Below are 54,874 nucleotides of genomic sequence, written 5' to 3'. Positions count from 1 at the left end.
GCCCTGGACGAATCCGTTCCCTTCGGCCAGACCCACGAAGTGCTCGCTGCGTAGTAGCGGCTGCTGATTGCCAGCTGCGTAGTAGTAATTGCAGTCGTAGTAGAAAAGCAAAAAGCCGGGGCCCAAGCCCCGACTTTTTGCTTCACTGTGCCTTTTGCTTCACTGTGCCTTTTGCTTCACTGTTCCAGCGGATAGCTAGGCCCGGCGGAGAGTCACGCCGTCGGACTTCATGAACAATTCTTTGCCTTCCTCCGTGACGCCCGGGCCTGAGTGCTCCAGCCACACCACATTTCCGCTGCCGGAGACTTCCTCGATCAGCCCTGCCGCGATCACGTGCGCGTACTTGACTACCTCCACGCGCTCGCCAACCTTGAGTTGCCTCCAGTCCGAAACCGTCACCGAGTGTGCGTTTCGTCTGGAGAGGACTGCTCCACGTGCCTTCATTGAACTTCTACCCCTTTGTGGATGTTCGCTGTTGTGTATTGAGTTGTAACGGTTGACCGTCAAGCCCACGACACCGTTGGCGTGGACGTGACGTACACCATAAGTTCTACTACATTTGTCACGCCCCGGAGATTGCGTTGCGAACAATTTCCGGGACGTGACAAATTTGCCCATCAAATGAGCGTTTTATTCGACGTCAGGCCAAGATCCCGACGGCGGATTCGGCGGCCGCACGGACCGCGCCGGAGCCAACCAGACGGTCAGCCGCTTCGAGTTCGGGCGACAGGAACCGATCGGTTCCCGGTCCCTGGACCACTTCGCGAAGCACCTCGAGCACAGCTGTACCGGCCGGGCCCGGGGTGAGTTCGCCGTCGGACATCTGCGTGCGCATGTCGATAGCGCGGGCGCTGGTGACCAGCTCCACGGCCAGGACGCGGCGGAGGTTCTCCACGGCCTTGCGAAGCTTGCGGGCAGCGTGCCAACCCATGGACACGTGGTCTTCCTGCATGGCAGAGCTCGGGATGGAGTCCACCGATGCCGGCACGGCCAGGCGCTTGTTGTCCGAAACCAGGCCGGCCTGCGTGTACTGCGCGATCATGAGGCCGGAATCGACGCCAGGGTCCGCAGCCAGGAAGGCCGGGAGACCATGCGAGCGGGCCGGGTCCAGCATGCGGTCCGTGCGACGCTCGGCGATGGAGCTGAGGTCCGCGACGGCGATCGCCAGGAAGTCCAGGACGTAGGCCACGGGCGCACCATGGAAGTTGCCGTTCGACGTGACGCGGCCGTCGGGCAGGACCACCGGGTTGTCGATTGCAGCGGCGAGCTCGCGGGAAGCCACCAGTGCGGCATGGTCCACGGTGTCGCGGACAGCGCCGGCAACCTGAGGGGCGCAACGCAGGGAGTAAGCGTCCTGGACCTTTGTGTCGTTGATCCGGTGGGAGGCGACGATCGGCGAGTTGGACAGCACGCGCAGCATGTTGTCCGCGCTGGCAGCCTGACCCGGGTGCGGCCTGAGCGCGGCGTGAAGCTCCGGCAGGAACACCTGATCGGTGCCCAGCAACGCCTCGACGCTGAGCGCGGCGGTGACGTCCGCCGTCGCGAGCAACAAACGGATATCGGCGATGGCCATCAGCAGCATGCCGAGCATGCCTTCCGTGCCGTTGACGAGGGCCAGGCCCTCCTTCTCCGCGAGGGTGACCGGCTCGATGCCGTGCTGCGCGAGCAGCTCAGCGACAGGCGGCTTGCCAGCGGTTCCGTACAGTTCGCCGTCGGGACCGGTTGCTTCGCCTTCGCCCATCAGGACCAGTGCGCAGTGGGACAGGGGGGCGAGGTCACCGGAGCAGCCGAGCGACCCGAACTCGCGGACCAGCGGCGTGATGCCGGCGTTGAGGACGTCAACCATGGTCTGCAGGACCACGGGACGGACACCCGTGCGGCCGGAGGCGAGGGTCTTGGCGCGGAGGAACATGATGCCGCGGACCACTTCGCGTTCAACCGCCGGACCCATGCCCGCTGCGTGGCTGCGGATCAAGGACTTCTGCAACTGCGTACGGAGATCGTTGGGGATGTGACGGTTGGCCAGGGCGCCGAAGCCCGTGGAAATACCGTAGGCGGGGACGTCGCTGGTAGCGAGGCTGTCAATATGGGCGCGGACCTTGGCAACGTTATCCAGGGCGTCCTGGGAGATGGTCACCTTGGCATCGTGGCGTGCGACGGCGACGACGTCTTCCGGAGTCACGCCACTGGAACCGAGGGTGACGGTGAGCTGTTCGTTTGAGGTAATAGTCATGTTCTTACTTCTCGTTCATGGGGATGCGGACGCCGCGTTCGTTGGCGACTTCGACGGCGCGGTCGTAGCCGGCGTCGACGTGGCGGATGACGCCCATGCCGGGGTCGTTGGTCAGGAGCCGTTCGAGCTTCTCGGCTGCGAGGTCGGTTCCGTCGGCGACGGAGACCTGCCCGGCGTGCAGGGACCGGCCGATACCGACACCGCCGCCGTGATGGATCGACACCCAGGTAGCGCCCGAGGAGGTGTTCAGCAGGGCGTTCAGCAACGGCCAGTCAGCAATAGCGTCGGAGCCGTCGGCCATGGCCTCGGTCTCCCGGTACGGGGACGCAACCGAACCCGAGTCCAGGTGATCACGGCCGATCACGATCGGGGCCTTGACCTTGCCCTCCTTCACCAGCTGGTTGAACAACAGCCCGGCCTTGGCGCGTTCGCCGTACCCGAGCCAGCAAATACGGGCCGGCAGGCCCTCGAATTCCACCCGCTCCGCCGCGGCGTCCAGCCACTTGTGCAGGTGCGTGTTCTCCGGGAAGAGCTCCTTGATGGCCTTGTCCGTCACGGCGATATCTTCCGGATCCCCCGACAGGGCAACCCAGCGGAACGGGCCCAGGCCCTCGCAGAACAACGGACGGATATACGCCGGAACGAAACCAGGGAACTCAAACGCCCGGGTGTACCCGCCCTTGCGTGCCTCATCCCGGATCGAGTTGCCGTAATCAAAGACCTCGGCCCCGGCGTCCTGGAACTCCACCATCGCCTGGACCTGCCGGGCCATGGACGTCTGGGCCTTCTTGGTGAAGCCTTCCGGATCCGCCGCGGCCTCCGTGTGCCACTCCGCCACCGTGATGCCCTCCGGCAAGTACGACAACGGATCATGCGCGGACGTCTGGTCCGTGACCACATCAAAGGTCACCTCGCCGGCCTTGTGGCGGCGCAGCAGTTCCGGGAACACCTCCGCGGCGTTGCCCACATAGCCCACCGACCAGCCACGGCGCTCGGCCTTGGCCTTCTGGACCTTCGCGATCGCGGCATCCAGATCCGTTTCGACCTCATCCAGGTACCGCTTCCCGGCGCGGCGGCGCAGGCGGGTCTCGTCCACGTCCACGATCAGGCACGCACCATCATTCAGGGTCACGGCCAGCGGCTGCGCGCCGCCCATACCGCCACACCCACCGGTCAGGGTCAGGGTCCCAGCCAACGGTCCCTCCGACGAACCATCAGCAGCAGGCGCCGGGTGGCGGCCCTCCGCCGCGAGCTTATTACCCACCGCAGCAAAGGTTTCGTACGTGCCCTGCAGGATGCCCTGCGTACCGATGTAAATCCAGGACCCGGCCGTCATCTGCCCATACATCATCAGGCCCTCGGCCTCCAGACGACGGAACTCAGGCCACGTCGCCCAGTCCCCCACCAAGTTCGAGTTCGCCAACAACACCCGCGGCGCCCACTCGTGGGTCCGGAACACACCCACCGGCTTGCCGGACTGCACCAGCAGGGTCTCGTCCTTCTCCATCGTCTCCAGGGTCCGGGTGATCGCATCAAACGCAGCCCAGGACCGGACAGCACGGCCCGTGCCGCCGTAAACCACCAAATCATCAGGACGCTCAGCGACCTCGGGATCCAGGTTGTTCATCAACATACGCAGCGGCGCCTCGGTCTGCCACGACTTGGCAGTAAGCTCAGTACCCCGCGCGGCCTTGACCGGACGGGCACCAGTAGTGAAATCGGCGGGTGCCATGATGACTCCTTCGTCTTTGGGAAGTGTGTAGTGGAAAGTTCTTCTGCTTCTACTAAAGCCCCTTTACGAGGCCGCCGGAACGGCTTTTCAACTGGTGCTGTCCGGGATTACAGACGCACGCCGTCCTTCTGCAATCCTCCGCCCAAACGTCGTTCCGAGGTAACGCAGCCCCTCGCCTTCGCACAACAATGAGCGCATGCTGGACCCATGGCAACGTTCCGAGTGACTACCCTCGTTGCGGCTCCGCCGGAGCGCGTTTTCGCGACCTGGACGGACTTGGACCGGTTCCCGGAATGGATCGGCGGAGTCACCGGCGTGACCGATCGGGTTGGCTCGCTCGACCAGGCCGGAAGCCGCTACACGGTGAAGTTCGGACGAATGGCAAGCCCCACGGAGATCCTCGCCGTCGAACGCCCCTGGCACATCCGCACACGGTTCGGCAACGCGATCCTGAAGGGCGAGTCAGATGTGAGGTTTGCCGCCGAGGGAGGCGGCACGCGCATCCACCAGGAGTTCGTGACCCGTGGATTCATCTCGGCGATCTTCGGGCGGATTTTCGCCATGGGATCCTACCGGGGCAGCTTCCGCGGCGAGCTGGAGACCTTCCGCAGACTCGTCGAGCGCGAAGCCGCCGAGCCCGGGCCAACCTGAGCCGGGCGAACCGAAGCCCGGTGAACCGAAGCCGCGTGAATAGGGTGCAAACGGCCTAGCCAGCCGGTCGTCCGTGAATGCGTACCGACAATTCGTCCGCAGCCTTGCGGATGCGCGCAGCAAGTACCGGCCATTGCTCAGCCGGCACTTTGTCCTCCAAGAACGTGACGGCGACTGCCGCCGTCGGCCATCCCACGTGGTCAGTCACAGCTGCGGCGATGGAGCCGAATCCAGGCGTAATCTCGCCATTTTCCGTGGCGTAGCCGCGCTGCCGCACCTGGTCCAGGTGGGAGGACAGGGCGGAGTACTTCATGATCGGGAATTCCACTTCGTGGCGCGACGTGAAGGCGGCGGCGTTCGGGTAAAGAGCCCGAACCTGTGACTTTGGCAAGGCGGCCAGGATCGCGCGGCCCGAGGCGGTGAGGTGGCTGGGCAGGCGGACTCCGACGTCGGTCACCAGGCTTGGGCGGTTCTTGGCGCGTTCCTCCACGATGTAAAGGACGTCGCGGCCGTGAAGCACGGCCAGATGCGCGCTTTCGCCGATCACGTCCACCAGAGAGGCCAACATGGGCCGCCCGAGACGCGACAACGGCTCCTGCCGCGAATAGGCCGAACTGAGCTCGAAGGCGCTGATGCCGAGGCCGTAGCGCTGCTCTTCGTGCAGATGCAGGACGAAGCCGTTGGCCTCCATGACGCCCAGCAGGTGGTACACGCTGGAGCGCGGCAAGCCGAGCGCCGTCGCAATGTTCGACGCCGCCATCGGCCCCCGGCGCGAGGCCAAGAGTTTGAGGATGCGCAGCGTATTTTCGGCGGCAGGGACCTTGGACGTGGCCTTGCCTGGTGCCAGTGGCGTGGTTGTCATGGTTCCTCACTGCTCAAGACTGCTGAAGGAGACACCGTCCAGCCTTGCTCGGGGTGATGTGTCCGGTATCCCGTACTCAAGCGTGCCTTGTTACGCCGGGCAACGCCAGACCACTCACTCTATGCGGTGTCTGAAATACCAGACTTAACTAGTGTCTCGTGTTTGAGAGTGGCTCAGACCGTGCCAACCTCCCGACGCCGCACGGCGGCAAACGCGAACACCGCGAGAGCCGCTCCAATCCCGAGCATCCAAAAGCCGCCACTCCAATCTGTTCCGGTGTTGGTAACGATTGGCGTGTGCGTGAATGGCGAGAGGTCCCTGAGGGTCTTGTCGAAGCCCAGCATCCCGCCGTAGACACCCAGCACGATGCCCAGTGCCAGCAACGCCCAGCCGATTGGGACAGTAGCGCGGGGAAAGGTAACAAAAACCGCAGCGGGCAAGGCAAGGTATAGCAGCGCAGCCGGGATTTGAGCCCCGGCGGTCTCCCATACGCTGCCCACTTCAATGGCTGATTCACCGGAGACCGCCAAGGAATACCAGGCACCGAAGGCCGCGAACACCATGACGAGAACCACCGAGGCTGCCCCGAGGCCGAGAAAGCTGCCAAACCAACGAATGCGTCCGAGCGGTTGCGAGAGCACCAGTTCTGCCGTGCCCGCCACTTCTTCCTGCCTCAATCGCAGAACGGCCTGGAGTCCGCAGGCCGCCGCCAGGATGCCACCGATTTCAAACAAGACAGCAATGACCAACTGCGTCATGGATGTTCCTTGCGCCTCGATCATGGCCCTGAGGATCGCGGTCACGGAGGAATTCGAGATGCTCACCTGCTGAATGGCAGCGCCGAGGGCGCCGGTGAGCAGACCCGCGATAAACCCGCCAATGCACCAGCTGACGATGGCGCCCTGCTGGAGTCGGAGTGCCAGGGCGAACGGCCCGCGGAGCGAGGGGTGGGCGTCCGTCGGGCCTCTCCGTCCGGCGAGCACGCTCGCGCCAACATCCCGCCTCGACATGATGACCACGGTCAGTGAGACGCATACGATTCCAAGGCCCAGCGGAAGCAGCAGGGGCCACAGGCGATTTCCCGTGTAGGCAAAAGTCTGCTGCCCCCAGCCGATGGGCGAAACCCAGCTAGGCCATGCTGCCGTTACCGTAAGGCCGTCCTGGCTGACCTTGCCGGTCGCGTCCCCGAAACCGCGCAGAAGATAGGCGGCGACCACCAGCCCTGCCGCCGCTCCGTTTGCCCCACGCGAAGTACTCATGAACTCGGACGCGAGCAATCCGACGGTGAGAAACGCCAAGCCAATAGCTCCGGCCGCAAGACCGGCAATCAGCGAGCCCGCGGCATCGAGCCCGCCAGAGATAAAGCCGATCGTGACTGCCGCGGCCACCAGCACGATTCCTATGAGCCCATGGGTCACTGTCGCCGTCAACGGCATCCACCGGCCCGCTGCCGTGGACGCGACCAGCTCAGCCCGGCCGGCTTCCTCCTCGGCGCGCGTATGCCGTACTGCCAGGAAGGTGTTCATCAGGCCGGCAAGGACACCGATAAAGGCGAAGATCTGGAAAAACGTAAATGCGTCCAGAGCAGGGCCCCTGACCAGCCCGCGGAGAATCAAAATAGCGGGAGTCGCCGTGGCAACATGCAGGATTTCGGCGCGGGAAGCATCGTCGCCGTACGCCGAAGCCACTGCTGTTGTGGCGAAAAAGGCGAGCGCACCGATGGAAGCAACCCAGCTCAGGAGTTGCCACCGGTCGCGGCGGAGTCGCTGCCAATAGAGGTCAAGAAAACGGCTCATCTCAAGGGCCCGTCCTGGCGGCCCGGGCGGCGCCGCCGGTGGTGAGCGCCGCCGTCGGACTTCACTTCCTCTGACTGGGGCGGAAGGGCAACCCCGTAGTGGCGGAGGAACAACTCTTCCAGCGACGGCGGAGCGACCAGCAGGCCCTGCACACCCAGACGGCCAAGAATCGGCAGGACCTCGTGGACACGGTCAGAGTCGGCACTGAACTTGACCCGGCCTGCGGCCAAGGTGAGGTCGTGGACTTGGGAAAGGCCTTGGAGGGCTTCGAGGTCCACCTGGTCCTGCGCGAAAGAGATCCCTGTGCGGGTCAGGTGGCGCAGGGATTCGAGCGTCCCGCCATCTACGATCCGCCCTGCGCGGATGATGCTAACGCTGTCGGCCAGCTGTTCCACCTCGGAGAGAATGTGGCTGGAGAGAAGGACGGTGGCCCCTTTCTCACTGACGAGCCTCCGGATCTCGCGAGTAAAGACAGCCTCCATGAGGGGATCCAGGCCGCTTGTTGGCTCGTCCAGAAGGTAGACCTCGGCGTCGGCAACGAGGGCTGCGATGAGCGCAACTTTCTGGCGATTTCCCTTTGAGTAGGCACGGCCCTTCTTGGTGGGGTCAAAGTCGAAGAGCTGGCACAAACGCTCCTTGCTGCGTCGATACCCAGCGCGATCTGCCCCGCCATCCCGAAGCCGCGAGAGGAAATCAATGGCCTCTCCCCCTGATAGATTCGGCCAGATGCTGACATCGCCGGGGACGCTGGCAACACGCCGGTGGAGTTCAACGGCGTCGGCCCATGGGTGCAATCCAAGGACTCTCGCACTGCCGGACGAGGCCCGTGCCAGGCCCAGCAGGATACGCAGGGTGGTGGACTTCCCTGCTCCGTTCGGGCCGAGGAAGCCGTGGACTTGCCCCTCAGGGACTTCGAGGTCGAGGCCGTCCAGTGCCTTGACCCGGCCGAAATTCTTATGAAGATCGACGGTCTGGATGACAGGGTCCATGGAGCCGACGTTACGCAGGATCGGCGCCCCTGTGAAGGAAGACAATAGGGAGATGAGATCCATCGTCTTGCATCCACGCCGCTGCCTGCGGCCCGAACTGCAATGAGTACGTTCGTCCTGATCCCTGGAGCGGGCGGCACGGCCTGGTATTGGAGCCGGGTGGTTCCTCTGCTGGAGCGTGCCGGACACGAGGCCGTTGCCGTCGACCTCCCAGGGGACGACGAAAATGCTGGCCTGCCCGAGTACACGCGACTCGTCTTGGAAGCCATCGGCGCCAGTACCGACGTCGTGCTCGTGGCCCAATCACTGGGCGGTTTTACCGCCCCCTTGGTCTGCGACCGTGCGTCGGTCCGCGAGCTCGTCCTCGTCAACGCAATGATCCCGGCGCCGGGCGAAACCCCCGGCGAGTGGTGGGCAAACACAGGTTGGGACGCCGCAAGGGAGAGCGCGGCGGCGGCCCACGGTTACAGTCCCGAGTTCGACGTTGCCACATATTTCCTGCACGACGTTCCACCGGACGTCGCTGCCACGGGCGAACCCTATCAGCGGGCGGAAGCCAACGCGGTCTTCGAATCAGTCTGCGGCTTCACGGAGTGGCCCAGCGTCCCAACCCGGGTACTCACCGGAAGGGAAGACCGGTTCTTTCCCATGGATTTCCAGCGCAGAGTGGCCAGGGAACGCTTAGGACTCACGCCTGACGTCATCGCAGGCGGGCACCTCTTGGCTTTGGCAAACCCGGAGGGCGTAGCGAAGTACCTGCTGCGGGGCTGATCCGCCCCAACCTCGGGATGTTCACCAAATTCACCCGATTATCCAAATTAACCAAATTAACCACAGTTAACCTAAACTCGCTCTATGCTCCCGACAGAGAATCCCTTTCGCCCTACGGCAGGGGCTACGCCGCCGGAGATTATCGGCAGATCGGGGCTTCTGGACGAGTTTGAATATGGCCTCAGACTAGGTTCCGGGGCACCTGGCTTGCTGTCCATCTTTACCGGCGCCCGCGGCATCGGCAAGACCGTTATGCTCGGCGCGGCCCACGACCTAGCCAAGGAACATGGTTGGGCTGTGATTGCGGAGACGGCTACCGGAACATTCATGGGGCGCATAGGTGAAAAGATGCGTCGACTTACCCACGAATTGGGGGATGGGCCCGACCCGCGACGACGCGTCACGGCAGTCACAGTTGCTGGATTTGGCGTCACCACGCAGTTGTCCCCGGAGCGGCAGGTGGATTGGCGCGAACTCGGTGAGACTCTCCTCCGTCTCCTCGACCAGCGGGCAACCGGGCTCCTCATTACAGTGGATGAGATCCACGCTGCCGATCGGACAGAACTGTCGCAACTAGCGGCTAACGTCCAACACTTTATCCAAGACGGCCTGCCCATAGGACTGATATTTGCTGGTTTGCCATCCGCCGTCTCCGATCTCCTGAACGAGGGTGTGGCAACGTTTCTTCGGCGAGCCGACAAAATCGACCTTCATGCCGCCGCGATACGGGACGTGGAGTCATCATTTGCCGATACGTTCACTGCCGCCGGAATCAGCGTCATCCCAGAGAACATCCATCGGGCGGCCGTTGCCACTGGGGGCTATCCTTTCCTAATTCAACTCGTGGGTTACTTCCTATGGAGGGAAGCCGAAAATCATGATGGATCTCTTTCCTCCGATGGCGTTGACAGAGCTATATCCGCAGCGACTCGTCGCAACGAACGCGTGGTCATCGAAGCTGCACTCGCTACGGCATCTGCAAAGGACAGGGAGTTCCTTCACGCCATGTCGGTGGACGATGAAACTTCAACGATGGCTGACATCGCCTCCAGGATCGGAGCGGGGTCCGCACTGGCAGGCAAGTATCGCATTCGACTTCTGGCGGCCGGCCTCATAGAAACAGCCGGTCACGGCAAGGTTGTCTTTGCTATCCCGGGGCTTCGGGAATACCTGCGAAAGAATCCCCGCTCCTAGGTATGCCCAGGGCGCCGGCTAAGGCTGGGCCTTGACCGACGTCTCCAGCGCTGCCTTCGCCGGCGTTTTCCGGCGCAGAAGCAGCGTAATTCCACCGGCCGCCGCAGCGACCAGCAACGCGATCAGCCCGATGGTCCAAGGGTTCAACCCTTGTGAGGTGCTGGCAGCCGTGGCGGCTTCCTGGGCTTCCGGCTCCACGGACACGATGTCATTCGGATTTGCGCTGCCAGCCGGAGGAGGAAGCGCGGGTAGGCCAGTGCCCGGCCCACCCGTCTCGCCCGTTGCGGGGATCACGACGGCGGGTGCCGGTTGCCACGGCACCAGCGCCGGGGCTGATCCAGCCAACTGGTGGACGTCGACCAGCGGCACGCCACTCAGCGGGAGCGCTGCTTCGGCGGCCTTGACTGCTCCTGCCTGACGTGCCTCTTCTGCTCGGCGGGCCGCTTCTGCCTGTCGTGCCGCTTCAGCCGACTTGGCAGCGTTGGCCGCCGTCCCGGCGTCGAGCGCTGCTTTGTCTGCCAGTCCGGCGAGTTCGGCGATCATGACGTCGACCGACGCTACGTGGGCGGCCGTGGCCTTGTCACGCTCGGCAGCGGCGGCTTTTCCGCTGGTCATGAATGCCTGAAGGTCGGCCCTACTGCCGTCGAGGGCGACGCTGGCAGCTGCCCGCACCTCGGGTGTTGAATCCAAGGCGAAGGTCGTCTGGACCCGGTTATCCAGGGCCAACGCTTGATCAAATCCGTAGTCCAGGAAGTACCGGACATCAGCGTGGTTTGCCGAACTGAGAGCGGCGTCGGCGGCTGCGTTTACATGCCCGCCACCAAGGTGGAGAAGCTGGTAAACGCGCTGCCGGTCCGCGCCCAAAGCAGAGCCATCCAGTTTGATCGCCGCCGCGTAGCCACTGGTGATGAAGGCCTTGATCCCGGAGTCGCCTGCCAGATGTGCAGCCTCAGCGGTCTTCTTCACCTCCGGGGTGCCGGTAAGTGCCAGATCCAGCGTGGCCTGCCGGGCTTCCTTAATGCGGGCATCGAGATCGGTTCCCGGTGCGGTAAGGGTTGCCAGTAGCTCCGGAATTTCGCGGGCCGCGGCCGCGAAGGCCGCCTTGGCTGGCTCCTCGGATGTCAGCAGCGCAGTATCCGTGGCCTGCCGAGGCGAAGCCAACGATGAAAGGAAGTCCCTGTCCGCGACGAGACGCGATGAGTCCGCTGACCTCGCAGCAGTTGCGGTGCTCCGAGCCTGCTCGACGGCGGTCCTCGCCCTCTCCGCCACGGCGGCGGCCCCGTTGGGGTTGGCTGCGACGTCTGCCTTGACCTGCTGCAGCAGGTCAGTCACTGCCGCGGTTTCAGTGTGATGGTCTGAGGCGACGAACTGCCCGTAGCGAAGGAAATCAGCAACGAAGTCCGCGCTGGAGGTGTCGAGGGCAGCTTGAGCTCCGAGAGTTACCGCAGGCACGGGTGAATTCGTCAGGTAGTAAACCGCCTCCCGATCCTGGCCTTGGGCAATCTTCCTCCAGCCCTCAAGCACGAACTGCTCAATGGCTTCCCCGCCCGAGTCCAGGCTCTTGGAAGCGGCAGCACTGATTTGAGGGTTTTCCAGGCTAGTGAAAAACGTCGCCGTCGTCCGAAGGTCGCCGTCCCAAGTGCTCGCCCACCCGTCGGACAAGAAGGCTATTGTTGCGGCGTCGGAAATGAGAGCTGCTTTCGCGGAGGACCGCACGTGCGCGCTCCCCCGCTTCGTCAGCTCGGTGACCAGCTCCTTACGGTCCGTTGCCAGCGCAACGTCCTGTCCGCCGTCGAGGAATGCCTGCACCGCCTCGGGCCCGCCCACCAAGGCAAGCTGGGCTGCCGCCCGCGTTGCCGGCCCACCTGCCCTCCACAGATCAAGGACCCCGGCCGCATCAACAGCCCGCTCTACGAACGGAACAGGAGCCTGCGAGGCGAGGGGAATCTCAAATTCGGGAATGTCGTAGGCCTGGGCGGGGCCGGCGAAGAGCAGGGATGCCCCCGCTAACAAGGCAACAAAGGCCGCGGTCCAACGATGGCGGGCAGCACGGATGGAAGCAACGCGGAAAGCAGACATCAAAGATTCCCCCAAGAAAGATGCGACGACAGTGCCCGAGCCATCCGGGCGGCGTTGGACCTGAAGACCTGCCTACCGGGGTGACTAGCTGTCCGCGGACATCGTATCTGAGATTCGACTGTGACTCCTGTCGCACTGTCTGCGATCAAAGACACCAAACACCCGTGAGGCCAATCACAAGGCGGCCAAAAGTGATCTGCTGGATAGCGATCCCCTCCCAAAGACGAGAAGGTTTTACCATGCAACAAACCATGCTGGCTTCGAAGGACACTGTCCTCCAGGCCGCCGGTACGGCACTAAGCCGTGGCCTCAACGTCCGTCACATCCGCTTCATGGCACTCGGATCCGCAATCGGCACGGGACTGTTTTACGGTTCTGCGTCCGCCATACAGAAAGCCGGCCCGGCCGTCCTTTTGGCCTACATCATCGGCGGCGCAGCCGTGTTCATGGTGATGCGAGCACTTGGTGAAATGGCCGTCCGACACCCCGTTTCCGGCTCATTCGGCCAATACGCGAGCAAGTACCTTGGACCGTTCGCCGGCTTCGTTACCGGCTGGACGTACGTGTTCGAGATGGCGATCGTGGCCATCGCCGACGTCACCGCGTTCAGCATCTATATGGGCTTCTGGTTCCCACAGGTGGATCGCTGGATCTGGGTCCTCGCGATCATTCTCTTCCTGGGTGCCATGAACCTGTTGAGCGTTAAGGTCTTCGGTGAACTGGAGTTCTGGTTCTCGCTGATCAAGGTGGTGGCGATTATCGCCATGATCGTCGGAGGCGCAGCAATCGTCGTTTTCGGCTTCCAAACGGGCGACGGCGGGGGCGTGGCACCGGGGTTGGGGAACCTGGTTAACCACGGCGGTTTGTTCCCGAACGGCTTCGAAGGGCTCCTGGCTGCGTTCGCCGTTGTGATGTTTGCGTTCGGTGGGATCGAAACAATCGGCATTACCGCTGGCGAAGCTGCCGATCCCAAAAAGGTCATCCCGCAGGCAGTCAACACTGTGCCAGTCCGTGTGCTGCTGTTCTACGTCCTGACCCTGGGCGTGTTGATGAGCATCTTCCCGTGGAACGAAATCGGCAGCAGCGGCAGCCCGTTCGTGCAGATCTTCGACGGCCTGGGCATCCCTGCTGCGCCGCACATCCTCAATGCCGTGGTCATCACAGCAGCCCTTTCCGCTATCAACAGCGACATCTTTGGTGCTGGCCGCATCCTGTTCGGACTTGCCCAGCAGGGCCATGCTCCGAAGAGCTTCGGCAAGATCTCCAGGCACGGCGTCCCTTGGATGACCGTGGTGATGATGGGCGGAATCCTGCTTGTGGGCGTCCTGCTGAACGCTGTGATCCCGGAGGATGTGTTCGTTCTGATCGCGTCGATCGCCACGTTTGCCACAGTGTGGGTTTGGGTGATGATCCTTGCTTCGCACGTTGCCATGAAGCGGGAGATCAAGCGCAAGGGGCTTCCGGCGTCGGAATTCGGTTCACCCTTATGGCCGGCAGCATCCATTCTGACCATGGCGTTCATGGCTATGGTGATCGTGATTCTCGGGGTCTTCGAGGACACTCGGGTAGCCCTGTATGTCGGCGGTACTTGGCTGATCCTGCTGTTCGTGGCTTACAAGCTATGGGTTCGCGGTGGTGGCCTGCGTCGTGCAGAGCTCGTGGACGAGACGGCCTGATTACCCGCGCCGAAACTGCAGTTAATGCCAATGTTCGCGCGGAACATTGGCATTAACTGTCAGCTCGTGAGGGGGCTCGGCTCAGATGGCGGCAGCAGCGGAGCGGACGGCCACGGACAAGGCAGTTGCCGGGCGCCCGATCAGTTTCCGGAGATCACCGGTGGTCACCAAAAGGTCGCCGCGGCCAATGCCCAGATCGGTGTCGGCCAGGATCTGCGCGAAGCCTTCCGGCACCCCTGCGCCCGTCAGGAGATCGGCGTATTGGTCTGCCGGGAGGTCTCGATATTCGATGGACTTGCCTGATGCAGCGCTAATTTCGGCGGCCAGCTCGTCCAAGGTAAATGCCTCGTCACCGCCCAACTCATAGATCTTGCCGGCCTGGTGCTCCGCAACCAGAACCGCGGCCGCAGCTTGCGCGTAGTCTGCGCGGGAGGCACCGCTAACCTTGCCGTTTCCGGCACTGCCCGCAAGTGCGCCCTGCGCCAGCGTTCCCGGCAACTGGTCGGTGTAGTTCTCGATGTACCAGCTGTTGCGAAGGAGGACGAAGGGGACGCCGGATTCTTTGAGGATGGATTCCGTGGCCTGGTGCTCTGCAGCCAGCTTCATGCTGGTGGTGTCTGCGTTGGCAATGCTGGTGTAGGCGAGAAGCTCCACACCCTCGGCTTTTGCCGCCTCGATAACCGTGCGGTGCTGCTCTACCCGCTGTCCGACGGCGCTTCCCGATATGAGAAGGACCTTGGTGGCACCTTTAAGCGCCTGGGCGACCGACGCAGCGTCGTCGTAGTCCATTGCAGCGGCGCGAACGCCGCGAGCAACGAAATTGGACAGCTTTTCGATGGAGCGCCCGGTGGCGACAATGCTGTCAGCGGGTACATTGCGTTCAAGGAGGGCCTCTATGACGTGGCGGCCCAGCTGGCCTGTTGCTCCGGTAATGACGATGCTCATGACTGGTTCCTTTCAAGGAAATTAATGGGACGGTCACCGATCACAACCAACGCTTCCGCAGATAACTTCCCGAAAGAGAGTACGCACTTTAAGGTAAGGTACTGACATGAAAGTAAGTACCCTCCCGGCCACCGTCGCTGACGGCGTCTTCCCTGCCGGCTGCCCGAGCCGGACAGTACTGGACCACATCACCAGCAAATGGGGTGTGCTGATCCTGCTTTCGCTTTCCGAAGGCGATCAGCGATGGAGTGAACTGCGCCGACGCGCTGAGGGCGTCAGCGAAAAAATGCTGGCCCAAACCCTGAAAACGCTCGAACGGGACGGGCTGGTACGCCGCGACGCACAACCCGTCATCCCACCGCGCGTGGACTACAGCCTGACTGAACGCGGCCGCGAGCTCACGGCACTGCTTATACCCCTGGTGACCTGGGCCTTTGATAATGCCGAGGCAATCATCGGCGGCCAAAGTTAGCCTGGATCTCCGCGCCGAAACTATAGTTAATGCCAATGTTCGCGCGGAACATTGGCATTAACTGTCACCTCGGCGAAGGGATGGTGGGGGTTACCGGGCAGACCACCCACCGTCCATGGTGTAGCTCGCGCCGGTGACCATGCCGGCGTCGTCCGAGGCCATCCAGGCTGCCAACGACGCGACTTCCTCAACCTCCACCAGCCGCTTTACTGCCGACTCCGTCAGCATCACCTTGGCTAAGACCTCTGACTCGGGGATGCCGTGGAGCCGGGCTTGATCGGCGATCTGTCGCTCCACCAAGGGCGTGCGAACGTATCCAGGGTTGATGCAGTTGGACGTCACTCCATGCTCGCCGCCCTCCAAGGCAGTGACCTTGCTGAGCCCTTCCAGGCCATGCTTCGCGGAGACGTACGCGCTCTTGTAGGCCGAAGCGCGGAGCCCGTGAACCGAGGAGATGTTGATGATCCGGCCGAACCCATTGGCGTACATGTGTGGGAGCGCGGCCCGGATGAGGAGGAACGGGGCCTCCAGCATCAGGGCGAGTATCCGCCTGAATTCAGCAGGTTCGAACTCCTCGATCGGCGCTACTTTCTGGATGCCGGCGTTGTTGACCAGGATGTCGCAGTCAAGGCTGAGGGCGGCCAGGGCGTCGACGTCCAACAGGTCCACAGTCCAGGCAGTGCCGCCCAGCTCGTCGGCGAGGGCCGCAGCTCCGGAGGCATCGACGTCGGCCACTACAACTTTCGCCCCGCGGGCGGCGAGCGCGCGGGCGCAGGCTGCCCCGATTCCGCTGGCACCGCCGGTGACCAGTGCTTTGCGCCCATTCAAGGAGTTGTCCATGGAACTAGCCTTTCGAAGCTGAAGACGTAGTCAGACCGTGTCGCACGGCGTCGGCTTCGTCCACGTCCTGCAGCGCGATGCCCTTGGTTTCCTTCAACGACACAACGGCGACGACGGTGATGGCGCAGGCGACGACGAGGTAGATCGCCGTGGGCAGCCAGGAGCCGGTGTCCTTGAGCCATTGTGTTGCCAGCAGCGGCGCGAGTGACCCTGCGAAGATCGACGTAACCTGCGAGCCGAGCGAAACGCCGGAGTAGCGCATACGGGTGGGGAAGAGCTCGGACATGATTGCCGGCTGGCCTGCATACATGAACGCGTGCAGGCACAGCCCGATGGTCACGGCCAGCACGATGACCACGGCATTTTTGGTGTCGAACATGGGGAACGCGAAGAACGGCCATGTTGCGCCGGTGATGGCGCCCACCAGGTACACGGGCTTGCGACCCCAGGCGTCAACAAGACGCCCAACCTGGGGGATGACCAGGAAGTGGATCACGTGCGCAATAAGCAATGCGAGCAGCAGCGATGACGTGTCGTACTTGTGGACGCTCTTGAGGTAGACGATCGCGAAGCTGACCACCAGGTAGTACATGATGTTCTCGGCAAAGCGGAGGCCCATGGCCTGCAGGATGCCCTTGGGGTATTTGCGGATGACTTCGCCAACGCCGTAGCTGATGGCCTTGGATTCCTCCACCTGTGCCTTGGCCTCGAGGAAGATGGGTGCCTCGGTGACGTGGGTGCGGATGTAGTAGCCGACGAACACGATCACGGCGGAGAGCCAGAATGCTACGCGCCAGCCCCAGCCAAGGAAGGCTTCGCTGCTCAGTGTGGTGGACATGGTGAACAGAACTGCGGTGGCCAGAAGATTGCCCACGGGCACGGCTGCCTGAGGCCAGGATGACCAGAAACCGCGTGACTTGTTGGGGCTGTGTTCAGCGACCAGGAGCACGGCACCTCCCCACTCGCCACCGAGGGCGAATCCTTGGATGAAGCGAAGCGCCACCAGCATGGCCGGTGCCCAGTAACCCAGATCGGCGAAGCCGGGGAGGCAGCCCATGAGGAACGTCGAGACGCCGACGATCACAATGGTCAGCTGGAGCGTGGGCTTGCGGCCCAGTTTGTCGCCGATCTGGCCGAAGACGATCCCGCCGAGCGGGCGGGCTACGAAGCCAACCGCGTACGTCAGGAACGCCTGGATGATGCCGTCCAATTCGTTGCCGGTGCTCGGGAAGAAGTATTTGCCGAAAACCAGCGTTGCTGCGGTGGCGTACAGGAAGAACTCGTACCACTCCACCACTGTGCCCACCATGGAGGCAGCGACGATCTTCTTAAGGCCGGAGCCCTTGCCGGATTCGTTCCCGGCCCTTGATGTGGAGCGCTGCTCTACGCTCATATCCATCTCCTCAGTGTCCTCGTTGACCCTTTTGACGTGCTCTGATCCACAACACGAAATGCTCCACTGAGTATTACTGCAGATTCAGCCCTCCTCAATGACCAATCCGGCACCAAGTGTGTGCAGAATTGCAGATATGAATCCCAATCCGGACGATCTCCTCATCCTCCTCGCCGTCTCACGCTCAGGAAAATTCACGACGGCGGCGCAAGCCTTGGGCCTGAACCACACCACCGTTTCGCGCAGGATAGCGGCGCTGGAAAAGACTCTGGGCGGCCGCGTTCTCGCGCGCGCCGCCGGAGGCTGGGAAGTCACGGAGTTGGGGGCAGAGGCGGTGCTCGTAGCAGAACGCATCGAAACTGCGGTGGGTGCGCTGGGACCGAGCGACGGCGCGCCCGACCCCATTACCGGCGTCGTACGCATGACCGCAACGGATGGTTTCAGCGCCTATATAGCTGCGCCCGCCGTGGCGAAGCTGAGACGCGACCACCCTGGGCTCAGCGTCGAGATCGTCACCGTGACGCGGCGGGCGCTTCAGCAACGCTCGGGCCTGGACATCGAAGTGGTGGTCGGGACGCCACAGGTCCATCGGGCAGAGGCAATCCGTCTGGGCGAGTACCGGCTGGGAATGTACGCCTCGCGCTCCTACCTTGCGGACAACGGGACACCGGGCACCATCGAGGAACTGACGCAGCATCAGTTGGTCTACTTCGTGGATTCCATGCTCCAGGTGGATGATCTGGACGCACCAAGGAGGCTCGTCCCAACTATGCGCGACGGCCTGAGCTCCACCAACGTGTTCGTGCATGTGGAGGCGACGAGGGCAGGCGCGGGCGTGGGATTCCTGCCGTGTTTCATGGCCGACCGCCACGCAGATTTGGTGCGGCTCCTGCCTGCGGACTTCGCGGAACTGCTCCCCTACTGGATGGTCCTCCGTCCCGACTCGATGCGCCGCCCAGCGGTAGCCGCCGTCGTGCAGGCCCTGCGCGAGGAGACGGAAGGGCGGCGCGAGGAGCTACTGGGCTGAAGCCGCCGGCGGATCGTGCCGAACCGGGGTCCCGGCGGCGAAGGCCCGCACTTGGGTGTCGTTCCAGATGTGCGCAGGGACGGCCCCGCCCAGGAGCTTGCGGGCCAGCGTTGGATCGTCGMCGAATGGCACGTGGCTGCCGGCCATGATCATGTTTCCGTAGCGGCGGCCCTTGAGCATGGCGGGGTCGGCGATGATCATGGTGTGCTCAAAAGTATCGGCGATGGTGGCAGCATCAGCGCGTGCATTCTTCAGATCCGGGGCGTCGCCAGAGTTGACCACGTACAAGCCATCGGGGGCAAGGACAGCATCGGCGTGGGCGTTGAACTCGCGGGTGGTGAGGGCGCGCGGCGTGAAGGCTCCGGCGAAGACGTCCCTGATGATGAGGTCCCGCGTATTGGGGGTTAGGGACTCCGTCACTTCCCGAGCCTCGCCCACGCGGATCCGCAGCAAAGGCGCCTTGGGGAGTTCGAACCAGGCACGGACGTAGTCGGCGAGCTTCCCATCGAGTTCCACCACCACTTGCCGCGCATCCGGGTACGCCGCGTTGAAGTATCGCGCCATGGAACAGGCTCCCCCGCCCAGATGCAGGGCACGGAGTTTTGGCTTGGCCTCCCGTGGCCACCTCGATTCCACCAGCGCAGCAATCCAGCGCATGTATTCGAAGTCAAGGAACAGTGGATCGGCCAGGTCAATGTGCGAGCTCAGCACGCCGTTGATCTTCAGGAGCCAGCCGTTGTTGTTGTCAGGATCGGGAATCAGTTCGCAGTCGCCAGTGTCAATGTAATAGACGCCTGCAACGGGGCCGTCAGGACGGGTGCCGGGAGGCACCTCGATGACTCCCGCCGTCGATCTTCCCGCCCGGCCGGACTTGCCTGCCTTGCTGGATTTACCGGGTTTGGCCATTAAAACCGTCCTGCCTGAGTCATAGCTCCAGCCTAGTAGAGGAGCGATTGGTCGCGTTCCACGGGAGGATTTACTAAGGATGCTTACCATTCGAGGCCATTGGGCCATAAGATCTCTTCATGGAAGCTTTGGGGTCGGTTTGGGTAGAGGTGTTTACGGTCGCGTTCGCCTGGCTGACCGTGGTCTGCCTACTGATTGCCCGGGTGCCCAAACCGCCGAGCCTCCTGGAGGAGCCCCTCGAGGAAGAACCACCCGGCAACGAGGTACCGGCACCAGGAGCAAGCCAAGGACGGTCACGGCACCTCTTGCCCAAGCCACATGCAGCCAGGCGTCCCAGGCCGCGTAACCATGAGCGGGCAACACCTAACGCTTGACGGCGAGGCAACCAGACATTAATGCCCGACGGCGGGCCGCACCATCCGGTGTTCAGGAAGTGAGTACCACGAGGGGTCGCAAAGCTGCCGCTTGCCGTCGGGCACAAAACCATTGCGGCGGTAGAAGGCTTGGGCCCGCGGGTTGTCGTCGAGGACCCACAGGTAAGCCGGGCCGTCACCCAGGAGCGCATCCACCAGCGCCTGACCTACACCGCGGCCATGAATCCGCTGAAGGGTGTACAGCATGAACAGCTCCACCTCGCAGGGGCTGTCCTCGTCCCTTCCCGGTCCTGAAGCCGCAATCCCTACCAATTCACCATCGGGATCATGGGCCAGCATCCGTGGATGGCCGGCCGCGATCGACGCCCTGTACCGCTCGATCCTGTCCGGCAGGGCAGCTTCCTGCTTCGCGAAGAATTCCGGCGGCAGCAGATGCCCATAACTCTCCCGCCAGGACTGGACATGCATGACGGTCATGGCTTCGGCGTCGTCAACCGTTGCCGTGCGCAGCGTGAAATCCATCGGCTACCGCACTCTGGCGATAGCGAAGCCGTCCCAGCCCTTGCTGCCGACAGTTTGGATTGCGGTGGAATCAAGACGCGGGTCCTGGCCCAGCATTTCCAAGGCCTTGACGATGCCCGGCGCGTTTATCTCATCCCGCTCAGGCTCCAGGATGGAGCCGTCCCAGATGACGTTGTCGATCACGATCACCGTGCCCGGATGGCCAAGACGGATGGCCCATTCAAGGTAGTTGGCGTCGTTCTCCTTGTCCGCGTCGATGAACACGAAGTCGAAGGATTCCTCGCCGACCAATGTGGGAAGCGTGTCCAAAGCAGCACCTACCCTGATGTCCACCTTGTGCCCCACTCCTGCCGCGTCCACATTCGCCCGCGCGACGTCGGCGTGCTTTTGGAGGTACTCGCACGTCACCAGGCTGCCGTCGTCGGGAAGTCCCTGAGCCATCCAGATACTGCTGAAACCTGCCAAGGTGCCAATCTCCAGGACGTGCCTTGCTCCGGACAGCTGCACGAGCATCTTGAGCAGCTTCCCGGCATTCGGCGCCACTTCGATCTGTGGCATGCCTGCCTCGACTGCAGATGTCAGGGCGCGCTTATGGGCAGGATCAGGACGCACGACGACGTCAGTCAGGTAACGCTCGACGTCAATCCAACCGGGTTCAGCCACGTGTTCAATCATGGCCCCCAGTCTTGCACTGGTCACTGACAGTGGAAAGAGCTAGTCCGTGGTGGAAATTGCCTCTTCCAGACGCTCTATCTTGCCGGTCAGCTCACCGCTGTAACCGGGCCGGATGTCCGCTTTGATCACCAAGGAGACGCGGCTGCCGAAGCGGCCCACAGCCTCCGTGGCCCGTTTGACGACGTCAAAGACTTCGTCCCATTCGCCTTCGATGGTGGTGAACATGGAGTCCGTCTGATTCGGCAATCCGGACTCCCGGACGATCTTAACCGCGGCAGCCACGGCGTCGTGCACGGAGGCATCGGGGGTGGGTCCGCCGTTGGTGGCGGATGCGGGCTGGCCTGAAGGGGCGACTGAGAATGCAAGCAACATGAAATCCAGTGTTTCACGTACTGGTTTGTCACATAACGGCCTACTCCTGCGTAACAAGGGGTCAACCCCGGTCCGTTGCTACCCTGACAAGCATGGAACAGCCCTCCGAACGCAAGCCCCTCAGGGCCGACGCTGCACGAAATGTGGACAAAATCATCACCGCAGCCCGGCAGTGCTTCCGGGAACACGGTCCCGAAGTTCCCCTGCAGACCATCGCCGCCACGGCAGGAGTGGGTCCGGCAACGCTGTTCCGCAACTTCTCCGATAAAGAACAATTGGTACTTGCGGCCCTGTCCCGCCAACTCCGCCAGCATGTGGATCCTGTTGCCGATGCATCCCTCGAAGGCATGGACGCCGCCGAGGGTCTCATCAACGTCATCGACGCTGTGATGCAGGTGGCGAGCGAAGACGCCAACCTGCTTGACGCCGTCGCAGGCCGACGCGGACTCCTCATGGGCATTACCGGCGGCCTGATCGGCTCCATGGCCACGCTCCTGGAACGCGGTCAAGGCCAGGGTTCGCTGCGCCGCGATATCACCATTGAGGACATGGTCCGGCTCCTGGCCATGCTGATCGGCGCCGTAGACACCATGGAACCCGGCTCCGAAGCCTGGAAGCGTCCTGTGGCGCTCATTGAAGACGCCATCCGGACCGAACGTCCATCCCGCCCGCTCCCGGAACAATCACCCATCCCCGGTGTGACGCTCACGGACGACGTCTAGTCGACGGCCCTTGCTCCAGCCTCTGGAGGCCTGCCACTACCAGGTCTAGGGTGGGAATGGCGGCCGGGTTGGCCGGTCGTCCGTCGAACCCGAACCCGAACCCGACAGGAGCCGGCCATGACCCACCACATCAGCGCGATGATCGACGCCCATCCAAAGGGAACCGGTGTGCTGGACAAGGCGAAGCTGGCGGAATGTATTGCCGCCTGCTTTGAATGCGCCCAAACCTGTACAGCCTGTGCCGACGCCTGTCTGGGCGAGGATATGGTGGCCCAGCTGACAGCATGCATCCGGACCGATCTGGACTGCGCTGATATTTGTGCTGCGACCGGGACCATTCTGACGCGGCAAACCGGAACCAACTCCGCCATGGTGAGCGCAGTCCTCAAGGCATGCCAAACCGCCTGCGGAGTGTGCGCTGAGGAATGCGAACAACACGCACAGATGCACGAACATTGCCGGATCTGCGCGGAAGCCTGCCGCCGCTGCGAAGCCGCCTGCGCCGGCTTGCTAGCGAGTCTCACCTAAAACCGGTTAGCCCCAGCCGAGCAGCCTCAGCAGCGCCGCTGCGGCAGCACCGGAAATAACCACCACCAGGAACGGCGCGCGAAGCCAAAGAGCGACGGCGGCCGCTGCCAATGCGCCGATGCGGGCGTCCAATACCAAACCTTGTCCGGACGCGAGGGCATTCACCACGGTCAGGGACGCCAGCAAACCAATCGTCATGGTGCCTGCGATGTGCATGATCCTGGGGCTCTGAAGCAGCTTGGCCGGGACAAAGTAGCCAACCAACTTGGTGAGGTACGCAAGCGCGCAGGCAATGAGGATCCAGAGCCAGAGGTTCACTCGTGCCCCCTGTTCCCGACGCCGCCATGCCCTCGCTTTTCTGCGTAGGGGTCCAGGTCCGGCTCGAGTCCTTCATCCATGCGTGCATGGCTGAACCAGCCGATCACACCGGCCACCAGCGCAGCCACCAGAATTGGGACTCCCGAGGGAACGAACGGCACGGCCAGAATGGTCGCAAGGGCGCAAGCGGCCGCAATGGCCCAGGGTTCGCGCCCCTTCAGCCTTGGCCACAGCAAAGCGAGGAACGCAGCAACTGCAGCCCCGTCCAAGCCCCACTGCTTGGGGTCGCCCATCGCATCGCCGGCCAGGGCGCCGATGGCCGTGAAGATATTCCAGAGAATGAATATTCCGATCCCGGCAGTCCAAAACCCGCGGCGTTGCTCATCGGGGTCCGACTGGCCGGACGCCGTCGCCGTTGACTCATCGATGGTGACATGGGCTGAGATGTAGCGCCGCCATCCACGTGGACGCAGCATGGCGTTGATTTGCATGCCGTAGATGCCGTTGCGCAGACCTAGCAAAGCGCTGGCCGTCATGGCTGCGACGCCAGATCCACCACCAGCCACTACTCCGATGAAAGCGAACTGCGAGCCCCCGCTGAACAGCAAAAGACTCAGCACCATTGTTTGCCAGAAATCGAAGCCCGACGCCACAGAAAGTGCGCCAAAGGACACGCCGTAAAGGCCTGTGGCGATGCTCAGCGACAAGGCAATCTTGAAAGCTGGCGACTCCCTGAGTTTCAAGGGAGCTGCTGGACCTTTGCTCACTTTCGCAGGCTCCAGGACCACAGGATAAGGGGAATCTGAAGAGGCAGCCTAAGGGTGTGGGCGCGCCGCTGGCCGGGCGTGCCGTTAGGACCATACGCACGGCGGAGGGCATCAATATGCCCTGCAAGGAATACGGTAAACATGGCTGTCGTCGCGTCAGCAGCCACTTTTCGGGTGGCCGGGATGAGAAGCCCGACGGCGGCAGTCGCCTCGAGCAGGCCGCTGGAAGCGACCCATTCCTCACGGGACATAAGAGCCAGTGGCCCATTCGGCTGACTTCCCGGCTCGTCCATGCGACACAAGTAGTCAGGTACCACAGGGTAGTAGAACCCCGGGCTGCGGAAATGCTTCATGGCACTGGCCAGGAGAAGTGCGCTCAGACCGATGGCAGAGGTGGTTTGGGTGGCACGGGCTGACCAGCGGAATGACATGAGACAACTCAATCACAAGCCCGGTGGGCCACCCTAAACTGCACCCAACCGGGTCGCAGCAGAGCGCGTTTTGAGGGCCCAAAACGCGCTCATCTGCTACCTGGATGGGACCTGAAGCTGGGCCAACACCTGCGCGGGTTTGTTGGTGGTGATCTCATGGATCCCCAGCCCCTGGCAGAGGGCTACGTCCTTCTCCGAGTCCACAGTCCAGACCCTGAACACCCTGCCGGATTCCAACCACCGCTGGACGTTGCGGGCGTGCTCCCTCACGTAGTCGATACCCGGTCCGGCAATTCCTACCTCACCGTGATCCAGGATGCGTTCGGCCTCCAACTGGGTTGCCTTCATGACATTTGCCACAGCACCTGCCGTGATCGGCCCGAGTCCCAGCTCTTGCCGCAACTCCTGCACCGAGAAATTGTCCACCAACTGGCAAATGTGCTGGGCTGGGACCTTCTTCAGCAGGTGTTGGATCGAGTCGGAATCGAAGCTCATGAAAGAGATCTGAATATTCTCCAGCCGGGACTCACCGGGCGTCCATCCCTCACTGAGCAGCACGTCCAGAACCCTGTCCTCGAGATTGAGCTGGTAGGGGCTAGGGTGCTTGAGCTCGATCGCCAAACCGATCTCGCGCCCGGCGCCACGCAGAATGTCCAGCAGTTCCGGCAAGGTAAGGAATTGATCAGCGATCCCGCCGTAAGCATCCGGTATCCGGGCGCCCTTCCAGGAGGAGAAGTCCAAGGCCCGGAGTTCCTCGAGGTTCTTCTCCGAGACAGGTCCGGTGCCGGTGGAAGTACGGTCCAGGTTGGCATCATGCAGCAGGACGACGTGCTGGTCCCGGGTCAAGTGGACATCGCACTCAACTCCGTCGGCACCGTCCGCGATCGCCTTGAGGTATGCCGCACGGGTGTGCTCGGCGAACGCAGCACTGGCACCGCGGTGGGCGTAGACCTTGGGCCGGCGAGGGGCCAAATCGTCGCTAGTCATGGAGCCACGGTAGCCCACGCGGCTGCACGCACGGGGCTACGCTGGGCTAATGCAGGTGAACTCTGAACAAATCCCAGCCGAAGACGTCACCACCCACGCCCGCTCAGCCCAAGCGGCAGCCTCGGGAGCCACCAAATCCGGCTCCGGCGTCGTCGGCCGTTCTGCCGGAGACGAGGAAAAGGTGGCCGCGCTGCGCCGCATGAAACGGCTGGCCCTGGCGCTGTTGATAGGCATGGCCATGGTGTTCATGGTGGCGTTCGCATTCCAGAAGCAGTACCCGTGGTTTGAATATGTGAGGGCTGCGGCCGAGGGTGGCATGGTTGGCGCGTTGGCCGACTGGTTCGCGGTCACGGCACTGTTCAAGTACCCCATGGGCTTGAAGATCCCGCACACAGCGATCATTCCGCGCCGGAAGGACCAGATCGGCGAATCGCTAAGTGAGTTCGTGGAGAGCAACTTCCTGTCCCAGGAGGTCGTGCAGGACAAGTTGGCGAGCATTGATATTGCCCGTAAGGCCGGCCGTTGGCTATCCGCACCGGGCGGGGCCGAACGTGTGGCCAAGGAAGGCGGCGCAATGATCCGCGGCGCGTTCACCGTTCTGAAGGACGACGACGTTCAGGCAGTCATCGAGGGCCTGGTCAGAAAGCATCTACTCACCCCGCCGTGGGGACCGCCCGTGGGGCGGATGGCGGAACGGATCTTCGCTGACGGGCATCATCACAAGTTGGTGGATCTGTTGGTTGATCGTGCCGCCGATTGGGTGGACGCGAACCATAGAACGGTGAACCGACTGGTTTCCGACCGGTCGCCGGTTTGGGTACCGACGTTCGTGGACGGGCTGGTGAGCGACAAGGTGTACGTCGAACTCCTGAAGTTCGTTCGCGCTGTGCAAAACGACCAGAACCATCAAGTGCGTAAATCGATCGACGCTTACCTGACGGACCTGGCGCAGGACCTGCAGCATGATCCCGCTATGATCGAGCGCGCCGAGACCATCAAGGCCCAGATCCTTGGCGATCCTGAAGTCCGGGAACTGGCCTCGCGCACCTGGGGAACGGTCAAGAACGCGCTGCTCACCGCCGTCGATGATCCGGACAGCGAACTCAGCCAGCGGTTCAAGAGCGCCGTCCGCGACTTCGGTTCCCGTCTGGTCAACGACGACGAACTCGCCGGCAAGGTCAACACTTGGATCGGGGACGCCGCGGGCTACCTCGTGAACACCTACCGATCGGATATTGCCGGCGTCATCTCGGACACAGTGGCGCGTTGGGATGCCGAGGAAACGTCCCAGAAGATCGAACTGCAGGTGGGCAAGGACCTCCAGTACATTCGCATCAACGGAACGGTGGTGGGTGCGCTGGCCGGGCTCGCGATCTTCACCGTGGCCCACCTGCTGTTTGGCTAGGGGGATCAGTGGCGTAGGCGGCGGCCAGCTCGTGCGGCGAAGTCATCCAACGCTCTGACGATGTCCCTTGCGAGCCAGACGCTGGTGCCCCCTACTTTCCCGGCAGGAGTAAGGACGCCAGCCGCCTCCAGCCGTTGCACTGCCCTGTACGCCGTTGCCTGTGAGATCCTGGCGTAACCGGCTGCCATCTCAGCGGTGATTGCGGGTTCGCGAGGCAGCAGCTCAAGGACTTTCAGCACGGATTCCTGAGCAGATCCGAGCTTTTCACGGAGCTCCTTTTGTGCAGCCCGGATGTCCTCCACCAGCAACCGGCCGTTGTCCACGGCGAGCATGGCAGACTCGGCAAAGCGCTCAATGATGGGCAGGATGTTCCCCTGACGGTAGTCACCCAGGGCGTCGAAGTAGAAGCGGGTATTGGTCAGCAGCCCTGAAGAAACAGGGATGGTTACCTTTTCAGTTACCCCCTTGGCACGGAGCAGGGCGCTAACGATTGCCCTCCCCGTTCGGCCGTTGCCGTCCGCAAAGGGGTGGATGGTTTCGAACTGTGCGTGTGCCAAGGCGGCTTGAGTCAGGGCCGGGATGTCGTCCCGGCGCATGAACTCGACCAGGTCTTCCATGGCTACCATCACGCGTCCGTGATGCGGCGGCACGAACTCCGCTGAGTGGGGTGAATTGCCTCGGATCCAGACCTGCCTGTCCCGGTATTCCCCAGCTATGACTTGGTCGGAGGAGGCCAGGAGGGTGTGATGCATGGTGCCGATATTCTCGACGCTCAGGTCTTCAGACAAGGCAATCGCAGCCTCCATGGCACGCACGTTGGACGCGATCAGTGCGGCGTTAGGGCTCGAGCGATCACCCAATTGCGCCAGCACAATCTTCCGCGCACCGGCCGTAAGGTTCTCGATCTGGGAACTCGATGCCGATTCACTTCGGAGCAGCAGGGCCGCGAACGGTGCAGAGTCCTGTCCCAACTCGGCATCGAACCGGACCATTTCCACAGTGGCTGCCTCAACAAGCGACTGGGTCCGGGAATCAACCTCAGGATTGATGCGAGCAATTTCTGCCGGGATAGCAGCCTCGTAGGGGCCGCGGGCCAGGAGCCGTTGACGCCTCGAGGTTCCCGGTTCTCCATCTGCGGCCCAAGGATGCTCTTCGTAGCTGATTGATGGCCAGGCAAGCATATTGCTCATGATTCTCCTTGAGAAGATCGATAGCCTATTTTCTCACAAATCGCCATTCATGAGAAAATCGCGGCATTCATTTCTCACTACCGAGCATCAGTGAGAAAATCTGCCCGTGATCTTTTCACCCCAACAAATGAACCATCTGTCCCGGACGCGCTTGGCCCAGCAGGTCCAGATCTTCGTCCCGAACAACTGCGATCACGGGGGACTTACTCGTCGGAGGGTGCCCGGCCAGTGCAATGACAGGAAAGCCCGACGGCGGCAGCAGGACCGACCCTGACAGCAACGGTTGTGACTGGGGTGCTGGAGTCGTGGCCGGCACAGTCGCACCAGCCAGCCCAGCGGCACCCGCCACCCCAGCCGGTTCAAGGGGGCGCCCCACCAACCGGGCACCCACCCGGTCCGATTCCGGTGAGAGGATCCATGGTTCGCTGGTCAGCCGAAGCCATGTACCGGCGTCGTAATTTTGGGCTTGCGGACCGCGCTCCACCCGGGCGACCACCGGACGTTCGGGGTCCAGGGCCCGACGCAGAGCGTGGTTCTCAGCAGGAATATTGTGGGCGTGGGGGCGCCCGAAAGTCAGTGTGCCGCCAGCGCGAAGGGGTTCTGCCTGGGGTTCGATACCACCCTGAACGGCCAGGTAGTACCGGATCCCGAACAGCGCCGGCCCAAACTCCAACACCGCCCCTGGGCTGACGCGAACAGCCTTGTTAAAAGGCAGCTCGGAGCCGTTGAGCTTGACCACGCCTTCCGCGCCGGTAATCGCGAGTGCCGAGGCCGTGACGAACCGAAGCCGGAGACCACCCAAAAGTATCTCCAGGCCGCCCGCGGAGTCAGGGTTGCCCAGCAGCGCGTTGGCAAGGTGCAGGGAAGCCCTGTCCAAGACCTGGTCACGTGCAAGGGCCAGGGTCGAGGGGCCTGGATCAACAACAACGGCTCCCATTAAGAGCTCCTCTTCAACGTGCGTTCCAGACCAAACTAGGCGAACGCTTCAATCTCCACCCCTGCTTCCTCCAAGCCTGCCCGAACCGCCGCGGCCATGTTCACAGCGCCCGGAGTATCACCATGGATGCACAGGGAATCGGCACTGACCGGGACAACCGTTCCGTCCACGGCTACCACTTCTTTCCGCGTCGCGAGGCGGACGGCCTGGGCGACCACCGCGGCGGGATCGTGCAGCACGGCACCTTCGTCCGAGCGCGGGACCAGTGTGCCGTCAGGAAGGTACGCCCTGTCCACGAATGCTTCCCGGAAGACGGGGTGTCCGGATTCCTCGGCCAGCTTCAGCCATGCCGAGCCCGGCAATCCCAGCACCGGCAGCCCGGGATCGTAGGCGTGGACGGCAGCAACTACGGCTTCAGCTTGGTCGGGGTCGTGGACGATCCTGTTGTACAGCGCGCCGTGCGGTTTGACGTAATCCACGGAAGCTCCCACTGCATGGGCCATCCCATCAAGGGCACCGAGCTGGTAGAGGACATCGCCGAACAGTTCGTCGAAGGTCATGTCCAGCGAGCGCCGCCCAAAGCCGGCCAGATCCCGGTACCCAACATGCGCGCCAACGCGAACGTCCAGTTCGAACGCGGCACGGCAGCTGTCCAGCATGGTCAGGGGGTCTCCTGCGTGGAAACCGCAGGCCACGTTGGCGCTGCTCACGATGCGGAACATCGAGGCGTCGTCGCCCATGGTCCAGGAGCCGAACGACTCCCCCAGATCAGCGTTGAGGTCCACTGTTACCGCCTTCCAGCGTCAGATTGTTGTTGGTCTCGTCGGCAGGTGCGCTTGTGAGCAGTTCGCCGGGGATCGTATCCGGCAGCGGCCCGAAGGCTTCCTTGGCAGTTGCAACTACGGCGCGGCCCATCATCAGGTTGCCGGCACCACCCACCACGGCACCCACTCCAAAAGGCAGGGCCCGTCCAAGGAAGGCCGAGCCTTGCCGCTTCAGGAGGTTCTTCAGAAAGGCGCGCTGGATGGCATCGCGAATGACGCCGAAGCCGCTGCCCGGAATCTTCTTGGTGAGTGTGGTGCCCCAGGCATTGGTCACGCCCTTGCCTCGTCCCAGGGACTGGCCACTGAGGGCGCCCAGCAGCGATGTGCCTTCCTCGCCGAGCATGATGGCCATGACCATTGTCCGCGCGCGTTCCGGGTCGGTCAGCCTGATGCCGTGGAGTTCCGCCAGCGTCGATGCGTACAGCGCGGTCGTCTCGAGAAACCCAACGGTGGCAAGGGCCGAGAGTCCCAACGAAGCTGCTGTTCCGATCCCAGGCACGACGGCGGTTGCCCCCACGGCAGCTCCCCCGCCTGTGATGGCGGCCAGGTAGCCGCGCTCCAGTTTCGCGGCAAGCTGCGCGGGCGTTGCCTTTGGATGCCTGCGCTGCATTCTGCGCAGATTTGCCAGGACAAGTGGCCGCTGGATCTCGACAGCGCGCAGCAAAACATTGTGCACGCCCGGCTTGGTGTTGCCTTGGGCGTCGAATACTGCGTTATGGGCTGTCTCTTGGGCGATTTTCACCGCCGGGTTGGGTCGCTTGGGCATCTTCACCTCTGCATGGCAGTTAGTCGTTTCGCGGAGAACTACTGCGTTCAGCCTATGCCACTGACCTCCCAATACTCCCTACCCGGCGTAGACTTGGGTGCACTCGCGGAAGCAGTCCAAGCAAGGACAGGGAGTATCCGTCATGAACGCAAACAACAAGCCTGAACACATCATCCGGCACCACACCGACGCTCCTGCAGAGGGAGAAACGGAGGGCTGGGTTTCGCACGATACCGGCATCCACAGCCAGGATCCTGCCGAAGGTCCGGACATCGACGACGCCGACGCCCCGCCGTCGGGCGCTTCATAACCCCGGAGCTGCGGGCTCATTTCGAGGCGGGCCCCGTGGTGCTGCGGATGACCAAGTGCGGTGTCCGCACAAGGTGCGCGGGCGGCGTCGAACCTTCGAGTCGATCAATGGCACGGTCGACGGCGGCCCGCGCCAGGAGCGGGGCGTCCTGGCTGACGGAGGACAACTGGACGTAGCTAAGGCGGGCGAACTGGCTATCGTCGTAACCCAGGACTGACACATCCTCAGGGACCCTGAGCCCGGCCGCCCGGAAGCTTTCCCAGATGCCCAAAGCGCAGCGATCGTTGAAGGCAAGAACGGCGGTGGGAAGGTCCTCCAGAAGCTCCAGGCCAGCCCGGAGGCCGTCTTCTTCGGTGGCGCCGCCCGGAATCACCCGGGATTCGAGTCCCCGGTCAGCCATCTCTGCCCGGAATGCTTCGCGCCGCTGTGGACTCGAGACAGCGTCCCCACCGTCCACGTGGGCAATTCTCTGATGCCCCAGCGAGCTGAGATATTCCAGCGCGATGCGGACACCGGCGTCGTCATCACTGCTGACCGAGTCCAGGGATTCGCCGACGTCGTCGCGGAGCAGGCTGACCACTGGGAGCCTTGCGGCATAATCTGCTAACTCGTCCTCCCCCAGAGCGGGAGAAATCATGATCAGGGCTTCACAGCCAAGGTCCAGGAGAGATTCGATGGCCCGTGATTCCGGCCTGCCGTTGGCCACTGCGCTCAGCGCGATATCGTATCCGCGCAACGTTGCTCCGGCGTAGGCGGCGTCGACAATTTCGGCGTGGAACGGGTGCGACGTGGAAAAGCTGACGCCCAGGAGCCTGGTCCGGCTGCTCCGGAGGAGACGTGCACGGCTGTCGGGACGGTAACCGAGTTCCTTGGCCGCTTGCTGGACTTTGAGCCGCGTGGCTTCAGAGGCTCCAGGGGCGTCCCGCATCACGATGGACACGAGAGCACGGGAAACCCCGGCCGCTTCAGCCACATCCATCAGGGTGGGACGTTTTCCCATCATTGCCCTCCTCTGCCCGCAGCCAGTCTATAGAACGATCTAAGACGCAAACGGCGGGCGCTGGGTCTGACGCCAGACGTGCGGCCGGCCGCGACTCAGACGACCGACCGCACTAGCCCGGTATCGCAGTGACGGCGCCCCGGGTGGGCCCCAGAACCCACCACATCCATCACTGCCAACTCAGCGTTGTCCGCGGACATGCGCCGAAAAGGGCAACGGCACACTACGCGGTACAACGACTTGGGCACTGGATATGTGCGTTGACCTGCGGAAACGTGACGCGGGCTTTTGGAATAATCTTCAGCATTCCCCGATCAGCGTTCTCTGGGCAACATTCCCTCGCTGTATTCCGGCGAACCAAAGAAATCCTTCATGTACCCATCGGGGCGCGGAGCCGCTGTGCCTCGAATGGCTAGCTCAGTCGGGCTAAAGGAGACCCGGCGGAGGCGCCAATGACACCTGCTCGCTTATTCTTGGCAGTTCCCCTGTGGCTGTCCAGAGCGAAAGACTGTCTGGTCCGCCAGGATCGTCCGTTCCCACCATCAAACGGGCGGCACCGTGTTCTGTTACCGATTAAATTCATGGGTTACTCACAGGCAGGAGGCCGCGGAACGTAGTCATTTTCCCGGTCTTATCGAACTAGACTCACACGAGGAACTGCCCACGGTCCGGGTTGCTCCGGTTTTGAGGGGACGGAACGTGCCAAGTGAAGCCAACAAGCCGGGATCAGCACCGGTCCTGGATATCCACCAACTGAGAGTCGCCTACGGTGGCCGGACAGTGGTCGACGAGGTCAGCTTCCGGATTCAGCGCGGCGAGATCTTCGGCCTGCTGGGCCCGAACGGTGCAGGGAAAACCAGTACCCTCAGCGCCATCGAGGGGCTGGTTACGCCAACGTCAGGCACCCTGCTGGTAGACGGTATCGATGTCCAACAGCAGCCCCTGGCGGTCAAAGCACTCCTTGGAGTGCAACTGCAATCATCCAGTTTCCAAGCCGAACTGAACATTCAAGAGATTACAAAACTCTATGCCGGACTCTATGATGTGAAATTCTCCCCTGAGCAGGTCCGCGAGAGCCTGCGCACTGTCGGTCTCGCCGACGGACTAGGCAAAAAATTCAAACAGTTATCGGGCGGGCAACAGCAACGCCTCGCACTGTTTATCGCCACCGTCCATAACCCCCTCCTGCTCTTACTCGACGAACCGACCGCCGGGTTGGACCCCCAATCACGCCGCGGACTATGGCGACGCATCGAGGAGCTCCGCGCGGAAGGCAACAGCATCCTGCTCACTACCCACTCGATGGAGGAGGCCCAGGCAGTCTGTGACCGGGTGGCGATCATCGACCACGGAAAACTGCTCACCGAGGGAAGACCGTCGGAGCTGATCAACAAGCATAAGGACGACCCCAGGGTGCTTTCGGTCGCGCATGGAGCGCCGACACTGGAAGACGTCTTCATCGGACTGACAGGAAGTGAGATCCGTGACTAACATCGGTGTCAACACCGCGCGCCCGCCGCTTGGCCTGGCCTTCCGGTCGCTGCTTCGCGCCGATTTCCTGGTGCTGCTCAACGGTAAGACATCGCTCTTCCTGAGCATCCTCCTGCCCATAGTGGTCCTGGTTGCCAACACAGTTGGCAAGGGCCAAAGCCGACTCGGCGGATCCAGCCTGGTCATCGGCCTGGCCCTGACGTTGGGCCTGCTCACCTCAGGCCTGTTCGGATACACGCTCGCGCTGGCCCATGACCGCGATGTCGGGGTGCTCCAACGGCTGCGGGTCACGCCTGCGCCAACCTGGATGATCATGACCAGCCGCGTCCTCGTCCAAGTGGCCATCAACCTCCTCGCCTCCGTCATCGTCGTCATCGTCGGTGTGATCGCCTACGCGCTGACACTCAACCCGGGGCAGTACCTTCTGGTCATTGCGGTCGCCATCCTCGGCGCCGCAGTGTTCCTCTCCATCGGGCAAGCCGTCGTCGGATTGGTCCAATCCACCAGCGCCATCAACGCGATCACGCGCGTACTCATGATCCTCCTGCTCCTCCTCGGCCTCCTGGGCGGAACCGGTATCCTCGGCGACACGATGAAATCGATCGCAGCCTGGTCACCCGTCGGCGCACTCATGACACTCTTCGCCGATACATTGAACGCTTCCTCATGGAGCGGCCAAGACACCAACTCCCTCCTGGCATGCATCGGTTATGTCGCCGTATGCGCCACGATAGGCGTCCGCTGGTTCCGCTGGAACTCTCGGTTCATCTGACTTCAGCTCTGCGCCTCACAAAAAACCCGAGCCACGCCAACATCCATCGATTCGCCGGGAGTCATCCGCTCAAGACACCACCGCATGTGCCAGTGCGGCTCGCGATCTGCATTGGAGAATCCGCGGCTAAGCAAGTACTCGGCAGCGTGTCCAGCTGCCAGGAAGATCACTTCCCCGTCAGGGGTGTCGATCACAAACTGGACGTTTCTCATACCGGTTCAGTCCGCACATCCGTTGCAATACACAGCACCAAACACCAGCCGACTTCTATATCCTTTGGATGGAGACGACAAAGGGTAGAAAGTCCTTCCAACTGCTGCTCGTAGTGCACTGTTTATGGTCAGCTTGTCGCGTCGTCGGCCGGTTCTTCCCGCATTGCCCGCAGGCTCCGGGGCCCTGGAGACGGTCGCCGCGGCTCGCGGTCACCCGCCGAGCCGCCTCTGCCCAACCACAGGATCACCCGCGATCCTATGGGCACCTTCGCCCCCGATTCCGGACTCTGGCCGGTGACGACGCCGCTAGGCCAACCGAACCCCTCCAGAGGCAGGCCGTCTGGATCGGGGCCGACCGCAACGAGTTTACTGTCCACCAGGATGGCCCTTGCTGATTCGAGGGACAAACCGACGACATTCGGTACCGTGACGTTTGACTGCCTTCCCCCTCGTCCGGCTGCCTCGCCGACCAACCCGGCGGCCGCAGCGGCCTCCACCGCGCGAGACGCCGGCGCGGCAGAGGCAGGCAGGACGGCTCCGGTTGGAACGACCTCGTCAAAATCTCGCCAGCGTTCCCACGCCGATTGCCGGGCGATCCCCAATCGGGCGGCGATTTCCGCCCACGACGAGCCGCGGCCACGTGCCGCATGAACAGCCGCGAGCTCCGCTTGATCCAGCAGATACCGCAACTGCCGGACATCACTGAGCGCACCCAAGGCTTCTGGGTTGCCCGGCGGAGCATCGCGGGCATCTCCGAACCATGAGCGCAGGCGCTCCCACATTGTCAGGCCTTCACTCCACGGATCCCGCTGCGCACCCATATTGTCAGGATATCCTGACGAGGCAGTCTCGTCGATGGGTCAGGCGGCGAGCACGACTCGGACCTGGCGTCCCGGCGACCTGCACTGAATCCCTCTTGATCAACGCCACCGAGCCGGTGGTTGATGATCAGGGGACTAGGCTCTGGTACGACCCGTTGGACCCTGGCAACGACAAGAAGATTGTGGTGAAACCGGCCCAGGATATGCCCCTGCGCGCATCGTGATCCTGCGCCCCGGAAAGTGTTGCCGCAACGGCGACATTTTTCTCCTCCGCAGCGCACTTAACAGGTGTTGGAACGAGCAACTGATGCGCGCGGCAGGAGCCACATATGAACACCTTCAACCAGGTATCGGCAATATCGGCCGCCCTACCGCTTGCCGATGCGCCTGACATCCACCTCCTGTTCATGGCTGGTCTGATTTTCCTTACGGCCATTGTTGGCGTTGGCAGCGTCCTGCTGCTGCTCCTGCTGACTCCGCTCATCAGGCTGGCGTTCGGGCGTCATCTTCCTCAGGGACGTGCGCGGCGGGACGACGCCACATAACCGCAGAGCAAGAGGCAGCTAGAACGATCTAGACACCACCCGTCCAAGCATGCGAGCATGGTCGGACTAGAACGTTCTAGATGCCTGAATCGAGGAACAACAATGACGTACCTTCAGCACCCGGTCATCGAGGACCGGCCTGTCCGCATAGCCGTGATCGGCGCCGGATGGATCGGCGCATTCCACGCCGAATCCATCGCCCTGAGGATCCCGAACGCACGGTTGGAAGCCATCGCTGATCCAGTCCAGCCTGCCGTGGAAGCCCTCGCGAGCCGCCTCGGCGTCACCAAAATCAGCACCGATGTTGCCGACGTCCTTGCCGATCCGGACGTGGACGCGGTGCTTATCGCGACTCCCCTGCGCTTCCATTCCGAGCTGATAACCGCTGCTGCCAAAGCCGGTAAGGACGTGTTCTGCGAGAAGCCCGGCGGGCGGACCATCGCCGAACTCGACTCCGCCATCGAAGCGGCGGCGAGTGCCGGCGTCGTGCTCCGTTTCGGTTTCAATCGCCGCTACTCCACGGACTTCGCCGCCGCCCGGAAGCTGATCGACGACGGCGTAGTAGGAGTCCCGCAGCTGCTCCGCTCCCTCACCCGGGACCCCGGCACCGAAGCCGGAATCAGCAACCCGGAGAGGATCGCCCCCGGCACCATCTTCCTGGAAACCCTCATCCACGATTTCGACACCCTGAACTGGCTGAATCCCGGCGCGGTTCCCGTGAAAGTCCATGCAGTGGCAGACGCTTTGGTTGCGCCCGAGGCGAAGGCCGGCGGACTCCTGGACACTGCGGTCGTCACCGTCACGTACAGCAACGGCGCCATTGCTGTAGCGGAAGCCAACTTCAACGCGCTCTACGGTTACGACGTCCGCGGCGAAGTGTTCGGCTCTGCCGGCATGGTCACGGCCGGTAGCCCACAGGCCACCAACGCCACGAGCTACACAGCCGCCGGCATCGCGTCAGACACCGCCCGCCTGAACATCGACCTCTTCCATGACGCCTACACGGCAGAGCTGGCCCACTTCGCGGACGACGTCGCCGCACGCCGCGGCAAGGTCAATCAACGCACGACGGCGGGAACCCCTGCCGCCGTTGTCGCTGCTCCCGGTGGCGTGGACGCCCGCAACGCCCTGGCGGTTGCCTTGGCCGCTTTCAAGTCAGCCCAGACGGGGCTTCCCGTCGAGGTGTCCTCGATCGCGGACCTTCGTCCAGCCGAAACGCATTCAACAGCACAGCTTCAGGCCGCAGGGCAGGGAGCATGAGCTTCCGTTTGGCCGTCTGCGCGGAGATGGTTTACGGCGATTTGCCTTTGATCGATCGTGTGCGCCGCATTCACGATCAAGGTTTCGAAGTGGAGCTCTGGGACACCCGCGGCCGGGACATCGCAGCCCTCGCAGCAACCGGCGCCAAGTTCTCCTCCATGAGTGGCTACTTCGGCGGCAGCGTCATTGATCCCAGCACTGCGCATGAAGTTCTGGCCTCAGCCGAGAAGCTGATCCCCACTGCACTGGAGCTCGGCGTCGAACGCATGGTGGTTCATCCTGGCGAACTCGGTGAAGGCGGGCGGGCTGTTCGTCCGCTCCACCGGTCCACCGGCGAGATGTGGTTGACGGGCCTTCGAACCTTGGAACAGCTGGCTGAACTGGGCCAAAAGCACGGCATCGTGTTTGCGCTGGAAAATCTGAACACAATCCTGGACCACCCCGGCATTCCCTTGGCGCGCGCAAAGGACACACTGGCGCTGGTCACAGCTGTGAACCACCCCAACGTGAAGATGATGCTGGATCTCTACCACGCACAGATCGGCGAGGGGAACCTTATTGAGCTCGTGCGCTCAGCCCAGCCTTATACGGGCGAGATCCAGGTTGCCGACGTGCCGGGCCGCTTCGAACCAGGGACAGGCGAGATCAACTACCCGGCCATCGCCCAAGCGCTCCGCGACGCCGGGTACACGGGAGTGATTGGCATGGAGGCCAGTGCAATCGGTGGTCAGGGCATCCAGGCGGGCGACGCAGCGTTGGCAGCCTTCCGCGCTGCGTTCTCACCCAACTGAGGGACAGCACACGTCGCTACGGCTGCCCATAGCGACATGTGCTGTCCCCTACTTGGGTCAGTACTTGATCGGTTCCATGCGGCCGCTGCGAAGGGATATAACCGCAGCTTCGGCTATGGCCTGAGCCTTGAGTCCGTCTTCGAGCGACGGCATGGAATCCGATCCTCCCTGCAAGGACGAGACGAAGGCAGCGAGCGCCGCGGCATACGTCGGTTGCACGCGTTCGAACCACCCGGGATGCAGCCCATCGTCTACCACGGAGCCACCGCTGTAGCGGGAAACTGCTCCGTTCCTGTGGCGGCGGGCCTCCACCATCCCGGTTGAGCCCATGATTTCGATGCGTTCGTCGTATCCATATCCAGTCCGGCGCACAGAATCGATCTGCACCAAAGCACCTCCGGGCAGCCGCAATGTGACCGCGGACGTGTCGACGTCGTCGTACTTTACGATGCCCGGCTCCGCCAAGGCCGAACCTGTCGCGAAAACCTCTACCGGGTCCAGGCCGCTGAGCCAGCGCGCGAGATCGAAGAAATGCACGGTCTGGTCGCGCATCTGGCCGCCTGAGGTGGCGATGTAGGACATCGGAGGCATGGACGGGCCGCGCGATGTCAGCTGGATCAGCTCCACATTGCCGATCTGGCCTGAATCCACCACGCGTTTAAGCTCGGCATAATCGCGATCGAACCGACGATTGAAATCGACCATCACGGGTACGCCAGTCTCCTGCGCAAACGAAGCGACATCGCGGGCGTGGTCAAGGTCCAAGTCGATCGGCTTCTCGCAGAGCACTGCGATCCCAGCCGCGGCAGCGCGGCGGAGGTGCCCGGCGTGGGTATCGGTGGAGGAGGCGATGAACACTGCGTCAATCGCCGAAGCATCGAAGACGTCATCCAGGGCCGCGGCTACAGCAACCCCGTGCATGCCGGCCAGGGACTGCGCACGTTGCTGGTCGACGTCGTAGACGAGGCGAAAATCGATGCCGGGATGGGCGGCGAGGTTGGTGGCGTGGACGGAACCGATGAAGCCGGCCCCGATGAGCGCGAAACGGAGCTTCATCACACTGCTGCTTTCTCTGTGAGGGCGGGTTTCTCCGTGAGAGTGGCGGCCGTCCCTGCGAAGGCCGGCACTTTCCAAGCCGAGTCCTCGTGATGCGATGCGGCCACGGCCTCGACAAATTGGACGCCGATCAGCCCATCGATGCCGGTGGGGAAGGACAACTCACGGTCGGGAAGGGCCAAGCCGTCGCGACGGGCGCGCAGGACCTCGGCGAGGTCCGAATAGAAGTTGGCGAAGGCCTCAAGGAAGCCCTCCGGGTGGCCGAGACCGACCCTGGTAAGCCGGGACGCGTCGTCGTGCAAGCTGCTTAGGCCGTGAGTGAGGAGGGTTGTGGCCCCGGCCAGGTCCTGGACTTTGAGATGGTGCGGGTCCTCGTGCTGCCACTCAAGGCTGCCTTTATCGCCGTAAACACGGATGCGTAGCCCGTGATTGTGGCCGGTGGCAGCCATGCTGGCCCAAACGCGTGCGGGGACACCCCCGGACATCTCCAACTCCACCGTTGCGTGGTCGAATACCCGACGTCCTGGAACCAGCGTTTTCAGGCGGCCGGAGAGGCGCCCTGCTTCCAGCCCGGTGATGTAGCGGAGCAGGTGGAAGGCATGCGTGCCGAGGTCTCCGACGACGCTCGGGAACCCCGCGATGTCAGGATTGGTACGCCAAAGGGCCTGCTTGTGGCCAGACTCCTCCAAGGGCGTGGCCGCCCAGCCGGAGGCATGCTCGACGTCGGCAAACCGGATGGTGCCCAGTTCACCATTGCGGACCATGCGGGCAGCTTGGCGGACCATGGCGTAGGCCGAATAGCAGTGCGGAACAGCGAGAATGGCGTCGTTTTCCGCAGCGATCCGGACCAGTGCGGCTGCTGTGGCTGAATCCCTGGTCAGCGGCTTCTCGCACACCACCGAGATGCCCGCTTCGAGGAACGCGCTGGCGATCTCGAAATGGCTGTCGTTGGGCGTCGCCACCACAACCACGTCCACGCCGTCTTCGCGCGCCGACTCTACCGCGGCCATTTCACGGTAGTCCGCATAGTTTCGGTCCTCAGGCACCCCGAGCTCGACGGCGGTCGCCCGCGAAGCGCTGGCATCCCGCCCAAAGACTCCTGCCTGCAGCTCGAAATGGTCATCCAAGCGCATGGCGTAGCGGTGCGTCTTGCCGATGTCCGCGCCAACGCCTCCTCCGACCATGCCGGCGATCAGACGGCGTGTATTGGGTGCACTCATGGAGATCCTCTTTGATGTTTTGGAATTTACTTGGACCGGTCCATAATGGAGTCTGAGAAGGCGCGGCGTCAAGCCCTCTAAGCTAGGAACGAACCGACAGACCGGAACGAGACCCCCATGCCTGATGCACCATCCCCCGCCGGCGCGCCGGGAACCAAGCCAACCATCCGCGATGTCGCAAGCGCAGCGGGTGTTTCCAAGTCCTTGGTTTCCCTCGTCCTGCAGGGCTCTGCCAACGTCAGTGAGAGCCGCCGTCGTGCCGTCATGGAAGCCATGGAAAACCTGGGTTACAGGCCCAACCGACTGGCCCAGCGACTCTCCGGGCCGCGCAGCGGAACCATCGGCGTCATGCTCAACGACATCCGGAATCCGTGGTTCGTGGAACTTCTTGAGGGACTCACGGCGGCGCTGCATTCGGCGGGCGTTTCACCGGTTCTCGCCGATTCATACACTGACCAGCGGGTGGGCCGGAGTTCGGTGGAGACGCTCCTGGAGCAACGAGTGGATGGCCTGGTGGTAGTGGGAACCACCAACGAATCTGCCGCGATCGAGAAGGCTGCCCAAAGCTTCCCCGTGGTCCTCGCCGGGACCCGCGAACCGGTACTTGCCGGCGTCGACATCGTGGTCAATGATGACGACGCCGGTGCGCGTCAGGCGACCGAGCATCTCATCGCGCTGGGTCACCAGCGCATTGCGCACCTTCAGGGGCCAGGTGAAGTGGGGAAGCTGCGGCGGGCCTCGTTCGAACGCAGCATGCACGACGCCGGGCTGGAACCTCTTGCGGTACCGGGCGGCGGAATGAGCGAAGAGAGCGCCTACAGCACAGCGAGCAGGTTGCTGGCTGGCCCCGAGAGGCCCACTGCGATTTTCGCGTACAACGACGTCGCGTGCATCGGCGCTCTTTCGGCTGCAGACGACCTCGGACTTTCCGTGCCCGACGACCTCTCACTGGTGGGTTACGACAACACTTACCTGGCCAAAATCCGGCACCTGTCGCTGACGTCCGTGGACAACGGCAACCTCGCCGTGGGCGTCGAGGCCGGCAAGTTCATCCTGGAGCGGCTCACAACTCCCGATCTCCCTGCGCGGCTGCACTTGGTGCCGTCCCAACTCCAGGTCCGGGGGTCGAGCGGGCAGGCTCCGGCTTAGGGCCAACGCCGTTCGCGCCGCGCCCGCGCTCCCGCAGCAGCAACACCCCGGCATTGGCCGCGACGATCAGCCCGATCCCCACCCACTGCCCCGCGGCCAGGTCCTGATGCAGGATCACGGCACCGATGACGGCAGCAAACACAGGGTTGATGCTCATGAGCACGCCGAACATGTTCGCGGGGACCCGTCGCAGCGCGATGAGATCGGCCACGTAAGGCAGCACGGAGGCGAAGATTCCGGCCGCCACAGCACACAGAACCGCCAAGCCGTTGATCGGCTGGCTGATGAAAACCACGACGGCGACAGGCAGGAACAGCGTCGCCGACACTCCTGTTGCGGCTGCTGTGCCCTGGATACCCTGCACTCTTTGGCCCACGGTCCGGTTCAGGAGGATGTAGGCGGCCCAACTGCAAGCGGCGATCAGCCCCAAGCCGATCCCTACGACGTCCATGGATGCCTCCGGCCGGGTGATGGCCAGGACGCCGAATGCAGCAACCACAGCGCAGACCGCACTGCTCTTTCGTCGCGAGCTGATCAAAGCCACAGCCAAGGGCCCAAGGAATTCAAGGGTGACGGCAAGTCCAAGGCCGATCCGTTGGATGGACGCATACAGGCCGAGATTCATGGTGCCGAACGAAACGGCGAGGAGAAGGACAGGCCACCATTGCCGCCAGCTCAATTCCCTCAGCCGGGGCCGGACGATCGGCAAGAGAACAGCCGCCGCCACGAGCTGGCGCACCGCCACAACACCTACTGGCCCCATGACCGGAAAGGCGAATGATGCCGTGGCGGCGCCAAGTTGGTTCGAAAGTGCGCTGGCCAGGAGGGTCGCCGCGCCCCCGGCCTTCCGGGATGGCTTTACTCCAACTTCGCTGGTGTCGATCATGGGGAAATTCTGCGCTTGGCCTTCGCATCCACTAAATGCTTGGACGAGCCTATTTATGCGGTGGATGCATGAATAGGATAGATGGCATGGATGTCGAGGTGAGGCAATTACGGTGCCTCCTGGCTGTAGTCGAGGAAGGCACATTTACGGATGCCGCTATTGACCTGGGTATGTCCCAAGCGGCTGTTTCACGCAACATCTCCGGGCTCGAACAGGTTCTCGGGGTACGGCTCCTGGAACGGACCACCCGCAGCGTTGGCCTGACTCCCTCCGGCGAGCGCGTCGTCGCCAAGGCACGTCGCGTCCTCTCACTTCTGGGCGACCTCGAGAGGGAGGCCCGGTCCGGTACCGGAAAGATCCGGATCGGCTACGCGTGGTCCGCCCTAGGCGAGCACACCATGGAGTTCCAACGCCGATGGGCGGTCGCAATACCGGGCGTGGAGCTGCAACTCGTGCACTCCAACTCCCCTACCGGTGGCCTTGCCGACGGAACCACCGACTTGGCCATCCTTCGACGCCTTCCGGATGCGCCCGGCGTCGAGCATGTCCGGATTGGCGAGGAGAAGCGGTACTGTGCCATGTCCTCGGACGATCCCCTGGCATCGCGACGTTCCGTAACCATGGCGCAGGTGGCTCAGCGACCGGTGGCCATGGACTTGCGGACGGGCAGCACAACTCTTGAGCTGTGGGCGGAGGAGGGGCGGCCGGATATCGTGCCCATTAACGATGTGGATGATTGGTTGACGACGATCGGCAGCGGGGCGGCGCGAGGCATGACTGCCGAGTCGACGGCTCACCAGTATCGGCGTCGGGGCATCATCTATCGTCCGGTGCGCGACGCCTCGCCGGTGTCCGTGTACCTCGCGTGGTCCACGAAGGATCCGCAGCAGGAGCGCGAGCGGATTGTGGCGTTGCTGACGCGGTTGTACGCATGATGACTGCAATCAGAAAGTGCTTGCGTCGATGACGAAGCGGTAGCGGACATCGCTGGCGAGTACCCGTTCGAATGCTTCGTTGATCTGGCTTGCGTGAATGACTTCCACGTCTGCCCCCAGGCTGTGGGCAGCACAGAAGTCCAGCATTTCCTGGGTTTGCCGGATTCCGCCCATCCTGGATCCACTGAGGTTGCGTCGGAATTCCACCAGCGACCACGCGCGCTGGCTCAGCGGTTTGGAGGGCAGTCCCACGAGGACCATGGTGCCGTCCAAGGCAAGCAAGGACAGATACGCATCCACATCGATGTCCGCAGAGACGGTGTTGATGATCAGATCCAGCTGGCCCTTCAAATATTCGAAGGTTGCGGGTTCGGATGTTGCGTAGTAACTGTTGGCGCCGAGCCGGACGGCGTCCTCCTGCTTTTTGAGCGATTGGCTGAGCACCGTGACTTCAGCTCCCAAAGCCGCAGCGATCTTCACGCCCATATGGCCCAGTCCGCCCATACCTATGATGGCCACGCGCTTGCCTGGCCCGGCCTTCCAGTTACGCAGCGGCGCGTACATGGTGATTCCCGCGCACAGCAGTGGGGCCGCCTCCTGGAGGTCTATGCCGTCGGGGATTCTGAGGACGTAGTTCTCATCCACCACGATGCTTGTGCTGTAACCGCCGGCGGTGGGCAGGCCGTCACGGCCGAAGGAGTTGTACGTGCTCGTGGCACCTTGCAGGCAATACTGCTCCTCGCCTGCACGGCAATTGACGCATTCCCTGCAGGAATCAACGAAACAGCCCACTCCCACGCGGTCCCCCACCGAATGACGGGTGACTCTTGGACCGATGGCTTCCACCACTCCGACGATCTCGTGGCCAACCACCAGGGGGTAGTTACTGGCCCAGTCTCCGCGTGCAGCATGGATGTCCGAGTGGCAGATTCCGGTGTACCTGATGGAAATCTGCACATCGAAGTCACCGGGATCGCGCCGTTCCACAGTGCCCGGGGTGAGGTCCGCGGTGGGAGAAGAGGCGACATAGGCCTTCACGGTAGTAGGCATGTGATCCTTCTTTCGGGAAACGGAAAACGGGAAACAGGATCAGGAGGCCGGGACGAACCCAAGGGTTTTGTCCACGATGTTCTGCAGGGGTTCGCCCTGGCTGAACCGTCGCAGGTTGTCCACGAACAATTGCCCCAGATCGTCGAGGTAGTCCTCGGTGTCGCCGCTCATGTGGGGTGTGATGATGACGTTGTCCATGCTCCACAAAGGATGCCCCGCGGGAAGCGGCTCGGGATGGACTACGTCCAGTGCTGCCCCTGCAATGGATCCGGAGGTCAGCGCATCCATCAGCGCGTCCGTCCGTACCAGCTCCCCACGGCCCACATTGATCAGGTGTGCGGTGGATTTCATGGCGGAAAGGACGTCAGCGTCCACAAGTCCCTTGGTCTGTTCAGTCAGTGGCGCCGCCAGGACCAGGTAGTCGAAGTCCCCGGAGATCCCGGCCAGGTCCCGGGAAGAATGAATTTCGTCGAACAATTCATCCCCTGGACGGCTGCTTCGTCCGGCACCGCTGACCTGCAGACCCACGGCACGGAACAGCGACGCGATTTCCCGCCCGATGGAACCAGTGCCCACCACCAAAGCGCGTTGGCCCTGGATCTTACGGGTGACCCTGTGCTGCCAGCGCTGCTGCTGTTGAAGCTTGAACGAGCCCTGCGAGTCTTTCGCAATATCCAGGACGAAGCCCAGCGCGAATTCGGCAATTGCACGGCTCAGCACTCCGCGGGAGTTCGTGTAGACCACATCGCTCTGGATGAGCTGGTCGAACAGGAGTTGGCTGACGCCCGCTGCTGTTACGTGGACCCATTTCAGCGACGACGCCGCGTCCCAGTTCTCCCGCAAGGCAAGGGAAAACGAATGCCACTGGTACAGGACATCGGCACCGTCCATCGCTTCAGCCAGTCCCTCGGCCTTGGTCAGTCGGACCTCGGCCAGGGCTTCGATCTCCTCCAACCGGGGCGGTAAAGCCTCCCGGTACAGTGCCGCGACAACAGGCCTCTTGCGTCCAGGGGTAACCGTCATGACGACGCCGGTGCTCCCGCAGACTTGGTTGCCGTGCCGGCCTCGATCGAGCCAAGCACATCAATGACATCGATCGCGGCCATAACAGCGGCAGTGAACTCCGACGTCGACGAAGGGCCTCCTACGTCGCGGGTCCCGAGCCCTTCCCGCAGTGCGGACTCGAAGGCCAGCTGCAGGTGTTCAGCAGCCTCCGGGTGGCCCAGGTGCTGGAGCATCATTGCGCCGGACCACATCTGGCCCACAGGGTTTGCCAGTCCCTTGCCCGCGATGTCCGGCGCAGATCCGTGCACCGGTTCAAAGAGGGATGGGAAATCACCTTCGGGGTTCAGGTTCGCGCTGGGCGCCACACCGATGGAGCCGGTGACGGAGCTGCCCAGGTCCGAGAGGATGTCGCCCAGCAGGTTCGAGGCAACAATGACGTCCAGGGTCCAGGGTTTGAGGACCAGGTGCGCAGCCAAGGCGTCCACCAGTTCGCTGGTGAGCGTCACGTCAGGGTAGAGGCGGGTGGTTTCTTCCACTACCTCGTCCCAGAAGGGCATGGTGTGGATAATGCCGTTGCTCTTGGTGGCCGAGGTGAGGTGGCCCCTGCGGGAGGACGCGAGCGAGGCGGCGTAGTGCGCGGCCCGTGATACTCCCAGGCGGGTGAAGATGGTTTCCTGGACTGCGGTTTCGTGGGGCAGGCCGCGGTACATGCGTCCGCCGACCTCCGAGTATTCCCCTTCGTTGTTTTCACGCACGATGAGGATATCGATCGGTTCCTTGTTCGCCAGGGGCGACTTCACGCCGTCGAGCGTTTTTACCGGACGCAGGTTGATGTACTGCTGGAATTCGCGGCGGATGGGAATCAACAACCCCCACAGCGATTCAGCGTCGGACACCTCCGGGGAGCCCACGGCACCCAGGAAAATGGCGTCATGCTGCGCCAGCTGCTCCAGGCCGTCCACCGGCATCATGCGTCCGTGCTGGGCGTAGTAGTCAGATCCCCAGTCGAAGTGCGTGAACTTCAGGTTGATGGAGTGGATTTCAGCGATTCGTTCCAGGGTTTCGATGGCCGCGGGGACCACTTCCTTGCCGATACCGTCGCCGGCGATGACCGCGATTTTGTGGGTAGTCATGATGCATTCCGTTCTGAGGTGCCCGTCAGCTGCTGCCAGCGGGTGGCGGCCTCCGCCAGTTTGATAATGGTGCTCTTGGGCTCGGTCATTTCCCGGACTGCGTGCTTGACCCCTTCACGGCCCACGCCGGACTTCTTGAACCCGCCAAAAGGCATCGAGTCGATCCGGACGTCGCTGGTCTCGTTGATGACCACCGCCCCGACGTGCAGCTTGTCGGCAATTGCCAGGGCCAGGTCAATGGATTCGGTGAAGACACCGGCCTGGAGCCCGTATTCGGAGGCATTGGCCGCGTGGATGGCGTCAGAGATCTGGATGAAGGGCATGATGCTGACCACGGGGCCAAACACCTCTTCAACGATGACGCGGGCGTCTGCCGGAACATCTGTCAGCACGGTTGGCTGGTAGAAGGCGCCGTGGCGCTGACCGCCCACACGAACGGTGGCGCCCGCCGCTTTGGCTTCCTCCACCCACGCCTCCACCCGGCGGGCCTCGGCTTCTGTGATGAGGGGACCGATGTCGGTGTTGCGGTCCATCTTCTCTCCGACGCGGAGCGCGCGGGTCCCCGTGAGTACCTTTTCAACGACTTCGTCGAACAGCGAAATGTGGACGTAAACGCGCTGGACGGACAGGCAATTCTGGCCAGCCACACCGAACGCCCCGGCGACGATCGCCTCAGCAGCGGTTGCCGGTTCGGCGTCGGCGCAGATGATCGTAGCGTTGTTGCCGCCCAGCTCCGAAAGGATCTTCTTGGCGCCTGCAGCGGCAGCAATCCGGTCCGCCGTCGCCGGCCCGCCGGTGAAGGAGATGAGGTCCACCTGGGGGTCGGTCACGATCGCTTCGGACACCCCGGGTCCGGACACGATCGCGGCAATGCGACCTGTCGGAACGCCGGCCTCAAGCAACAGCTGAACGAAAGCCAGCCCGGTCAGCGGTGTGCGGCCCGAGGGTTTAAGTACGACGCCGTTGCCTCCGATCAGCGCCGGGCCCAGCTTGTGTGCCACGAGGTTCAGCGGATCGTTGAAGGGCGTGATGGCGGCGATGATGCCAACAGGTTTCCGGCTGTACCAGCCGATCTTGTTGCCTCCGGCCATGCTGTCCTCAAAGCCGAGAGTCTCCCCGACGAGTTCGCTCGACGCTGCCGCCGAAAGCCGCAACGTCTCGATGCACCGGCGCACTTCACGCTCGGCCTCGTTGATGGTCTTGCTGCTCTCCGCGGCAATAATCTCCGAGAAGCGGACCGACTGCTCAGCCAGGAGCACCGCGGCCCTTTCCAAGGCCTCGCGGCGTTCCCGCAGAGGCCATTCATCATCCAGGAGGTGGCGGTGAATATGGGCAACCGCCCGACGGACATCCTGCAGGGTTGAAGAACACACAGTGCCCAGCAGCAGGCCGTCTTCAGGGTCCCGGACTTCCAGGATCCTGTCAGCGGTCTCCCACAGGCCTTCGAGGAACGCACCACCGGGAAGGGCCGCAACGTTTGCCCGCCTGTAGGCCGTTTCCTCAGCTGTTTTTGGGCGCGCTCCAGCGACGGTTGTTGATGAACTCATGGGAACCTTTACCTTGCCTGGCTAGCGGGATGTCTACTTGATACGGTCGATGATCTTCGCGGCTCCACCAATGAAGGGCAGGAACCATGGCGGGCCGAAGTGGCCGGGCACCGGCGGGTTCTTCAGGTCTTCCCACACATTTGCCGACTTGTCGCCAGCCATGTAGTGGGCCATCCGCTTACCCATGTGGGCCGCCATCTGAACACCATGGCCGCTGTAGCAGAGGGAGTAGAAGAGGCCGTCGTGCTGGCCGGCATGGACCATCTGGTCCATGGAGAGATCCACCAGTCCACCCCAGATGTAGTCCACCTTGGCCTTGGAGAGGTACGGGAAGAGCTCAGTCATGGCCTTGTGCAGGATTTCGGCGCTCTTGACGTCCGAGTCCGGGCTGGACAAAGCGAATCGGGCCCGGCCACCAAACAGCAGCCTGTTGTCCGGCGTGATCCTGAAGTAGTAGGTCAGCATCTTGCTGTCAGAGGCCTGGCGCCTGTTGGGCAGGATACGATTCACTACCTCTTCGGACAGAGGCTCCGTGCAGATGATGAAGCTGCCCACCGGGATCACGCGACGCTGCAGCCACGGGGTGACGTTGCCGGTGTAGCCGCTGGTGGCGACCAGCACCTGCTTGGCCCGGGTAATTCCACGGGTGGTGTGCACATCGTGCACTGTCCCGGAGACCTTGTTCAGTTCGGTGACGGATGCGTTCTCGCAGATGGCCGCGCCGTTGTCGGCTGCCACCTTCGCCAGGCCGTGCACAAACTTCCCTACGTGGAGCCCGGCACCCAGCGGATCCATCATGGCACCCTGGTAGAAGTCCGTGCCGATTTCGCTGTGGATCTCGGACTTGGGGATGACCTTTACGTGGTGGTCGACCAGGTTGGCGAGTAGCTCCTGGGACTTCAGGAAGCCGTCGTAGTGGGACTTGTGGAACGCGAGGGAGAGCTTGCCGAAGCGCTTGAAGTCGCAGTCGATGCCGTTGTCGTGCACCAGCTTCTCGATGGTTTCGATCGCGTCGTTGTATTCGCGGAACATCTCAACTGCCCGCGGAGCCCCGTAGCGCTTGACTGCCGTGCTGAAGCCAATGGCCAAACCGGTCGTAGCCATTCCCCCGTTACGGCCCGAAGCACCCCAGCCAACGGTGTGGCGTTCGAAAACGGCCACGCTGGCGCCCTGCTTGGCGAATTCAAGGGCTGCTGACAGCCCAGTAAAACCGGCACCGATAATCGCAACATCAACGTTTTCCGGGACCGGAGTGCGGCGGTAATCGCCGGAAGGCTCTGCGGTATCGAGCCAGTAGGGAACAAGTTTCACGGTATGACCTTTCGCTTGGAAGTCGGTTTAGAGGCCGAGGTGCTTGTTGAGCTCGTCCAAGGACTTAACAGTGTTGAGGTCGTAGCCCTGGCCAATGGGGTCATAGCCGCGGTCCAGCATCCAGAGGTTGCGGAAGCCCATGTCATGCATCGGGTGCATGTCGTACCGGGTGTGCGAGGAGACGTGCAGGAAGTCCTCCGGCTTGGCGTTCAGGGTATCGAGCATGTACTCGAAAGCCTGGTAGCGCGGCTTGTAGGCCTGGGCCTGCTCAGCGGTGAACACGGCGTGCCACTCTGCACCGAGCTTGGGAATACTGATGTCCAGGAAGCTGGTGTCAGCGTTGGACAGAGCCACAAGCTGGTAGTTGTCGCCCATGAGCTTCAGGGGGGCCGGCACGTCCTCGTGGGCAACCCAACCACGGACAGCGTCAGCGAACGCTGCGCCGGCCCCTTCGGTGGGCCCGATGCCCCAGCGCTTGCACACCCGGTCAAAGGAGTCCTGCAGGATCGCCTCATACGGTTTGTAGTCGCCCAGGACCTCATCGAAGCGGTAGCCACGGAACTGCTTCTTGAACGTAGGCCACTGCTCGTCGGAGATGCGTCCATCAAGCAGCCGCCGGGTGGTGGGATCGATGTCGAAGTTGATCAGCGTGCCGTAGACATCGAAGGAGATGTACTTAGGCCGGAAGTTGGTCTCTGCCATGGGGTTTCCGTTCTTTTAGGGAGATGGAAGGGGGGCTTATGGTTCGACTCTAGGTGTCCAAATTGTAAATTGTCAACAGTTTCTAGGCGGTATTTAGAACGGTTCTCAATCAAGGACCTACTTCAAAAAAGTTTCTGTCAATTGTTGACAATCTACTGTTGAGGGGGTTGCATTGCAGTAGATGACGGAGAGATCCGGATCACATTACAACCTAGAACTTCTCCCTCCCCAGTGACCAACTCCCTCGAAGGGAAGCACCATGAAGATTCGAACCAAGGCCCAGACTGCAGCTGCAGGACTTGCCGTACTACTCGCACTGAGCGCCTGCGGCGGAACAGCCAACAGCAGCGATACGCCAGACAGCAAGACTTCAAACACCACTGACATCTCCGAGGGCGTCCAGCCCGACGAAAAGGCCGTGAGCCTCCTCCCGGCATCTTATAAGGACAAGGGCGAGTTGACGGTCGCAATGGATCTGCACTACCCGCCGACGACGTTCCTTGCCGAGGACAACTCGACGGCGATCGGCCTGAACCCGGACATTGCCCGCCTGGTGGCCAAGAAGCTCGGCCTGAAGCTGAAGTTCCAGGACACGAAGTTCGACACGATCGTCCCAGGTCTTGACGGTGGCCGCTACGACTTCACCGCCACGACCATGTCAAAGACCGATGAGCGGCTGAAGGTCCTGGACATGATCGACTACTTCAAGGCCGGCAACTCGGTGGCCGTGGCCGCGGGTAACCCGCTGAAACTCACCAACGAGACGCTGTGCGGTAAGAACATCGCCGTCACCCAGGGCTCTACCGGCCAGCTCAAGCGGCTCCCGGCCCTTAACGAGCAGACCTGCACCTCCAAGGGACAGCCAGCGATCAACGCCGTGACGCTGCCCAACGTCCAGGAAGCCCTGACCCAGCTGGCGTCCAAGCGCATCGACGGTATCTTCTACGACACGACCTCCCTCGCCTGGGCCGAGAAGCAGCAGCCGAAAGCCTTCACGATCCTGACACCGCAGGTTAACGTTGGCTCCAGCGACCTCACCGCTATCGGCGTCAAAAAGGGATCTGCCCTGACTCCCGCACTCCAGGCCGCCATCCAGTCGGTCCTGAACAGCCCGGAATACAAGAAGTCCCTCGCCAACTGGGGCCTCGAGTCCGGTGCCATCACGGACGCAAAACTCAACTAGGAGAGGTGCTCCCATGGTGCAAACCATCAGTAACGGAAGCAAACCGACAATGAACGGAATCGATCCGGCACTCAAGCCCCGTCTTCGTCGCAGAAGTACCTTTGAATACGTCGCTTGGGTGGTTTCCATCCTGCTTGGCGCGGGCATCCTCTTCTCGGTCTCCACCAACCCCAATTTCAAGTGGGATGTCGTGGCCAAGTACTTCACCCACGAATCGATCCTCCGCGGGCTGATGCTCACCATCTTCCTTACGGTCGCCAGCATGGCCTTGGGCACCCTCCTGGGCCTGGTCATTGCCATCATGAGGTCCTCGAAAGTCAAACCGATCGCGGCCACAGCGGGCGTTTTCATCACCCTGTTCCGCGGTACCCCGGTCCTGGTCCAATTGATCTTCTGGTTCAACATCTCCGCCTTGTACCCGAACCTGACCATCGGGATCCCGTTTACCGACATCGGCACCGCGATCGACACGAATGCACTCATGGGACCGATCACGGCAGCCTTGGTCGGCTTGACGTTGAACGAAGCCGCGTACATGGCAGAAATCATCCGCGGCGGGTTCTCCTCGGTGGGCAAGGGCCAAATCGAAGCCGCGGACTCCCTGGGAATGAGCGCCGCTACGAAGATGCGTAAGATCATCATTCCGCAGGCCATGCCCTCGATCATTCCGGCCACCGGTAACCAGGTCATCGGAATGTTCAAGGAAACATCCTTGGTCAGCGTCCTGGGTGTTGCGGAACTTCTCCAGAGCGCCCAGCTCATCTACGCACGCACCTACGAGACCATCCCGCTGCTGATCGTGGCGAGCCTCTGGTACCTGGTAATGACGTTGGTGCTGAGCTACCCGCAGTCCAAGCTCGAACAGAAATACTCCCATACCTCCGCCCGGGTCCCCCGCAAGGCCAGGAAAGTCCAACTGACAGCGCCGGAAGGAATCGCACGATGAGCAACGACGGCACGATCCAAGCCCGCCGAATTCGTAAGTCCTTTGGGCACAAGACCGTTCTCCACGATATCGACCTCGATATTGCCAGCGGTGAAATCTGCTGCATCATCGGACCCAGCGGTTCCGGCAAGTCCACCCTGTTGCGCTGCATCAACGGCCTGGAGACCGTGGACTCCGGAATCCTGAAAGTCAACGGAGATGATTTCGGCTACTACGAGACCGACAACGCTTACCACGCGCTGCCCCCCAAGAAGCTTGCCCAGCAACGTACACGGGTAGGCATGGTCTTCCAGCAGTTCAACCTGTTCCCGAACATGACCGCCCGCGAGAACGTCATGTCAGGCCCCGTGCTCGTCAAAGGTGCCGACAAGAAGGAATCCTCCAAGCGCGCCCAGGAACTGCTCACCAGCGTGGGCCTCGGCGCTTTCGGCGACCGCTACCCGGCCGAACTTTCCGGCGGGCAGCAGCAACGCGTGGCCATCGCCCGGTCTTTGGCCATGGATCCGGAAATCATCCTGTTCGACGAACCCACCAGTGCCCTTGACCCCGAAAAGGTAGGGGAAGTCCTGGCTGTCATGCAGGACCTCGCCAAAAGGGGCATGACCATGGTGGTAGTCACCCACGAGATGGGCTTTGCCCGCGAAGTGGCCGATTCCCTGATCTTCATGGACGAGGGCTACGTGGTGGAACGCGGCGACGCCCGGGAAATCCTGAAGAACCCCAAAGAAGCACGCACCCAGGCCTTCCTGAAGCAGGTGCTCTAAGCGATGGATGGAAAACTCGCCGTCATCGGCCTGGGCAGCATCGGAAGCATGGCACTCTGGCAGGCCTCACGGTTGTCCGATTCCGTGGTCGGCTTCGAAGCACACGCCCCCGGGCACGGCAGAAGTGCGGTAGGTGGCGACACCCGCTTGTTCCGGATGCTTTACAGGGGAAGGCCGGACTACTACCCCATCCTGGAGCGCTCACGGGATCTCTGGGCCGAGCTCGAAGCAGAAACGGGACAGGATATCCTCACCCGGTGTGGCGGACTCTCCATCGGCACAGTTGACGGACCCTACATTCCCAAGCTGCTGGAAACTACCCGGATCAACGGAGCGAGCCACCAAATCCTCACTCGTGAGGAAATGGCGGAACGCTACCCGCAGCACAACCTCCGGGCTGATGACGTAGCCGTTTACGATCCCTTCGGCGGCGCACTTCGCACGGATCGGGCAGTTACCGCGGCGGTTTCAGCGGCACAGGCAAACGGGGCAACCGTCCTCAGCAATACTCCTGTCAGCAGCATCACGGAAACCAACGACGGCGTTGTCGTCACCTCCGGCGAACAGTCCTGGACCTTCGAACGGGTAATCATCGCCTCCGGTGGGTGGTCCCAGCAGCTCATGCCCGAGTACCTGAAGGCGCACACGGAAACCCGCAGGATTTTCCTGAGTTGGTTCGTCGCCCGCGACGCAACCCAGTTCACCCCGGAAAAGTTCCCCATCTTCATCAGGATTTCCGGTGATCGCTCCATGTATGGAGCACCCGCGGTGGACGGCGTCACTGTTAAAGCAACGCTTGATGGCCGCGGGGCACCGACGCCGGCCGCAGACTCAGTGCCCAGGGATCTGACCGAAGCGGAGATTGCGGAAACCACTGAGACGGTAACCGAATTCTTCCCCGGCCTGGTTCCCAGCGTCGTCCGCTCGGATGCCTTCCCGGACCTGTTCACCTCAGATTCGCAGCCCCTCCTTGGCTTCTTCACTGAGTCAGGCAGGATCTACTCCGCCACAGGCTTCTCCGGGGCCGGCTTCAAGATGGCTTCCGGCTACGGCCAGATTGCTGCCAGCGAGGCACTTGGCAAGGGCGGCTTTGAGGGCCTGGACTTCGTCCGTCCACAGAGGTTCAAGAACTAGGCACCACACGATTCGCGGGCTAATGACCCGCGAATCGCGTATTGTTGACAATCTACAGTTACTAAGAAAGTATGAAGCCATGGCAACACTTAGCCCCATCCTGAAGCAGGCCACTCCAGTGGTCGTGGACTACGCGTCCGGTAGTTGGATCCACGCCACAGACGGCAAGAAGTACCTGGATTTCACCACCGGAATCGGCGTCACCAGCACCGGACACTGCCACCCCGATGTGGTGGCCGCAGCCCGCGAACAGGTGGGCAAGATTGTCCATGCCCAGTACACCACCGTGATGCACAAGCCCCTCCTGGAACTCACGGAACTGCTGGGTGGCGTCCTGCCACAGGGCTTGGACAGCGTCTTCTACGCAACCTCCGGCTCTGAAGCAGTAGAGGCCTCCATCCGTTTGGCCCGCATGGCCACCGGACGGCCCAACATCATCTCCTTCCAGGGTGGGTTCCACGGCCGCACAGTAGCGGCCGCCTCCTTGACTACCGCGGGAACCAAATTCCGCTCAGGCTTCTCCCCCATCATGGGCGGCGTGCACGTCGCCCCGTTCCCGCACTGGTACCGGTACGGCTGGGACGAAGCCACCGCCGTCGAATTTGCTTTGAAGGAACTCGACCATCTTCTGATGACCATCAGCGCCCCCAGCGATACGGCCGGCTTCATCATCGAACCCGTACTGGGTGATGGCGGGTACATCCCCACGCCTGTCGCATTCCTGCAAGGTCTGCGTGAACGTGCCGATAAGCACGGCATCGTGCTCATCCTGGACGAGGTCCAGGCCGGAGTGGGCCGCACCGGCAAGTTCTGGGGACATGACTGGGCCGGAATCAGCCCCGACGTCGTGATCACCGCCAAGGGACTTGCCAGCGGCTTCCCCATCTCCGCGATCGCCGCCTCTGCCGACTTGATGGGCAAGGCGTGGCCAGGTTCCCAGGGCGGAACCTATGGCGGAAACGCAGTCGCGGCAGCAGCCGGCGTCGCAACTTTGGGTGTGATCCAGCGGGAGAACCTCGTGGAGAACGCCTTGCTGCGCGGTGACGAACTGCGGGCAGGACTGGACAATCTGCAAACGGAATTCTCGGGAATCGGCAACGTGCGTGGCCGCGGCCTGATGCAGGGCGTCGAGTTCACCGCCGCCGACAACACCCCGGACGCAGCAACTGCCCTCGCCGTCCAACAGGCCGCCATAAAAGAAGAACTCCTGCTCCTCACGTGCGGTCCCCATGGCAACGTCATTCGCCTCATCCCCGCCCTGAATGTC

General features: G+C 62.6%; 56 protein-coding genes (2 of these 56 cut by a window edge). 23 read left to right on the top strand and 33 right to left on the bottom strand.

The window, feature by feature from the left end; translation table 11 throughout:
• Positions 1-54: the final stretch of a hypothetical protein gene (locus tag AC1DCM_RS08565; protein ID WP_442002819.1), read on the top strand. The gene continues 168 nt to the left of window position 1, outside the view; the window shows 54 of its 222 coding nt (coding positions 169-222); its start codon lies beyond the left edge, outside the window; its stop codon occupies positions 52-54.
• Between the two features lie 141 nt (positions 55-195).
• Here AC1DCM_RS08565 and AC1DCM_RS08560 read toward each other — a convergent pair whose 3' ends face one another.
• The 3 genes from AC1DCM_RS08560 to AC1DCM_RS08550 all read right to left on the bottom strand — a co-directional run bounded on the left by AC1DCM_RS08560 (position 196) and on the right by AC1DCM_RS08550 (position 3,965).
• Positions 196-444: a hypothetical protein gene (locus AC1DCM_RS08560; protein WP_216922354.1), complete on the bottom strand. Its 249-nt coding sequence runs from the start codon at positions 442-444 to the stop codon at positions 196-198.
• A gap of 196 nt (positions 445-640) precedes the next feature.
• Positions 641-2,233 carry a histidine ammonia-lyase gene (gene hutH, locus AC1DCM_RS08555; protein WP_477517965.1) on the bottom strand — a complete coding sequence of 531 codons (1,593 nt, stop codon included), beginning with the start codon at positions 2,231-2,233 and terminating at the stop codon, positions 641-643.
• A 4-nt stretch (positions 2,234-2,237) separates the two neighbouring features.
• Complete coding sequence (locus AC1DCM_RS08550; RefSeq protein ID WP_477517964.1) at positions 2,238-3,965, bottom strand: urocanate hydratase; 1,728 nt, start codon at positions 3,963-3,965, stop codon at positions 2,238-2,240.
• A 207-nt stretch (positions 3,966-4,172) separates the two neighbouring features.
• On the opposite strand from AC1DCM_RS08550, the gene AC1DCM_RS08545 reads away from it, so the two are divergent.
• Positions 4,173-4,616 (top strand): SRPBCC family protein, encoded by a 444-nt coding sequence (locus AC1DCM_RS08545; RefSeq protein WP_477517963.1) that lies wholly within the window; start codon positions 4,173-4,175, stop codon positions 4,614-4,616.
• Between the two features lie 55 nt (positions 4,617-4,671).
• On the opposite strand, the gene AC1DCM_RS08540 is transcribed toward AC1DCM_RS08545, so the two are convergent.
• From AC1DCM_RS08540 to AC1DCM_RS08530, 3 genes are all read right to left on the bottom strand, one after another.
• Positions 4,672-5,478 carry an IclR family transcriptional regulator gene (locus tag AC1DCM_RS08540; protein ID WP_216922359.1) on the bottom strand — a complete coding sequence of 269 codons (807 nt, stop codon included), beginning with the start codon at positions 5,476-5,478 and terminating at the stop codon, positions 4,672-4,674.
• A 173-nt stretch (positions 5,479-5,651) separates the two neighbouring features.
• Positions 5,652-7,274: an ABC transporter permease gene (locus tag AC1DCM_RS08535; protein ID WP_477517962.1), complete on the bottom strand. Its 1,623-nt coding sequence runs from the start codon at positions 7,272-7,274 to the stop codon at positions 5,652-5,654.
• Positions 7,271-8,263, bottom strand: a complete 993-nt coding sequence (locus AC1DCM_RS08530; protein ID WP_477518015.1) for an ABC transporter ATP-binding protein — start codon at positions 8,261-8,263, stop codon at positions 7,271-7,273. The genes AC1DCM_RS08535 and AC1DCM_RS08530 overlap by 4 nt, the downstream gene beginning before the upstream one ends.
• Before the next feature lie 102 nt (positions 8,264-8,365).
• Here AC1DCM_RS08530 and AC1DCM_RS08525 point away from each other — a divergent pair, with 102 nt between their 5' ends.
• A complete protein-coding gene (locus AC1DCM_RS08525) occupies positions 8,366-9,034 on the top strand; it encodes an alpha/beta fold hydrolase (protein ID WP_442016415.1) in 669 nt (222 codons plus the stop codon).
• 84 nt (positions 9,035-9,118) lie between these two features.
• A complete protein-coding gene (locus tag AC1DCM_RS08520) occupies positions 9,119-10,228 on the top strand; it encodes an AAA family ATPase (RefSeq protein WP_442016414.1) in 1,110 nt (369 codons plus the stop codon).
• Positions 10,229-10,246: 18 nt separating this feature from the next.
• Here the strand turns inward: AC1DCM_RS08520 and AC1DCM_RS08515 are convergent, their stop codons facing one another.
• Positions 10,247-12,307, bottom strand: coding sequence for an ALF repeat-containing protein (locus AC1DCM_RS08515; protein WP_477517961.1), 2,061 nt, complete (start codon positions 12,305-12,307; stop codon positions 10,247-10,249).
• Between the two features lie 239 nt (positions 12,308-12,546).
• Between AC1DCM_RS08515 and AC1DCM_RS08510 the strand changes: the two genes are divergently transcribed.
• Positions 12,547-13,983, top strand: a complete 1,437-nt coding sequence (locus tag AC1DCM_RS08510; protein WP_442016412.1) for an amino acid permease — start codon at positions 12,547-12,549, stop codon at positions 13,981-13,983.
• Positions 13,984-14,064: 81 nt separating this feature from the next.
• Here AC1DCM_RS08510 and AC1DCM_RS08505 read toward each other — a convergent pair whose 3' ends face one another.
• Positions 14,065-14,928 carry an SDR family oxidoreductase gene (locus AC1DCM_RS08505; RefSeq protein ID WP_442016411.1) on the bottom strand — a complete coding sequence of 288 codons (864 nt, stop codon included), beginning with the start codon at positions 14,926-14,928 and terminating at the stop codon, positions 14,065-14,067.
• 106 nt (positions 14,929-15,034) lie between these two features.
• Here AC1DCM_RS08505 and AC1DCM_RS08500 point away from each other — a divergent pair, with 106 nt between their 5' ends.
• The gene (locus tag AC1DCM_RS08500) at positions 15,035-15,400 is read left to right on the top strand and encodes a winged helix-turn-helix transcriptional regulator (RefSeq protein WP_091464815.1); all 366 of its coding nucleotides are present in this window, start codon (positions 15,035-15,037) and stop codon (positions 15,398-15,400) included.
• Between the two features lie 90 nt (positions 15,401-15,490).
• Here the strand turns inward: AC1DCM_RS08500 and AC1DCM_RS08495 are convergent, their stop codons facing one another.
• Together AC1DCM_RS08495 and AC1DCM_RS08490 are read right to left on the bottom strand one after the other, a co-directional pair.
• Positions 15,491-16,240, bottom strand: coding sequence for a 3-hydroxybutyrate dehydrogenase (locus tag AC1DCM_RS08495; protein ID WP_442016410.1), 750 nt, complete (start codon positions 16,238-16,240; stop codon positions 15,491-15,493).
• Positions 16,241-16,244: 4 nt separating this feature from the next.
• The gene (locus AC1DCM_RS08490) at positions 16,245-17,633 is read right to left on the bottom strand and encodes an MFS transporter (protein ID WP_442016409.1); all 1,389 of its coding nucleotides are present in this window, start codon (positions 17,631-17,633) and stop codon (positions 16,245-16,247) included.
• 136 nt (positions 17,634-17,769) lie between these two features.
• Between AC1DCM_RS08490 and AC1DCM_RS08485 the strand changes: the two genes are divergently transcribed.
• Complete coding sequence (locus AC1DCM_RS08485) at positions 17,770-18,660, top strand: LysR family transcriptional regulator (RefSeq protein ID WP_442016408.1); 891 nt, start codon at positions 17,770-17,772, stop codon at positions 18,658-18,660.
• Here AC1DCM_RS08485 and AC1DCM_RS08480 read toward each other — a convergent pair.
• The 4 genes from AC1DCM_RS08480 to AC1DCM_RS08465 all read right to left on the bottom strand — a co-directional run bounded on the left by AC1DCM_RS08480 (position 18,649) and on the right by AC1DCM_RS08465 (position 21,509).
• The gene (locus tag AC1DCM_RS08480) at positions 18,649-19,566 is read right to left on the bottom strand and encodes a spermidine synthase (protein WP_477517960.1); all 918 of its coding nucleotides are present in this window, start codon (positions 19,564-19,566) and stop codon (positions 18,649-18,651) included. The genes AC1DCM_RS08485 and AC1DCM_RS08480 overlap by 12 nt on opposite strands.
• Positions 19,567-19,958: 392 nt before the next feature.
• A complete protein-coding gene (locus tag AC1DCM_RS08475) occupies positions 19,959-20,462 on the bottom strand; it encodes a GNAT family N-acetyltransferase (protein WP_442016406.1) in 504 nt (167 codons plus the stop codon).
• Between the two features lie 3 nt (positions 20,463-20,465).
• Entirely contained in the window at positions 20,466-21,137 is a 672-nt protein-coding gene (locus AC1DCM_RS08470; RefSeq protein ID WP_442016405.1) for an O-methyltransferase, read from the bottom strand.
• A 39-nt stretch (positions 21,138-21,176) separates the two neighbouring features.
• Positions 21,177-21,509, bottom strand: coding sequence for a thiamine-binding protein (locus AC1DCM_RS08465; protein ID WP_442016404.1), 333 nt, complete (start codon positions 21,507-21,509; stop codon positions 21,177-21,179).
• 92 nt (positions 21,510-21,601) lie between these two features.
• Between AC1DCM_RS08465 and AC1DCM_RS08460 the strand changes: the two genes are divergently transcribed.
• Complete coding sequence (locus tag AC1DCM_RS08460) at positions 21,602-22,231, top strand: TetR/AcrR family transcriptional regulator (protein WP_442002837.1); 630 nt, start codon at positions 21,602-21,604, stop codon at positions 22,229-22,231.
• Between the two features lie 117 nt (positions 22,232-22,348).
• Entirely contained in the window at positions 22,349-22,759 is a 411-nt protein-coding gene (locus AC1DCM_RS08455; RefSeq protein ID WP_442016403.1) for a four-helix bundle copper-binding protein, read from the top strand.
• Between the two features lie 6 nt (positions 22,760-22,765).
• Here AC1DCM_RS08455 and AC1DCM_RS08450 read toward each other — a convergent pair whose 3' ends face one another.
• From AC1DCM_RS08450 to AC1DCM_RS08435, 4 genes are all read right to left on the bottom strand, one after another.
• Positions 22,766-23,077: an AzlD domain-containing protein gene (locus tag AC1DCM_RS08450; RefSeq protein WP_223947666.1), complete on the bottom strand. Its 312-nt coding sequence runs from the start codon at positions 23,075-23,077 to the stop codon at positions 22,766-22,768.
• Positions 23,074-23,844, bottom strand: coding sequence for an AzlC family ABC transporter permease (locus AC1DCM_RS08445; RefSeq protein ID WP_442016402.1), 771 nt, complete (start codon positions 23,842-23,844; stop codon positions 23,074-23,076). The genes AC1DCM_RS08450 and AC1DCM_RS08445 overlap by 4 nt, the downstream gene beginning before the upstream one ends.
• Positions 23,841-24,275, bottom strand: coding sequence for a DoxX family protein (locus AC1DCM_RS08440; protein WP_442016401.1), 435 nt, complete (start codon positions 24,273-24,275; stop codon positions 23,841-23,843). Before AC1DCM_RS08440 ends, AC1DCM_RS08445 begins: the two co-directional genes overlap by 4 nt.
• A 96-nt stretch (positions 24,276-24,371) precedes the next feature.
• The gene (locus AC1DCM_RS08435; protein WP_442016400.1) at positions 24,372-25,262 is read right to left on the bottom strand and encodes a glycerophosphodiester phosphodiesterase; all 891 of its coding nucleotides are present in this window, start codon (positions 25,260-25,262) and stop codon (positions 24,372-24,374) included.
• A 49-nt stretch (positions 25,263-25,311) separates the two neighbouring features.
• Here AC1DCM_RS08435 and AC1DCM_RS08430 point away from each other — a divergent pair, with 49 nt between their 5' ends.
• A complete protein-coding gene (locus tag AC1DCM_RS08430; RefSeq protein WP_442016399.1) occupies positions 25,312-26,667 on the top strand; it encodes a DUF445 domain-containing protein in 1,356 nt (451 codons plus the stop codon).
• Between the two features lie 5 nt (positions 26,668-26,672).
• Here AC1DCM_RS08430 and AC1DCM_RS08425 read toward each other — a convergent pair whose 3' ends face one another.
• The 4 genes from AC1DCM_RS08425 to AC1DCM_RS08410 all read right to left on the bottom strand — a co-directional run bounded on the left by AC1DCM_RS08425 (position 26,673) and on the right by AC1DCM_RS08410 (position 30,384).
• Positions 26,673-27,857 carry a Fic family protein gene (locus tag AC1DCM_RS08425; RefSeq protein ID WP_442016398.1) on the bottom strand — a complete coding sequence of 395 codons (1,185 nt, stop codon included), beginning with the start codon at positions 27,855-27,857 and terminating at the stop codon, positions 26,673-26,675.
• Between the two features lie 115 nt (positions 27,858-27,972).
• Positions 27,973-28,794 carry a 5-oxoprolinase subunit C family protein gene (locus AC1DCM_RS08420; RefSeq protein WP_442016397.1) on the bottom strand — a complete coding sequence of 274 codons (822 nt, stop codon included), beginning with the start codon at positions 28,792-28,794 and terminating at the stop codon, positions 27,973-27,975.
• 35 nt (positions 28,795-28,829) lie between these two features.
• Positions 28,830-29,579, bottom strand: a complete 750-nt coding sequence (locus tag AC1DCM_RS08415) for a LamB/YcsF family protein (protein WP_442016396.1) — start codon at positions 29,577-29,579, stop codon at positions 28,830-28,832.
• Positions 29,563-30,384 carry a hypothetical protein gene (locus AC1DCM_RS08410; RefSeq protein WP_442016395.1) on the bottom strand — a complete coding sequence of 274 codons (822 nt, stop codon included), beginning with the start codon at positions 30,382-30,384 and terminating at the stop codon, positions 29,563-29,565. The genes AC1DCM_RS08415 and AC1DCM_RS08410 overlap by 17 nt, the downstream gene beginning before the upstream one ends.
• A 142-nt stretch (positions 30,385-30,526) precedes the next feature.
• Here AC1DCM_RS08410 and AC1DCM_RS08405 point away from each other — a divergent pair, with 142 nt between their 5' ends.
• A complete protein-coding gene (locus AC1DCM_RS08405; RefSeq protein WP_431117651.1) occupies positions 30,527-30,694 on the top strand; it encodes a hypothetical protein in 168 nt (55 codons plus the stop codon).
• Positions 30,695-30,710: 16 nt separating this feature from the next.
• Here the strand turns inward: AC1DCM_RS08405 and AC1DCM_RS08400 are convergent, their stop codons facing one another.
• Positions 30,711-31,697, bottom strand: coding sequence for a LacI family DNA-binding transcriptional regulator (locus AC1DCM_RS08400; protein WP_442016394.1), 987 nt, complete (start codon positions 31,695-31,697; stop codon positions 30,711-30,713).
• A gap of 696 nt (positions 31,698-32,393) precedes the next feature.
• Here AC1DCM_RS08400 and AC1DCM_RS08395 point away from each other — a divergent pair.
• A complete protein-coding gene (locus AC1DCM_RS08395; RefSeq protein ID WP_442016393.1) occupies positions 32,394-33,185 on the top strand; it encodes an ABC transporter ATP-binding protein in 792 nt (263 codons plus the stop codon).
• Positions 33,178-33,957 (top strand): ABC transporter permease, encoded by a 780-nt coding sequence (locus tag AC1DCM_RS08390; RefSeq protein WP_442016392.1) that lies wholly within the window; start codon positions 33,178-33,180, stop codon positions 33,955-33,957. The genes AC1DCM_RS08395 and AC1DCM_RS08390 overlap by 8 nt, the downstream gene beginning before the upstream one ends.
• Before the next feature lie 340 nt (positions 33,958-34,297).
• Here AC1DCM_RS08390 and AC1DCM_RS08385 read toward each other — a convergent pair whose 3' ends face one another.
• Entirely contained in the window at positions 34,298-34,990 is a 693-nt protein-coding gene (locus AC1DCM_RS08385) for a PASTA domain-containing protein (protein ID WP_442016390.1), read from the bottom strand.
• Between the two features lie 329 nt (positions 34,991-35,319).
• Here AC1DCM_RS08385 and AC1DCM_RS08380 point away from each other — a divergent pair, with 329 nt between their 5' ends.
• The 3 genes from AC1DCM_RS08380 to AC1DCM_RS08370 all read left to right on the top strand — a co-directional run bounded on the left by AC1DCM_RS08380 (position 35,320) and on the right by AC1DCM_RS08370 (position 37,586).
• Complete coding sequence (locus AC1DCM_RS08380) at positions 35,320-35,535, top strand: hypothetical protein (RefSeq protein WP_442016389.1); 216 nt, start codon at positions 35,320-35,322, stop codon at positions 35,533-35,535.
• A gap of 102 nt (positions 35,536-35,637) precedes the next feature.
• Positions 35,638-36,795, top strand: a complete 1,158-nt coding sequence (locus AC1DCM_RS08375; RefSeq protein ID WP_442016388.1) for a Gfo/Idh/MocA family oxidoreductase — start codon at positions 35,638-35,640, stop codon at positions 36,793-36,795.
• Positions 36,792-37,586, top strand: a complete 795-nt coding sequence (locus AC1DCM_RS08370) for a TIM barrel protein (RefSeq protein ID WP_442016387.1) — start codon at positions 36,792-36,794, stop codon at positions 37,584-37,586. The genes AC1DCM_RS08375 and AC1DCM_RS08370 overlap by 4 nt, the downstream gene beginning before the upstream one ends.
• A gap of 57 nt (positions 37,587-37,643) precedes the next feature.
• On the opposite strand, the gene AC1DCM_RS08365 is transcribed toward AC1DCM_RS08370, so the two are convergent.
• Positions 37,644-38,642 carry a Gfo/Idh/MocA family protein gene (locus tag AC1DCM_RS08365; RefSeq protein ID WP_442016386.1) on the bottom strand — a complete coding sequence of 333 codons (999 nt, stop codon included), beginning with the start codon at positions 38,640-38,642 and terminating at the stop codon, positions 37,644-37,646.
• Entirely contained in the window at positions 38,642-39,862 is a 1,221-nt protein-coding gene (locus AC1DCM_RS08360; RefSeq protein WP_442016385.1) for a Gfo/Idh/MocA family protein, read from the bottom strand. Before AC1DCM_RS08360 ends, AC1DCM_RS08365 begins: the two co-directional genes overlap by 1 nt.
• A gap of 117 nt (positions 39,863-39,979) precedes the next feature.
• On the opposite strand from AC1DCM_RS08360, the gene AC1DCM_RS08355 reads away from it, so the two are divergent.
• On the top strand, positions 39,980-41,011 hold the full coding sequence (locus AC1DCM_RS08355) for a LacI family DNA-binding transcriptional regulator (protein WP_442016384.1): 1,032 nt from the start codon (positions 39,980-39,982) through the stop codon (positions 41,009-41,011).
• Here AC1DCM_RS08355 and AC1DCM_RS08350 read toward each other — a convergent pair.
• Complete coding sequence (locus AC1DCM_RS08350) at positions 40,926-41,897, bottom strand: EamA family transporter (protein ID WP_442016383.1); 972 nt, start codon at positions 41,895-41,897, stop codon at positions 40,926-40,928. The two genes, AC1DCM_RS08355 and AC1DCM_RS08350, sit on opposite strands and share 86 nt — an antisense overlap.
• A gap of 86 nt (positions 41,898-41,983) precedes the next feature.
• On the opposite strand from AC1DCM_RS08350, the gene AC1DCM_RS08345 reads away from it, so the two are divergent.
• On the top strand, positions 41,984-42,832 hold the full coding sequence (locus tag AC1DCM_RS08345) for a LysR family transcriptional regulator (RefSeq protein WP_442016382.1): 849 nt from the start codon (positions 41,984-41,986) through the stop codon (positions 42,830-42,832).
• Between the two features lie 9 nt (positions 42,833-42,841).
• Here the strand turns inward: AC1DCM_RS08345 and AC1DCM_RS08340 are convergent, their stop codons facing one another.
• The 6 genes from AC1DCM_RS08340 to AC1DCM_RS08315 are packed head-to-tail and all read right to left on the bottom strand — an operon-like array spanning position 42,842 to position 49,580.
• Entirely contained in the window at positions 42,842-43,882 is a 1,041-nt protein-coding gene (locus AC1DCM_RS08340; protein WP_442016381.1) for an NAD(P)-dependent alcohol dehydrogenase, read from the bottom strand.
• 39 nt (positions 43,883-43,921) lie between these two features.
• Positions 43,922-44,905 carry a D-2-hydroxyacid dehydrogenase gene (locus AC1DCM_RS08335; protein ID WP_442016380.1) on the bottom strand — a complete coding sequence of 328 codons (984 nt, stop codon included), beginning with the start codon at positions 44,903-44,905 and terminating at the stop codon, positions 43,922-43,924.
• Positions 44,902-46,020: a tartrate dehydrogenase gene (locus AC1DCM_RS08330; protein WP_442016379.1), complete on the bottom strand. Its 1,119-nt coding sequence runs from the start codon at positions 46,018-46,020 to the stop codon at positions 44,902-44,904. The genes AC1DCM_RS08335 and AC1DCM_RS08330 overlap by 4 nt, the downstream gene beginning before the upstream one ends.
• Positions 46,017-47,567: an aldehyde dehydrogenase family protein gene (locus tag AC1DCM_RS08325; protein WP_442016378.1), complete on the bottom strand. Its 1,551-nt coding sequence runs from the start codon at positions 47,565-47,567 to the stop codon at positions 46,017-46,019. Before AC1DCM_RS08325 ends, AC1DCM_RS08330 begins: the two co-directional genes overlap by 4 nt.
• A 33-nt stretch (positions 47,568-47,600) precedes the next feature.
• Positions 47,601-48,878, bottom strand: a complete 1,278-nt coding sequence (locus AC1DCM_RS08320) for an NAD(P)/FAD-dependent oxidoreductase (protein ID WP_416417790.1) — start codon at positions 48,876-48,878, stop codon at positions 47,601-47,603.
• 27 nt (positions 48,879-48,905) lie between these two features.
• A complete protein-coding gene (locus AC1DCM_RS08315) occupies positions 48,906-49,580 on the bottom strand; it encodes a haloacid dehalogenase type II (RefSeq protein ID WP_477517959.1) in 675 nt (224 codons plus the stop codon).
• Positions 49,581-49,839: 259 nt separating this feature from the next.
• Here AC1DCM_RS08315 and AC1DCM_RS08310 point away from each other — a divergent pair, with 259 nt between their 5' ends.
• From AC1DCM_RS08310 to AC1DCM_RS08290, 5 genes are all read left to right on the top strand, one after another.
• Positions 49,840-50,763 (top strand): ABC transporter substrate-binding protein, encoded by a 924-nt coding sequence (locus AC1DCM_RS08310; protein ID WP_442002862.1) that lies wholly within the window; start codon positions 49,840-49,842, stop codon positions 50,761-50,763.
• A 49-nt stretch (positions 50,764-50,812) separates the two neighbouring features.
• Positions 50,813-51,709 carry an amino acid ABC transporter permease gene (locus AC1DCM_RS08305; RefSeq protein WP_477517958.1) on the top strand — a complete coding sequence of 299 codons (897 nt, stop codon included), beginning with the start codon at positions 50,813-50,815 and terminating at the stop codon, positions 51,707-51,709.
• Positions 51,706-52,473: an amino acid ABC transporter ATP-binding protein gene (locus tag AC1DCM_RS08300; RefSeq protein ID WP_442002864.1), complete on the top strand. Its 768-nt coding sequence runs from the start codon at positions 51,706-51,708 to the stop codon at positions 52,471-52,473. Before AC1DCM_RS08305 ends, AC1DCM_RS08300 begins: the two co-directional genes overlap by 4 nt.
• A 3-nt stretch (positions 52,474-52,476) precedes the next feature.
• The gene (locus AC1DCM_RS08295; RefSeq protein ID WP_477517957.1) at positions 52,477-53,607 is read left to right on the top strand and encodes an FAD-dependent oxidoreductase; all 1,131 of its coding nucleotides are present in this window, start codon (positions 52,477-52,479) and stop codon (positions 53,605-53,607) included.
• Between the two features lie 79 nt (positions 53,608-53,686).
• Positions 53,687-54,874 carry the 5' portion of an aspartate aminotransferase family protein gene (locus AC1DCM_RS08290; RefSeq protein ID WP_477517956.1) on the top strand. Its footprint extends 66 nt past the window's final position, so the window shows 1,188 of its 1,254 coding nt (coding positions 1-1,188); its start codon is at positions 53,687-53,689; its stop codon lies beyond the right edge, outside the window.

The organism is Paenarthrobacter sp. 10N417 (genome assembly GCF_056394745.1).
The sequence above is the reverse complement of the archived record's forward strand: the minus strand, read 5'-3'. Positions and strand labels throughout refer to the sequence as shown.

Excerpts from the sequence above, each read along its gene's own strand:
- AC1DCM_RS08560 (WP_216922354.1), bottom strand. The coding sequence starts at position 444 with ATGAAGGCACGTGGAGCAGTCCTCTCCAGACGAAACGCACACTCGGTG.
- hutH (WP_477517965.1), bottom strand. The coding sequence starts at position 2,233 with ATGACTATTACCTCAAACGAACAGCTCACCGTCACCCTCGGTTCCAGT.
- AC1DCM_RS08550 (WP_477517964.1), bottom strand. The coding sequence starts at position 3,965 with ATGGCACCCGCCGATTTCACTACTGGTGCCCGTCCGGTCAAGGCCGCG.
- AC1DCM_RS08545 (WP_477517963.1), top strand. The coding sequence starts at position 4,173 with ATGGCAACGTTCCGAGTGACTACCCTCGTTGCGGCTCCGCCGGAGCGC.
- AC1DCM_RS08540 (WP_216922359.1), bottom strand. The coding sequence starts at position 5,478 with ATGACAACCACGCCACTGGCACCAGGCAAGGCCACGTCCAAGGTCCCT.
- AC1DCM_RS08535 (WP_477517962.1), bottom strand. The coding sequence starts at position 7,274 with ATGAGCCGTTTTCTTGACCTCTATTGGCAGCGACTCCGCCGCGACCGG.
- AC1DCM_RS08530 (WP_477518015.1), bottom strand. The coding sequence starts at position 8,263 with ATGGACCCTGTCATCCAGACCGTCGATCTTCATAAGAATTTCGGCCGG.
- AC1DCM_RS08525 (WP_442016415.1), top strand. The coding sequence starts at position 8,366 with ATGAGTACGTTCGTCCTGATCCCTGGAGCGGGCGGCACGGCCTGGTAT.
- AC1DCM_RS08520 (WP_442016414.1), top strand. The coding sequence starts at position 9,119 with ATGCTCCCGACAGAGAATCCCTTTCGCCCTACGGCAGGGGCTACGCCG.
- AC1DCM_RS08515 (WP_477517961.1), bottom strand. The coding sequence starts at position 12,307 with ATGTCTGCTTTCCGCGTTGCTTCCATCCGTGCTGCCCGCCATCGTTGG.
- AC1DCM_RS08510 (WP_442016412.1), top strand. The coding sequence starts at position 12,547 with ATGCAACAAACCATGCTGGCTTCGAAGGACACTGTCCTCCAGGCCGCC.
- AC1DCM_RS08505 (WP_442016411.1), bottom strand. The coding sequence starts at position 14,928 with ATGAGCATCGTCATTACCGGAGCAACAGGCCAGCTGGGCCGCCACGTC.
- AC1DCM_RS08500 (WP_091464815.1), top strand. The coding sequence starts at position 15,035 with ATGAAAGTAAGTACCCTCCCGGCCACCGTCGCTGACGGCGTCTTCCCT.
- AC1DCM_RS08495 (WP_442016410.1), bottom strand. The coding sequence starts at position 16,240 with ATGGACAACTCCTTGAATGGGCGCAAAGCACTGGTCACCGGCGGTGCC.
- AC1DCM_RS08490 (WP_442016409.1), bottom strand. The coding sequence starts at position 17,633 with ATGAGCGTAGAGCAGCGCTCCACATCAAGGGCCGGGAACGAATCCGGC.
- AC1DCM_RS08485 (WP_442016408.1), top strand. The coding sequence starts at position 17,770 with ATGAATCCCAATCCGGACGATCTCCTCATCCTCCTCGCCGTCTCACGC.
- AC1DCM_RS08475 (WP_442016406.1), bottom strand. The coding sequence starts at position 20,462 with ATGGATTTCACGCTGCGCACGGCAACGGTTGACGACGCCGAAGCCATG.
- AC1DCM_RS08470 (WP_442016405.1), bottom strand. The coding sequence starts at position 21,137 with ATGATTGAACACGTGGCTGAACCCGGTTGGATTGACGTCGAGCGTTAC.
- AC1DCM_RS08465 (WP_442016404.1), bottom strand. The coding sequence starts at position 21,509 with ATGTTGCTTGCATTCTCAGTCGCCCCTTCAGGCCAGCCCGCATCCGCC.
- AC1DCM_RS08460 (WP_442002837.1), top strand. The coding sequence starts at position 21,602 with ATGGAACAGCCCTCCGAACGCAAGCCCCTCAGGGCCGACGCTGCACGA.
- AC1DCM_RS08455 (WP_442016403.1), top strand. The coding sequence starts at position 22,349 with ATGACCCACCACATCAGCGCGATGATCGACGCCCATCCAAAGGGAACC.
- AC1DCM_RS08440 (WP_442016401.1), bottom strand. The coding sequence starts at position 24,275 with ATGTCATTCCGCTGGTCAGCCCGTGCCACCCAAACCACCTCTGCCATC.
- AC1DCM_RS08435 (WP_442016400.1), bottom strand. The coding sequence starts at position 25,262 with ATGACTAGCGACGATTTGGCCCCTCGCCGGCCCAAGGTCTACGCCCAC.
- AC1DCM_RS08430 (WP_442016399.1), top strand. The coding sequence starts at position 25,312 with ATGCAGGTGAACTCTGAACAAATCCCAGCCGAAGACGTCACCACCCAC.
- AC1DCM_RS08425 (WP_442016398.1), bottom strand. The coding sequence starts at position 27,857 with ATGAGCAATATGCTTGCCTGGCCATCAATCAGCTACGAAGAGCATCCT.
- AC1DCM_RS08420 (WP_442016397.1), bottom strand. The coding sequence starts at position 28,794 with ATGGGAGCCGTTGTTGTTGATCCAGGCCCCTCGACCCTGGCCCTTGCA.
- AC1DCM_RS08410 (WP_442016395.1), bottom strand. The coding sequence starts at position 30,384 with ATGCCCAAGCGACCCAACCCGGCGGTGAAAATCGCCCAAGAGACAGCC.
- AC1DCM_RS08405 (WP_431117651.1), top strand. The coding sequence starts at position 30,527 with ATGAACGCAAACAACAAGCCTGAACACATCATCCGGCACCACACCGAC.
- AC1DCM_RS08400 (WP_442016394.1), bottom strand. The coding sequence starts at position 31,697 with ATGATGGGAAAACGTCCCACCCTGATGGATGTGGCTGAAGCGGCCGGG.
- AC1DCM_RS08385 (WP_442016390.1), bottom strand. The coding sequence starts at position 34,990 with ATGGGTGCGCAGCGGGATCCGTGGAGTGAAGGCCTGACAATGTGGGAG.
- AC1DCM_RS08380 (WP_442016389.1), top strand. The coding sequence starts at position 35,320 with ATGAACACCTTCAACCAGGTATCGGCAATATCGGCCGCCCTACCGCTT.
- AC1DCM_RS08375 (WP_442016388.1), top strand. The coding sequence starts at position 35,638 with ATGACGTACCTTCAGCACCCGGTCATCGAGGACCGGCCTGTCCGCATA.
- AC1DCM_RS08370 (WP_442016387.1), top strand. The coding sequence starts at position 36,792 with ATGAGCTTCCGTTTGGCCGTCTGCGCGGAGATGGTTTACGGCGATTTG.
- AC1DCM_RS08365 (WP_442016386.1), bottom strand. The coding sequence starts at position 38,642 with ATGAAGCTCCGTTTCGCGCTCATCGGGGCCGGCTTCATCGGTTCCGTC.
- AC1DCM_RS08360 (WP_442016385.1), bottom strand. The coding sequence starts at position 39,862 with ATGAGTGCACCCAATACACGCCGTCTGATCGCCGGCATGGTCGGAGGA.
- AC1DCM_RS08355 (WP_442016384.1), top strand. The coding sequence starts at position 39,980 with ATGCCTGATGCACCATCCCCCGCCGGCGCGCCGGGAACCAAGCCAACC.
- AC1DCM_RS08350 (WP_442016383.1), bottom strand. The coding sequence starts at position 41,897 with ATGATCGACACCAGCGAAGTTGGAGTAAAGCCATCCCGGAAGGCCGGG.
- AC1DCM_RS08345 (WP_442016382.1), top strand. The coding sequence starts at position 41,984 with ATGGATGTCGAGGTGAGGCAATTACGGTGCCTCCTGGCTGTAGTCGAG.
- AC1DCM_RS08340 (WP_442016381.1), bottom strand. The coding sequence starts at position 43,882 with ATGCCTACTACCGTGAAGGCCTATGTCGCCTCTTCTCCCACCGCGGAC.
- AC1DCM_RS08335 (WP_442016380.1), bottom strand. The coding sequence starts at position 44,905 with ATGACGGTTACCCCTGGACGCAAGAGGCCTGTTGTCGCGGCACTGTAC.
- AC1DCM_RS08330 (WP_442016379.1), bottom strand. The coding sequence starts at position 46,020 with ATGACTACCCACAAAATCGCGGTCATCGCCGGCGACGGTATCGGCAAG.
- AC1DCM_RS08325 (WP_442016378.1), bottom strand. The coding sequence starts at position 47,567 with ATGAGTTCATCAACAACCGTCGCTGGAGCGCGCCCAAAAACAGCTGAG.
- AC1DCM_RS08315 (WP_477517959.1), bottom strand. The coding sequence starts at position 49,580 with ATGGCAGAGACCAACTTCCGGCCTAAGTACATCTCCTTCGATGTCTAC.
- AC1DCM_RS08310 (WP_442002862.1), top strand. The coding sequence starts at position 49,840 with ATGAAGATTCGAACCAAGGCCCAGACTGCAGCTGCAGGACTTGCCGTA.
- AC1DCM_RS08305 (WP_477517958.1), top strand. The coding sequence starts at position 50,813 with ATGAACGGAATCGATCCGGCACTCAAGCCCCGTCTTCGTCGCAGAAGT.
- AC1DCM_RS08300 (WP_442002864.1), top strand. The coding sequence starts at position 51,706 with ATGAGCAACGACGGCACGATCCAAGCCCGCCGAATTCGTAAGTCCTTT.
- AC1DCM_RS08295 (WP_477517957.1), top strand. The coding sequence starts at position 52,477 with ATGGATGGAAAACTCGCCGTCATCGGCCTGGGCAGCATCGGAAGCATG.